This window comes from Streptomyces sp. NPDC126503 (assembly GCF_040302405.1).
In the GTDB taxonomy this organism is placed as follows: domain Bacteria; phylum Actinomycetota; class Actinomycetes; order Streptomycetales; family Streptomycetaceae; genus Streptomyces; species Streptomyces gulbargensis.
On the sequence record NZ_JBEORS010000003.1, the window covers coordinates 225,197 to 281,459 of the forward strand.

The 56,263-nt window shown below is 73.1% G+C and carries 48 protein-coding genes and 2 pseudogenes (2 of these 50 cut by a window edge); 21 read left to right on the forward strand and 29 right to left on the reverse strand.

Features of this window, described 5'->3' with window-relative positions:
* The 7 genes from ABTY40_RS06195 to pgfA form a co-directional block, all read right to left on the reverse strand.
* Window positions 1-365: the 5' portion of a DMT family transporter gene (locus tag ABTY40_RS06195; RefSeq protein ID WP_352058416.1), read on the reverse strand. 541 nt of this gene lie to the left of the window's left edge; 365 of the gene's 906 nt are visible here — the first part of the coding sequence; the start codon lies at window positions 363-365; the stop codon falls past the left edge of the window.
* Between the two features lie 3 nt (window positions 366-368).
* The gene (locus ABTY40_RS06200) at window positions 369-1,166 is read right to left on the reverse strand and encodes a class I SAM-dependent methyltransferase (RefSeq protein ID WP_352058417.1); all 798 of its coding nucleotides are present in this window, start codon (window positions 1,164-1,166) and stop codon (window positions 369-371) included.
* Window positions 1,163-2,650, reverse strand: a complete 1,488-nt coding sequence (locus tag ABTY40_RS06205) for a condensation protein (protein ID WP_502990498.1) — start codon at window positions 2,648-2,650, stop codon at window positions 1,163-1,165. The genes ABTY40_RS06200 and ABTY40_RS06205 overlap by 4 nt, the downstream gene beginning before the upstream one ends.
* 116 nt (window positions 2,651-2,766) lie before the next feature.
* Window positions 2,767-7,065 (reverse strand): alpha-(1->3)-arabinofuranosyltransferase domain-containing protein, encoded by a 4,299-nt coding sequence (locus ABTY40_RS06210; RefSeq protein ID WP_352058419.1) that lies wholly within the window; start codon window positions 7,063-7,065, stop codon window positions 2,767-2,769.
* A gap of 22 nt (window positions 7,066-7,087) precedes the next feature.
* Complete coding sequence (locus tag ABTY40_RS06215; RefSeq protein WP_352058420.1) at window positions 7,088-7,837, reverse strand: class I SAM-dependent methyltransferase; 750 nt, start codon at window positions 7,835-7,837, stop codon at window positions 7,088-7,090.
* The gene (locus ABTY40_RS06220) at window positions 7,830-9,056 is read right to left on the reverse strand and encodes a glycosyltransferase family 4 protein (protein ID WP_352058421.1); all 1,227 of its coding nucleotides are present in this window, start codon (window positions 9,054-9,056) and stop codon (window positions 7,830-7,832) included. The genes ABTY40_RS06215 and ABTY40_RS06220 overlap by 8 nt, the downstream gene beginning before the upstream one ends.
* A 307-nt stretch (window positions 9,057-9,363) precedes the next feature.
* On the reverse strand, window positions 9,364-10,317 hold the full coding sequence (gene pgfA / locus ABTY40_RS06225) for a cell envelope lipid trafficking protein PgfA (protein ID WP_352058422.1): 954 nt from the start codon (window positions 10,315-10,317) through the stop codon (window positions 9,364-9,366).
* 237 nt (window positions 10,318-10,554) lie between these two features.
* Between pgfA and ABTY40_RS06230 the strand changes: the two genes are divergently transcribed.
* A complete protein-coding gene (locus ABTY40_RS06230; protein WP_352058423.1) occupies window positions 10,555-10,737 on the forward strand; it encodes a hypothetical protein in 183 nt (60 codons plus the stop codon).
* Between the two features lie 88 nt (window positions 10,738-10,825).
* Window positions 10,826-12,013, forward strand: coding sequence for a PucR family transcriptional regulator (locus tag ABTY40_RS06235; protein WP_352058424.1), 1,188 nt, complete (start codon window positions 10,826-10,828; stop codon window positions 12,011-12,013).
* A 181-nt stretch (window positions 12,014-12,194) separates the two neighbouring features.
* Here the strand turns inward: ABTY40_RS06235 and ABTY40_RS06240 are convergent, their stop codons facing one another.
* Window positions 12,195-12,617 (reverse strand): secondary thiamine-phosphate synthase enzyme YjbQ, encoded by a 423-nt coding sequence (locus tag ABTY40_RS06240; RefSeq protein WP_352058425.1) that lies wholly within the window; start codon window positions 12,615-12,617, stop codon window positions 12,195-12,197.
* 134 nt (window positions 12,618-12,751) lie between these two features.
* Here ABTY40_RS06240 and ABTY40_RS06245 point away from each other — a divergent pair, with 134 nt between their 5' ends.
* Window positions 12,752-13,870, forward strand: coding sequence for an NAD(P)-binding domain-containing protein (locus ABTY40_RS06245; protein ID WP_352058426.1), 1,119 nt, complete (start codon window positions 12,752-12,754; stop codon window positions 13,868-13,870).
* A 251-nt stretch (window positions 13,871-14,121) separates the two neighbouring features.
* On the opposite strand, the gene ABTY40_RS06250 is transcribed toward ABTY40_RS06245, so the two are convergent.
* Entirely contained in the window at window positions 14,122-15,978 is a 1,857-nt protein-coding gene (locus tag ABTY40_RS06250) for an ABC transporter ATP-binding protein (protein ID WP_352058427.1), read from the reverse strand.
* Between the two features lie 215 nt (window positions 15,979-16,193).
* Here ABTY40_RS06250 and ABTY40_RS06255 point away from each other — a divergent pair, with 215 nt between their 5' ends.
* The 3 genes from ABTY40_RS06255 to ABTY40_RS06265 all read left to right on the forward strand — a co-directional run bounded on the left by ABTY40_RS06255 (window position 16,194) and on the right by ABTY40_RS06265 (window position 21,294).
* Window positions 16,194-16,655 carry a MarR family winged helix-turn-helix transcriptional regulator gene (locus tag ABTY40_RS06255; protein WP_352058428.1) on the forward strand — a complete coding sequence of 154 codons (462 nt, stop codon included), beginning with the start codon at window positions 16,194-16,196 and terminating at the stop codon, window positions 16,653-16,655.
* Window positions 16,656-16,689: 34 nt separating this feature from the next.
* Entirely contained in the window at window positions 16,690-19,614 is a 2,925-nt protein-coding gene (locus tag ABTY40_RS06260; protein WP_352058429.1) for an FAD-binding and (Fe-S)-binding domain-containing protein, read from the forward strand.
* Between the two features lie 261 nt (window positions 19,615-19,875).
* Entirely contained in the window at window positions 19,876-21,294 is a 1,419-nt protein-coding gene (locus ABTY40_RS06265; RefSeq protein WP_352058430.1) for a Gfo/Idh/MocA family protein, read from the forward strand.
* 51 nt (window positions 21,295-21,345) lie between these two features.
* On the opposite strand, the gene ABTY40_RS06270 is transcribed toward ABTY40_RS06265, so the two are convergent.
* Window positions 21,346-22,953: a peptide-N4-asparagine amidase gene (locus tag ABTY40_RS06270; protein WP_352058431.1), complete on the reverse strand. Its 1,608-nt coding sequence runs from the start codon at window positions 22,951-22,953 to the stop codon at window positions 21,346-21,348.
* Window positions 22,954-23,144: 191 nt separating this feature from the next.
* On the opposite strand from ABTY40_RS06270, the gene ABTY40_RS06275 reads away from it, so the two are divergent.
* Window positions 23,145-24,947 (forward strand): ABC transporter transmembrane domain-containing protein, encoded by a 1,803-nt coding sequence (locus tag ABTY40_RS06275; RefSeq protein ID WP_352058432.1) that lies wholly within the window; start codon window positions 23,145-23,147, stop codon window positions 24,945-24,947.
* Window positions 24,944-26,725, forward strand: a complete 1,782-nt coding sequence (locus ABTY40_RS06280) for an ABC transporter ATP-binding protein (protein WP_352058433.1) — start codon at window positions 24,944-24,946, stop codon at window positions 26,723-26,725. The genes ABTY40_RS06275 and ABTY40_RS06280 overlap by 4 nt, the downstream gene beginning before the upstream one ends.
* A gap of 110 nt (window positions 26,726-26,835) precedes the next feature.
* Here the strand turns inward: ABTY40_RS06280 and ABTY40_RS06285 are convergent, their stop codons facing one another.
* The gene (locus ABTY40_RS06285) at window positions 26,836-28,047 is read right to left on the reverse strand and encodes an FAD-dependent monooxygenase (RefSeq protein ID WP_352058434.1); all 1,212 of its coding nucleotides are present in this window, start codon (window positions 28,045-28,047) and stop codon (window positions 26,836-26,838) included.
* 163 nt (window positions 28,048-28,210) lie between these two features.
* On the opposite strand from ABTY40_RS06285, the gene ABTY40_RS06290 reads away from it, so the two are divergent.
* Window positions 28,211-29,197, forward strand: coding sequence for a TetR/AcrR family transcriptional regulator C-terminal domain-containing protein (locus ABTY40_RS06290; protein WP_352058435.1), 987 nt, complete (start codon window positions 28,211-28,213; stop codon window positions 29,195-29,197).
* Here ABTY40_RS06290 and ABTY40_RS06295 read toward each other — a convergent pair.
* Window positions 29,190-29,981: a metal-dependent hydrolase gene (locus ABTY40_RS06295; RefSeq protein WP_352058436.1), complete on the reverse strand. Its 792-nt coding sequence runs from the start codon at window positions 29,979-29,981 to the stop codon at window positions 29,190-29,192. The two genes, ABTY40_RS06290 and ABTY40_RS06295, sit on opposite strands and share 8 nt — an antisense overlap.
* A gap of 66 nt (window positions 29,982-30,047) precedes the next feature.
* On the opposite strand from ABTY40_RS06295, the gene ABTY40_RS06300 reads away from it, so the two are divergent.
* Both ABTY40_RS06300 and ABTY40_RS06305 read left to right on the forward strand, forming a co-directional pair.
* Complete coding sequence (locus tag ABTY40_RS06300; RefSeq protein ID WP_352058437.1) at window positions 30,048-32,621, forward strand: DEAD/DEAH box helicase; 2,574 nt, start codon at window positions 30,048-30,050, stop codon at window positions 32,619-32,621.
* Window positions 32,622-32,643: 22 nt separating this feature from the next.
* Window positions 32,644-33,507 (forward strand): acyl-CoA thioesterase, encoded by an 864-nt coding sequence (locus ABTY40_RS06305; protein ID WP_352058438.1) that lies wholly within the window; start codon window positions 32,644-32,646, stop codon window positions 33,505-33,507.
* A gap of 26 nt (window positions 33,508-33,533) precedes the next feature.
* On the opposite strand, the pseudogene ABTY40_RS06310 reads toward ABTY40_RS06305, so the two are convergent.
* Window positions 33,534-33,740: pseudogene (locus tag ABTY40_RS06310) on the reverse strand (DUF6011 domain-containing protein); the annotation flags it as partial.
* A gap of 37 nt (window positions 33,741-33,777) precedes the next feature.
* Between ABTY40_RS06310 and ABTY40_RS06315 the strand changes: the two are divergent.
* Window positions 33,778-34,260 carry a glutathione peroxidase gene (locus ABTY40_RS06315; protein WP_345284677.1) on the forward strand — a complete coding sequence of 161 codons (483 nt, stop codon included), beginning with the start codon at window positions 33,778-33,780 and terminating at the stop codon, window positions 34,258-34,260.
* On the forward strand, window positions 34,223-35,020 hold the full coding sequence (locus tag ABTY40_RS06320) for a putative protein N(5)-glutamine methyltransferase (protein ID WP_502990499.1): 798 nt from the start codon (window positions 34,223-34,225) through the stop codon (window positions 35,018-35,020). The genes ABTY40_RS06315 and ABTY40_RS06320 overlap by 38 nt, the downstream gene beginning before the upstream one ends.
* 50 nt (window positions 35,021-35,070) lie before the next feature.
* Here ABTY40_RS06320 and ABTY40_RS06325 read toward each other — a convergent pair whose 3' ends face one another.
* From ABTY40_RS06325 to ABTY40_RS06335, 3 genes are all read right to left on the reverse strand, one after another.
* Window positions 35,071-36,441 carry a cytochrome P450 gene (locus tag ABTY40_RS06325; RefSeq protein WP_352058555.1) on the reverse strand — a complete coding sequence of 457 codons (1,371 nt, stop codon included), beginning with the start codon at window positions 36,439-36,441 and terminating at the stop codon, window positions 35,071-35,073.
* 134 nt (window positions 36,442-36,575) lie between these two features.
* Window positions 36,576-37,895 carry a phytase gene (locus tag ABTY40_RS06330; RefSeq protein ID WP_352058440.1) on the reverse strand — a complete coding sequence of 440 codons (1,320 nt, stop codon included), beginning with the start codon at window positions 37,893-37,895 and terminating at the stop codon, window positions 36,576-36,578.
* Window positions 37,896-38,249: 354 nt separating this feature from the next.
* Window positions 38,250-39,464, reverse strand: a complete 1,215-nt coding sequence (locus ABTY40_RS06335) for an acyl-CoA dehydrogenase family protein (RefSeq protein ID WP_352058441.1) — start codon at window positions 39,462-39,464, stop codon at window positions 38,250-38,252.
* 162 nt (window positions 39,465-39,626) lie between these two features.
* Between ABTY40_RS06335 and ABTY40_RS06340 the strand changes: the two genes are divergently transcribed.
* On the forward strand, window positions 39,627-40,274 hold the full coding sequence (locus tag ABTY40_RS06340) for a TetR/AcrR family transcriptional regulator (protein WP_352058442.1): 648 nt from the start codon (window positions 39,627-39,629) through the stop codon (window positions 40,272-40,274).
* 143 nt (window positions 40,275-40,417) lie between these two features.
* Here the strand turns inward: ABTY40_RS06340 and def are convergent, their stop codons facing one another.
* A complete protein-coding gene (gene def, locus ABTY40_RS06345; RefSeq protein WP_352058443.1) occupies window positions 40,418-40,978 on the reverse strand; it encodes a peptide deformylase in 561 nt (186 codons plus the stop codon).
* 126 nt (window positions 40,979-41,104) lie between these two features.
* Between def and ABTY40_RS06350 the strand changes: the two genes are divergently transcribed.
* The 5 genes from ABTY40_RS06350 to ABTY40_RS06370 all read left to right on the forward strand — a co-directional run bounded on the left by ABTY40_RS06350 (window position 41,105) and on the right by ABTY40_RS06370 (window position 45,684).
* Window positions 41,105-42,352: a Mur ligase family protein gene (locus ABTY40_RS06350; protein ID WP_309057471.1), complete on the forward strand. Its 1,248-nt coding sequence runs from the start codon at window positions 41,105-41,107 to the stop codon at window positions 42,350-42,352.
* 19 nt (window positions 42,353-42,371) lie between these two features.
* A complete protein-coding gene (locus tag ABTY40_RS06355) occupies window positions 42,372-43,100 on the forward strand; it encodes a type 1 glutamine amidotransferase (protein ID WP_309052398.1) in 729 nt (242 codons plus the stop codon).
* Window positions 43,101-43,289: 189 nt separating this feature from the next.
* A complete protein-coding gene (locus ABTY40_RS06360; RefSeq protein WP_309052399.1) occupies window positions 43,290-44,315 on the forward strand; it encodes a 6-phosphofructokinase in 1,026 nt (341 codons plus the stop codon).
* Between the two features lie 113 nt (window positions 44,316-44,428).
* Complete coding sequence (locus ABTY40_RS06365; protein ID WP_345284697.1) at window positions 44,429-45,382, forward strand: cytochrome c oxidase assembly protein; 954 nt, start codon at window positions 44,429-44,431, stop codon at window positions 45,380-45,382.
* Window positions 45,383-45,480: 98 nt separating this feature from the next.
* The gene (locus ABTY40_RS06370; RefSeq protein WP_352058444.1) at window positions 45,481-45,684 is read left to right on the forward strand and encodes a hypothetical protein; all 204 of its coding nucleotides are present in this window, start codon (window positions 45,481-45,483) and stop codon (window positions 45,682-45,684) included.
* Between the two features lie 74 nt (window positions 45,685-45,758).
* Here ABTY40_RS06370 and ABTY40_RS06375 read toward each other — a convergent pair whose 3' ends face one another.
* Both ABTY40_RS06375 and ABTY40_RS06380 read right to left on the reverse strand, forming a co-directional pair.
* Window positions 45,759-46,109, reverse strand: coding sequence for a PRC-barrel domain containing protein (locus ABTY40_RS06375; protein WP_352058445.1), 351 nt, complete (start codon window positions 46,107-46,109; stop codon window positions 45,759-45,761).
* Between the two features lie 77 nt (window positions 46,110-46,186).
* Window positions 46,187-47,188, reverse strand: a complete 1,002-nt coding sequence (locus ABTY40_RS06380) for a DUF3048 domain-containing protein (RefSeq protein ID WP_352058446.1) — start codon at window positions 47,186-47,188, stop codon at window positions 46,187-46,189.
* A 79-nt stretch (window positions 47,189-47,267) separates the two neighbouring features.
* On the opposite strand from ABTY40_RS06380, the gene ABTY40_RS06385 reads away from it, so the two are divergent.
* Entirely contained in the window at window positions 47,268-47,948 is a 681-nt protein-coding gene (locus tag ABTY40_RS06385) for a lysophospholipid acyltransferase family protein (protein WP_352058556.1), read from the forward strand.
* Between the two features lie 59 nt (window positions 47,949-48,007).
* Here the strand turns inward: ABTY40_RS06385 and ABTY40_RS06390 are convergent, their stop codons facing one another.
* From ABTY40_RS06390 to ABTY40_RS06435, 10 genes and pseudogenes are all read right to left on the reverse strand, one after another.
* Entirely contained in the window at window positions 48,008-48,424 is a 417-nt protein-coding gene (locus tag ABTY40_RS06390) for a hypothetical protein (RefSeq protein ID WP_352058447.1), read from the reverse strand.
* Between the two features lie 228 nt (window positions 48,425-48,652).
* Window positions 48,653-49,357 (reverse strand): helix-turn-helix transcriptional regulator, encoded by a 705-nt coding sequence (locus ABTY40_RS06395; protein ID WP_352058448.1) that lies wholly within the window; start codon window positions 49,355-49,357, stop codon window positions 48,653-48,655.
* On the reverse strand, window positions 49,354-50,538 hold the full coding sequence (locus ABTY40_RS06400; RefSeq protein WP_352058449.1) for a threonine synthase: 1,185 nt from the start codon (window positions 50,536-50,538) through the stop codon (window positions 49,354-49,356). Before ABTY40_RS06400 ends, ABTY40_RS06395 begins: the two co-directional genes overlap by 4 nt.
* 449 nt (window positions 50,539-50,987) lie before the next feature.
* Window positions 50,988-51,731, reverse strand: coding sequence for an urease accessory protein UreD (locus tag ABTY40_RS06405; RefSeq protein ID WP_352058450.1), 744 nt, complete (start codon window positions 51,729-51,731; stop codon window positions 50,988-50,990).
* Window positions 51,728-52,405 (reverse strand): urease accessory protein UreG, encoded by a 678-nt coding sequence (gene ureG / locus ABTY40_RS06410; RefSeq protein ID WP_352058451.1) that lies wholly within the window; start codon window positions 52,403-52,405, stop codon window positions 51,728-51,730. The genes ABTY40_RS06405 and ureG overlap by 4 nt, the downstream gene beginning before the upstream one ends.
* 44 nt (window positions 52,406-52,449) lie before the next feature.
* Complete coding sequence (locus tag ABTY40_RS06415) at window positions 52,450-53,121, reverse strand: urease accessory protein UreF (RefSeq protein ID WP_352058452.1); 672 nt, start codon at window positions 53,119-53,121, stop codon at window positions 52,450-52,452.
* Window positions 53,121-54,842 (reverse strand): urease subunit alpha, encoded by a 1,722-nt coding sequence (locus ABTY40_RS06420; protein ID WP_352058453.1) that lies wholly within the window; start codon window positions 54,840-54,842, stop codon window positions 53,121-53,123. Before ABTY40_RS06420 ends, ABTY40_RS06415 begins: the two co-directional genes overlap by 1 nt.
* 148 nt (window positions 54,843-54,990) lie before the next feature.
* Window positions 54,991-55,296 (reverse strand): annotated as a pseudogene (locus ABTY40_RS06425) (urease subunit beta); the annotation flags it as partial.
* 16 nt (window positions 55,297-55,312) lie between these two features.
* Window positions 55,313-55,615: an urease subunit gamma gene (locus ABTY40_RS06430; RefSeq protein ID WP_352058454.1), complete on the reverse strand. Its 303-nt coding sequence runs from the start codon at window positions 55,613-55,615 to the stop codon at window positions 55,313-55,315.
* A gap of 182 nt (window positions 55,616-55,797) precedes the next feature.
* On the reverse strand, window positions 55,798-56,094 hold the full coding sequence (locus ABTY40_RS06435) for a type II toxin-antitoxin system Phd/YefM family antitoxin (RefSeq protein WP_352058455.1): 297 nt from the start codon (window positions 56,092-56,094) through the stop codon (window positions 55,798-55,800).
* Window positions 56,095-56,151: 57 nt separating this feature from the next.
* Here ABTY40_RS06435 and ABTY40_RS06440 point away from each other — a divergent pair, with 57 nt between their 5' ends.
* On the forward strand, window positions 56,152-56,263 hold the 5' portion of the coding sequence (locus ABTY40_RS06440; protein WP_352058456.1) for an ATP-dependent Clp protease proteolytic subunit. Its footprint extends 512 nt past the window's final position; 112 of the gene's 624 nt are visible here — the first part of the coding sequence; the start codon lies at window positions 56,152-56,154; the stop codon falls past the right edge of the window.

Genomic DNA, 56,263 nt, shown 5'->3' on the forward strand with positions numbered 1-56,263 from the left:
TACAGCGAGGCCACCACCATCACCAGCGCCAGACCGATGACGGCCACCGCACGCCGCTCACGGCCGGAGGGGCGCTCACCGAGCACCACCGACGAGAGCACCAGCAGGAGGACAAGGCCGGACAGGAACAAGCCCTGGGCGGCGGCGATCGGCAGTGTGCGGTAGACAGCCAGCTGCGCGGCGAACCCCAGGGCCAGCGCCGTGGCCCCGCAGATCCACAAGGGTCTGCAGGCCAGCAGGATCAGGGCCCGGCCCGGCTGTGCGGCGCTCAGCGGCGGCATGCCTGCCAGCGCCCGCTTCTCCAGGACGAAGCCGGTGCTGTACAGGACGTTCGCCACCAAAGCGGCGGTCACACCCCACACCACGGGCTACACCTTTCTCGCATGCACGAGGAGGATGGAAGCGAGGGACGGCAGCCCACAGGCCAAGCGGTCCAGCGGGCGGAGCGGGCGCGGCACTCCGTGGAACGGCGCACCGGCGACCGTCACCACCTCGAACCCGGACGCCGCCACGAACTCACGCAGCGCTCGCGCCGTGTACAGCCTGAGATGGCCCACCACCTCCTTGCCCGGTCTGCCGTGGATGCGGCGCAGACTCACCTCGGAGAACACCGGCTGGACCCCGGCGAGCAGCAGGGCGCGGTTGTACCAGGCGCCGAGGTTCGGCGTCGAGAGCATCAGATGCCCACCCGGTCGCAGCACCCTGCGCAGTTCGTCGAGGGCGCTGTCGGGGTCGACAAGGTGCTCGACGACCTCGCTGAACAGCACGGCGTCGGCGCTGCCGGAGGCGAACGGCAGCCCGCTGCCGGTCAGCTCGCCGCGGACGACCTGGCCCAGGCGCGGTGCCGCCCGGCGCAGGGCGTCCTGCGACCAGTCGATGCCCACGATGCGGTGCCCGTCCAGGACGCGGGTGGCGGTCGCGCCCGCCGAGCCGTCCCCGCAGCCCACGTCGAGCACGATCGCGGCCGGGCGGCCGGGTCCGACGGGGCCGAGCGCATCGGCCAGCATCCGGGCCTGGCGCAGGGTACGGGCTTCCCCCGAGGCGACGGGAACGGTGGGGTTCTCGTAGAAGTCCCGAAGCCCGGGAACCGGCCGACCCGGCGAAGCCACCGCCGCCTCGGGCGACTTCCCGGTGGTTGCTGCGGAGCCACTGGCGGAGAGAGTCATGACGGCCTCTGGTGGTGGTCCTGGGCGGAGCGGGCTCCGCCTGGCGTGGGGTCGGGATGCCGCGTGTCGCGGTGGTACGGGCCGCCCGGGCCCGGTGCGTGATCCCGGGCCGGAGTCGCCCCGGCGTCCGCGGCGGTGGCGTCCGTCTCCCCGGTCGCGGCTCCCGGCCCCGGCCCCGTCCCCGGAGCATTCGCCCCGGCAGAGGTGAGAGACGTTGTCGACAGCGACGCCGCGAACAAACCCATCAGGTCCGCACCGGCCGCGTCATCGAGCAGCGCCCGCGACCAGCGCAGCGTCACATGCAGTCGCCCGCCGGTGGATGCCGCGGCCACGCTCAGCCCGCGCGGCATCCGCGCCGGTGCGGAGAACCACACGGCCGTCGCCCGGCCGGCGTCGCCGAAGTCCAGCGTGTACGGCACGCGTCCGATGTTGGTGACCAGTGCCGTCGACATCCAGGGCGCCGCCACCCGCCGTGCGCCACGGGTGAGCACGCCCCTGATGCCGACCGGCAGCAGCGGTGCGGTCAGCAGACTCGCCCCGGCACCGAGGGGGGCGCCCTGGACCGACTTCAGTGCGTGGGTGCGCCGAGCGGTGGTGCGCAGCAACCGGGCCACGGCCGCCGGGTCCGGCCGCTCGCCGAGCAGCAGGTCCGCGTCGTGCGGGTCCTCGGGGGTCATGGCCACCTCGACGAGCCGGGTTCCGTTGCCCATCGGCATCTCCGTGCCGCGCGGCCGGTCGTCGACGGGCATCGTGATCCGTACCGCACCGGCCCGCCGGCCTTGCGAGACGTTCCAGCGGGTCACCATCAGCGATGTGGCGACCAGCAGTTGGTCGTTGACGGTCCAGGGCGGGTGGCCTCCGTCCCGCGTCACACGCCGAGGAACGGGCAGGTCCGTCTGCAGCATGCCGTTGCCCACGGCGCGGGCGCGTACCGGCTCGGGGCGGGAGTCCGGCGCGACGCGTACGGGGCGCGTACGTACGGCGCGACCTGTCCCGCTCGGAGCGGGGCCCGGGCGCCCCGGCCGGACCCGCCGGGTGACCGGGGCGGGGTCCACTCCTCCGTACTGGTCCGCGGTCGTGGCGAGGAGCCGCAGCCCCGACGGCGCGTCGAGGGCGGTGTGATGCATCGTCAGCAGGAGCACGGTCCCGGGCCGCGAAGCCTCGCCCGCCGCCGACGGCTCCGGGGCGCCCGTTCCCTCTCCCATCTCGACGACTTCCAGGCGCAGGGGCGGCGACAGGGTGAGCGGCGGGCATGCGCTCAGCGCGCGGGCCCGGGCGGCGGCCAACGCGTCGGGACCCCGCCCCGCGAGGACCACCGGGTCGCTGTCCGGTTCGCCGGTCAGCTCCCACGCGAAGGACCGCCGGTGCCGACGGCCGGGCACTTCGCGCACCAGCACCCTGGAGTGCGTCAGCAGCGCCCGCCGGAACGCGGCCCGCAGCCGTGCCGGGTCCAGTCGTCCGGGCAGATGTACCTCGATGTGCACGCTCTCCGGTTCGTCGTCACTGAGGCAGTGACGCGACACCTCGTCCACGGTCGGAAAGGGGATCCGGACCCCGCCGGGAGGCGTATCGGTCCCCCCGGCGGGGGTCCAGGGCCCGGTCACGAGGGGCCACCGCCTTCCGGCCGCCGAAGGGGCGGCTCCGGCCGGTGCCCGTCGCCGGTTCCGCGCGGCTCGGCCGTGACCACCGGTCCGGCTTCCGGCGCGTCGGAATCGCCGTCCTCGCGCCCGTCGTCACGCCCGCGCCGGTCGCCACGGCCACGGGCGGCGACGGACGCCGGCCTCACCGCGGTCACCAGGGCGGAGGCCAGGGCGATCAGCGCGAGCACCTGGGCGAAGCCGCTGAACGCGCCCTCCCCGGTGGCGACCGGCTCCCCGGCGCCGACGGCCGCGACGAGGCCCGCTCCGGCCATCGCCGCCGCCGCGGTCGGCACCAGCACGGCCGGCCGGAACCGCGCCGCCACGGCGAGTACGGGCACGACCAGGGCCAGCGGCCCCGCCGCCACCGCGACGACCGCGGTCAGCGCGAGCGTTCCGAGCAGCATCCCCGGCGGCGGCGGCTCGGGCAGCTCCTCGTCGCTCCCCCCGTCTCCGCGTCGGCGGCCCACGAAGGCCAGGGCGGCCAGGGCGACGAGGGCGAACGCACCGCCGACCAGAGCTGCCCGGTACGCCCCCGAGGGCTCGAACTCCATGGTCACCGTGCCGGACGCCCCGGCCGGAATCACCCAGGCCTGCTGCCAGCCGTCGAGGCGCACCGGCTCCAGCTCCGTGCCGTCCAGGGTGGCCTTCCAACCGTCGTTGGCGTTCTCGTAGGTCCGCAGGTACGTCGCCTCGCCCGAGCCGGCCGACACCGAAACGGTCCGGCTGTCGTCGGTCCACCGGGTGACGGTGGCCTCGCGGCCCGCCGCTCCCTCCAGTTCCCGCGGAGTGCCCCGGGTCAGCGTGACGTCGGTGATCGCCAGCGGCCCCGCGTCACCCGCCTCCACCTCGTGATCGCCGGGCGGAAGTTCCAGGGTGCCGTCCTTCTCCTCCCCCGCGCAGAGGGCGACGGTGACGGGCCGCCGCTCGGTGAGGTCCCGGACGAGTCCGGAGGCCTTCGTCTTGTGCAGCACACCGCCCACAGCGAGGTCCGGGCCCTGACCGCACGGCAGCGAGAAGCGCGCGGACGGCTTCGCCCGCGGCACACGCAGATCGGCCAGTGCGGGAACGTGCACCTCGCTCAGCCCGACCGGCAGCTGCAACCCCGCGTTCGCCACCGGATTGTGGACGGTGAGCGGGGCGACCCTGCTGACGGTGATGTCGAGCCGGTTCGTCTCGATCTGCGGGAAGCGGACCCGCCCGTTCTCGTCGACGTCGGCCACCGCGGCGCCGTGCGGGGAGCCGATCATCACCTGCTCGGGCCGGGTGGACACCCCGCCCGCCGGCGCGAGGATGACCTCGTCGATCTTCTTCTTCCGGGGCCAGCTCAGGTGGATGACGGGCCGGTCGCCCGCGATCCAGGCGGTGGTGAGGTCACCGTCGACCAGGTTGCGGGCGCTGAGCGACGTGCCGCCCCGGCTGATGGAGTCCACACTGGCCGTCACCCGGTCCTTCGGCCCGGGTGCCGAGCGGTCGAGCAGTTCATCGAGCGCGCCGCCGGGCACGGCGACGGCTCGCGCCGACACCTGGTACTCGCCCGGTTCCCGGGTGCTGAACCGCCGGTGCAGTCCCACCTCGGCCGATACGGGCGACAGGCCGCCCGGGTCGGTTCCGCGGTGCAGGGAGTACACGCTCGCCGCCGCGTCGGTGTGCGCCGCGTCGGCGGGCAGCACCAGCATGCGCGTCACCTGCACGTCCGGGATCGACACCTCGGCGAATCCGGCCCCGGAGAGGCCCGGTCGCGCCTGTTGCGCGGCGACGATGGTGATCTTCATCCAGGAGGACTCGCCCGAGGGAGCCTTGACGGTCTGCGGCAGGCCGTTCGTCTGCAGGGGGCTGTCGGCCGAACCGCGGTCGGTCTCGACCCGCACCCGGGTGGGCGCCGCGCGCATCGAGTCGCCCGGCAGGGGCGTCAGCTGGATGGAGGCCGGGATGTCGGTCGGCCGGGAGAACTCCACGCTGAGCCACTGTCCGGCCGGCTCGCCCGGGCTGCCCTCGGCCCACGCGGTGTCCGGGTTGCCGTCGAAGGCGTGCACCGGGTCGTACTGCGGCAGGTGGAACAGCCAGTTGCCACTGCTGGAAGCCGTCACGGCACGGGCGCCGCGCAGCACCGCCGTGGTCTGGTGGTCGGTGCCCTCCGACGGCAGGATCTGCTTGGGCTTCTCGCCCGGGTTCTGCAGGCTGCCGGAGTGATTGCGCTCGTCCGCGGTGTAGGTGTACGAGGTGTTGTTGTTGACCAGGCCGAACCGGGTGTCGGCTCGACGCAACCCGTCCGCGACCGCCTTCACCGGCGGGACGACGCCCTGGGGAAGACCGTCCCCCGCCAGTACGGCCGGCCGCTCGGCCATCGAGGGATCGGCGGACAGCTGGAGCAGCGCCTCGGGTCCGCCACTGACCACGGCCGTGTCGGCCACGGCCGAGACGCCGACCCGGTCGGGCCTCCCGTCGCGCCCCTGCGGCTGATAAATCTCCACGGCCTGGAGCCGCGGGTAGAGCCCCTGCACCTGGATCGGGGTGTCGGCGGCGATGCGTCCGCCGGTCACCAGCGGTCCGAACCCGGTGATCTTGCGGTAGCCGGACGATTCCAGGGTCCGCTTCACCGTCTGCGGCGGGACGTAGCCGATCTGGTCGGGGTCGAGGTCGTTGCGGACGACCACCTCGTGCACGCCGGCCCGTGCCAGGTAGGCCTGGAGGCCCGGAACCTCTGAGCCCGACAGCAGCGCCTGCTCGACCGCGTCCGTCATGCGGCGTGCTCCGGGAGTACCGAAGGGCACGAAGTCACGCTGCGCCCAGGGGGTCTCGGCCAGGACGTCGAACGGCTGGTCGATGGGGGATCCCCAGGTGTAGATGCCGTGCGCCGTCGCCGGTACGACCAGTGCCCGGCTGTTCGGGGCGTTGTCCTCGAGCCAGTCGGCGGCCTTCTCCCAGTGGGTGGGGAGTTTGGTGAACGCCCCGGGCTGCAGGATCGAGCCGTTGGCGTACGGAAGCGCCAGACCGGGCAGTACCAGCACCGCCGTGGCAGCGGGCACCCAGCGGCGACCGCGACGTGCGCGAGTCCCCCTGTTCTCGGACAGCACGGCTGTCAGATGGGCCAGTCCGAGGGCGAGCGCGAGGGCCAGTCCCGGCTGGAACTTGTAGATGTTGCGGAACGGCTTCAGCGGCCCGTTCAACCAGTCCTGGACGGCGCCGTGGAACGGACCGCCGAAGGCTCCGCCGTACCCGGCGAGCGTGATCAGGACGACGGCCAGGACGGTCAGCATCAGCCAGCGGCGCTCCGGCAGGTCCCGCCGGGCCAGGCCCGCGAGGCCCAGCGCCGCGGCGAACGCCGAACCGAGAACGGTGACGACGGAGGTCGCGACGGTCCAGCCGGCCGGCAGCCATGCCTCACCGAAGTTCAGATACGCCACCCAGTTGCCGGCGCCGCGCAGCAGCTCGGTCGCGGACATGGTGGCGGTGGTCGTGTCGGCCTGCTCCACGTACGGCATGAAGTTCTCGCCGTACCTGCCGAGCAGGAGCAGCGGGACCACCCACCACACGGTGGCCAGCACGACGCCCGGTATCCACCAGCCCAGCAGCGCCCGCCGACGCCGGCCGGGAGGGCGGCTGAGCAGGTACAGACCCACGGGCAGCAGCGCCGCCAGTGTCGAGGCGGCGTTCACGCCGCCCATGAAGGGGATCAGCAGGGCCGAACGCGCGGCGGCCGTCCGGGGGCTCGCCTTCGCGGAGGTCAACGGCAGCAGCACCCACGGCAGCACGGCACCGGGCAGCGCGGCGGCTGAGGTCGATCCGATGACGATCGTGAAGGTGGGCCACAGCGCGTAGACGACCGCACCGACAACCCGGGACGCGGGCGTCCCCACGCCCAGCCGTTCGGCGAGCCGGAGCGCGCCCCAGAAGGCGGCGGTCACGATGATCGACAGCCAGAGCCGTTCGGCCAGCCACACCGGCACCTGGAGGAGGTCCATGAGCGCGTAGTAGGGCAGTGCCGGGAAGGCGTAGCCGATGTACTGGTTGGCTATGCCGCCGAGGCCCACGTTGCCGTTCCACAGCGAACCGAGGTCGCCGATGAAGCGCCAGGGGTCGAGGGCGACGCCGAGTTTGGTCTCGAACGTCATCTTCCCCGGTGACACCGCGAGGAACGACACCAGGACGACGGCCCAGAAGCCGAACAGCAGGCGTCGTCCGCGCGGATCACCGAACGCCTCCGAGGGCTTCGGGCCGGGCTGCGGCACCCGCGTGGGTGCCTGGACCGTAGTGGTCATGACCGTTCCTCGCTTCGCATGCTCATGGGCTTCGCCTGAGAATCAGCAGCAGATTCCAGGTGGCGATCTCGCGGAGTCCCGGCACCCGGGTGATCGTGCTCGCGAGGAACGGCCAGTAACGGGAGCGCGCCGTGACGACCTGCACATCGTCGCGGCCGCGGACGTGCCGAAGGGTGGGACCGATATGGACGGGGAAGAGGTTCTCGCCGAGCGTGTGCTTGGCCTCCCGGCCGGTGCGCCGTTCGTAGCGTTCGCGGGCCCGGCCGGCCCCGAGGTAGTGCCACGGCGCGGTCTCGTGGCCTCCCCAGGGTGAGAGCCAGTTGGTGAACGACAGATAGATCAGCCCGCCGGGGCGGGTGACTCGCGCCATCTCGCTGATGAACGTCTGCGGGTCCGACACGTGCTCCAGCACATTGGACGAGAAGCACACGTCCGCCGCCCCGTCGGCGAGCGGCAGCAGATATCCGTCGGCGAGCACCGCGCCCTCGGTGACCGGGCCGCCGGCGCTCAGTTCCCGCGGGTCGGGCTCGAAGAGGTAGCTCTGCGCACCACGGCGGCGGAACTCCTTGGTGAAGTGGCCGCTGCCGCCGCCGACGTCGACGACGATCTTGCCGGCCAGGTCGATATGACGTGCCACCTGTGCGACCGAGTCACGGGCCAACAGGGAGTAGCACCCTTCGGGATCGCTGGGTTCGCGCATGAACGCCCGGAAGAGGGCGGCCGATCGCCTCAGCGACGGATCCTTGAATCCGCGTTCGGTGATCTCAGCCATGGCCGTGCCCGCCGCGTTCCTGGGCGGCGGCGCGGGCCACCGCCTCGGCGGCGACCTCCTGGAACTGACGGACCGCCGTACTCCAGCGGAAGCGCTTGGCGCGCTGCGCGGCGGCACGTCCCATGGACGCGCGCCGTTCGGTGCTGAGGGACAAGGTGCACCACGCGGCGGCGAACGAACTTTCGCCCCGGGCGAGCACCCCGGTCTCCCCGTCCTCGATGGAGTCGCACAGGCCGGGTATGTCGAAACCGATCGCCGGGGTGGCCCGGGCCGCTGCCTCGGTGACGACCAGCCCCCAGCCCTCGACGAGGGAAGGGTGCAGCAGCAGCCACGCCTCACACATCAGCCGGTGCTTCTCGGCGTCCGACACCCGGCCGGCGAACGTCACGGCGGGGCCGGCCATGGCCTCGAGGCGTGACCGTTCGGGACCGTCACCCACGATGACGAGTCGGCCACCGGTGACGGGGCGGACCCGCTCCCACAACCGGAGGAGCAGGTCGATGCGCTTGTACTCCACCAGCCGGCCGACGGCCAGGAACAGCGGCTCCTTCGCCTCGGGCAACAGGGGGCCGGGCTCCTCGACGCCGTTGTTGACGATCCGGATGCGGTCCGCGGCCACGCCGATGCCGCGCAGCTCGGAGGCGGTCGACTCCGAGACGGCCACCACCAGGTTGTCGCGGTGCGATCCCGCCAGTGCCCAGTGCTCCAGCCTGCGCCCGAGCCGTGCCGCCGGGCCCGGGTAACGCATCTGCCAGAGATCCGTATGCACGTGGTTGACCAGGCACAACGTCGGTCCACGATGCCACAGCGGCGCCAGGTACGGCATGCCGTTGCAGACCTCGACCAGCAGGTCGCAGACGCCGACCTCCCGGGCGAGGGTCGCCCTGGCGCGCACGAAGTGACCTGCGTCGCCTCCCGCGGAGACCACCCGGTAGTCGCGCGGGGCGGCCGGTCCACCGCACACGAGCGTCACCTCGTGGCCGCCGGCGGTCAGACCGTCGGCTATCCGGTCGATCAGCAGTTCCGAGCCACCGGCTGCCCGGTTGGCCAGGTCGCGGCGGGCGAGAAAGGTGATCCTGCGCGGCAGAGGTGCGTCGGGGGATGCGACGTGCGGGTCAGGGGCAGGCGAGTCGGCGACGTGGCTGCCGGTGCGGGCTTGAGCGGGGACGGAAAAGGAGTCCTTCTGGCCGAGGGCCAGGGCGGACGCGCGCTGGGGCATAGAGGTGCTCCAACTCGGGGCTTCGAGAGGCAGGCGGGTGGGGTTGCCGGGCTTCCGGGGATGAAGCGCTGGGCTGGCTCGGTGTGCGGGTACTGCGGCTATCGGTGTGCGGGTGCTGTGGTGCGGACCGGGCCTGGGCATGTGGGCGTCCTGTCCGCACCGGGACGGTGGGAGACCCTCGGGCGAGAGCCGGTTCCACCGGGAAACACTGGCCTTACTGAGTGGTAACGTCAGTGTTCGTTCAAGCGATTCGTTCCGGCTACTCACGGCGGTGACAAGTTCGGGCCGTTCGAGGAGTCGTGTTTCATCACTCTTCTGAGTGTCGCGGCCGTCGGCCCCGAACCAGCAGCACCGTGCCCGCGGCGACCAGCAGACCGCCCGCGATCCCACCCGCCAGAGGCGCGGTCTCACCGAGCAGCTCCAGTCGGCCGCTGTCCTCGGAGGCCAGCTTCACCTGCTCGCGCCGGGTCGCGTCGGTGAATTCCAGCCGCTCGCTGGACAGCAGGGTGACCGCGTCCTTCCGTGAACCCGGGGCCCGTAGCGTCTTCGTCGGAGCGATCAGCGCGTTCATGATCCGTCCCGTTCGCGGGTCCACGGTGAGCTCGATCCTCGCGTTGGAGTACCACTCCTCGGCCAGCACCTGGCCCGGCCTCGAACTGCCGACCAGCACGCCGGGCACCAGACGGGTGCCGGTAGCGGTGGCCTTGACGGCGCCGACGAAGCGGTAACCCTCGTGCCCGTCGATCCTGGTGACCCCGTCGAACTCCAGCGGCACGGTGGCGCCCAGACTGCTGTCCCACCAGTCGTACGTGCGCTTCTCGACGTCGAACGGGAACTTCAGGTAGGCCTCGCCCTCGAACCCGGGCTTCTCCTCGCAGCAGTGCACCGGAAGGTTCGTCCGGCGGTCGGTCACCCATCGCTCGGTGGTCCACTGGAGGGACTTCCGCGGGTCGGCGAGCGGCAGCGTCTTCGGCGTGTCGATCTGGGTCGACACATCCCAGATCGCGTTTCCGGTGCGCTCACTGCCGGCGACGTCCCCCAGCACCCGGCGGGTGATCGTTATCGTCTGGTCGTCCACCGTGGAAACGGACCCGGTGTCGAAGTAGCTGCCCTGACCTTCGAAGACCGTCGTGGAGACCGTATCGGTCGGCGTGCGTTTGGCGCGCGGCTCCACGTACCAGGCGAGCAGTTGGGTGAGCACCAGCAGAAAGACACCGGCACCCAGCAGAATCAGGGACAAAAGTGATATGGAACGACGCATGCGGGTACTCCGATACGGACGCGAGATGCGGAAGTTCACGGCGGTGCGGGACGGGCCGCGCGCACGGATCACAGCCTGCCCGGGGCGATGAGCGACTTACCCGGTGGTAACACTGCTGTGAACGGCGAAGCTAGGTGGAGCTTGACCACCTGTCAATGCGCCTCGCATACTGACCGCGCCGGACCGGGCCGGCGCGCTGGGTGACAGACCTCATCGACTGAGAGGCCGATCATCCTCATGTCCAGACTCTTCGCCGCCCTCCTGACCTGCGTCGCCGCTGCCGCTCTGGCCACAGGCGCCGCCTTTGGAATCGTGGCCGCTCTCGACGCCACACCCGAGCAGCAGAACGTGCCGCTCGTCACATTCCCCGACCCGCCCACCCACGGGCCCTCCAGCACAGCCGGCCCCGGCGCGGGCTAGTTTGCGCCTGTGCAGGCCGGCTGACCGAGCTCATGAAGACCGGACATCCAGGAGCGGTGGTTTGGAAGCCTCGTCAGCGTGGCGCGACGTGCCACGAGAACGGATTCAGCAGTTCGCCGACCGGGCCCTGGAGCAGGTCCCCGAGCTGGCCCAGGACATCCTCGCCGAGATCCGGCGGGAGTACCCGGGCCTGGTGTTCATCGTCGACGAGTCCGGAGAGCCCAAGGCCTTGGTGGCGATCCGGCACGCGCTGGAGCTCTTCGTGGAGCAGATGATCACCGGCGCGGACCGGCCGAGCGCCCTTCCCGAGATGTTCCGGGACTTCGGGCGGGGTGAGGTCGCACACGGGCGCAGCCTGGACTCCCTGCAGGGGATCTACCGGCTGGGCGTGCGCCTTTCCTGGCGGCGCATGGCGGAGATCGGCCAGCAGGCCGAGATTCCGTCCTCAGCCATGTACGAGCTCGCCGAGTCCGCGTTCGAGTACCTCGACGTGATAGTGGCCCAGTCGGTACAGGGCTACGCCGAAGCCATCGCCCGCCAGGCCGGGGAGCGGCTCCGCCTGCAACGTCTTCTCGTCGCTCTCCTGCTCGCCGAGCACCGCTCGGATCCGTCCGCCGTCCTCGCCGACCGCGCGGCGGACGTGGGTTGGCACCTGCCCGAGAAGGTCGCGGTGGCCGTGCTGCTTCGCCCTGCCGCGGAGGCGGTCGCCCCGGCCGTGGGCGACGAGGTGCTGTTCGACATGGAGGGCGAACGGCCGCGCCTCGTCGTACCCGACCCGGACGCCCCCGGACGCGCGGAGTTGCTGCACCGGGCAGTCGCCGGCTGGTCCGGCGCGATCGGCCCGCCGGTTCCCGTGTCCGAGGCCGCCACGTCGCTGCGATGGGCCGATGCCGCTGTCAGGATGATCGAACAGGGCCTGCTGCCGCGAGGACGGCTCCTGAACTGCGGCGAGCACGTCGAAGCCCTGGTACTGCTGCCCGCAGGTGAGTTGATCGACGATCTGGCGCGAAGGAGGCTGGCGCGGCTGGACGAGTCCGGCGGGCCGGCGCACGCCCACCGTCTCGCCGAGACACTGCTGGCTTGGCTGGAGACGCGGGGAGGCGCTCCGGAGGTGGCCGCCCGGCTCGGAGTCCACCCGCAGACCGTGCGCTACCGGCTGAGACAGCTCCGCGAGTTGTGGGGCGACGACCTGGACGACCCGGACCGGCGCTTCGAACTGGAGCTGGTGCTCCGTACCCGACGGCTGCGCGGAGATCTCGTGCCGCCGCCTGACTGATCCCCGACAGGACGTCGGCGGACGGCCCGGCCGTCCGCGGTCGCCACAGGCGGCGTGCCCCGAGCAAGCACGTGCCGCAGCCGTCGATCGCGTCGTGGTGACAGGGCGCGTCTCTCTCCCGTCACGCCGGACCGTGAGGAGACGTGACGGCCACACCCGGGACGATCTTGATCGGATCGATTCAGCCCAGGAAGCTCAACCGCACCTGCCGCTCCGGGTTGTCCTTGTTCGTGTCCACCAGGCAGACCGACTGCCAGGTACCCAGGGCCAGGCGGCCGGCGAGGACCGGGAGGGTGGCGTGGGGTGGGAGGAACGCGGGGAGGACGTGGTCGCGGCCGTGGCCGGGGCTGCCGTGGCGGTGCTGCCAGCGGTCGTCCGCCGGGAGGAGGTGGTGGAGGGTGGCCAGGAGGTCCGCGTCGCTGCCCGAGCCGGTCTCCAGGACGGCGAGGCCCGCCGTGGCGTGGGGGACGAAGAGGTTGAGCAGACCGTCGCGGCCGGCTGCGGCCTCGGCGAGGAAGGCCTCGCAGTCACGGGTCAGATCGGTGACGGTCTCGCGGTGGCCGGTGGTGAGGTCGAGCAGGGTGGTGGTGAAGGAGTGCGCCATGGCGCCATCCTGCCGCCCGGGCGGGTGGAAAGCGCGCAGCGACCGGCCCTTGGGACGGGCCACGGCCGGCCGGAGCAGCGACCGGGGTCCCCGTCGCCGGGAAGATCGCGGGCCCGCGCCCCGTTGGTAGAAACGTGAACGAAATTGGGGTCGAAGAGGTCAGCGCCGTGGACGTGGTCGTCATCGGCGCCGGGCAGGCGGGCCTGTCCGCCGCGTTCCACCTGCGGCGGGTCGGTCTGGAGCCGGACCGGGACTTCGTGGTCCTGGACCACGCGCCCCGGCCCGGCGGTGCCTGGCAGTTCCGGTGGCCGTCCCTGACGTACGGCAAGGTCCATGGGATGCACGCCCTTCCCGGCATGGAACTGACCGGGGCCGACCCCGCGCGACCGTCCTCCGAGGTGATCCAGGAGTACTTCGAGACGTACGAGCGGACGTTCGGGCTGCGGGTGCGCCGGCCCGTCGGCGTGAGCACCGTCCGGGAGGGCGAGGACGGGCGGCTGCGCGTCGAGACCTCCGAGGGAGTCTTCGCGGCGCGCGCCCTGATCAACGCCACCGGCACCTGGGACCGCCCGTTCTGGCCCCGTTATCCGGGCCAGGAGACCTTCCGGGGCGTCCAGCTGCACACCGCCGGCTACCCCGGGCCCGAGGCCTTCGCGGGCAAGCGCGTGATCGTGGTCGGGGGCGGGGCCTCCGGTACGCAGCACCTCATGGAGATCGCCCCGGTCGCGGCCGGGACGACCTGGGTCACGCGCCGCGAGCCGGTCTTCCGCGAGGGTTCCTTCGGCGAGGCGGAGGGGCGGGCGGCCGTCGCGCTCGTGGAGGAGCGGGTACGGCGGGGCCTGCCGCCGCGGAGCGTCGTCTCGGTGACGGGACTGCCCCTCACCGACGGGGTCCGGGCCGCCCGGGAGAGCGGCGTGCTCGACCGGCTGCCGATGTTCGACCGGATCACCCCGACCGGAGTGGCCTGGAACGACGGACGGAGCGTCGACGCGGACGTGATCCTGTGGGCCACCGGCTTCCGTGCCGCCATCGACCACCTGGCGCCGCTGCGGCTGCGGGAGCCGGGCGGCGGCATCCGGCTGGAGGGCACCCGTGCCGTACGGGACGCACGCGTCCACCTGGTCGGGTACGGGCCGTCCGCCTCGACCATCGGCGCCAACCGGGCGGGCCGGGCGGCGGTGACGGACATCCGCCGCCTGCTCGCCCGCGAACCGGCTGTGGACGCCCCGGTGCCGAGTGGGGTCCCCGCCTGAGGCCGCCGGACGCGGCGGCGCCGCCGGCCCCCTGGGACGGGGGGCCGGCGGCGCCGGGCACTGCGATCGTCAGACGAGCCAGCCCAGGAAGTGGGCGACGCCGGCGAGCAGGTTGGTGATCACGTTCATGGTGGGACTTCTCCTCGTGCATGTTCTTCGTCGGGACAGCGCCTACGCGGTCTGCAGCCCGTCGCTTGCGCACCGTCATCATCCGGCGCCGCAGTGGAGTGGAGCAACGAATCCCGGAACGATCACACGTTCTGGGGAACACCCGCTCCCACGTTCGCCTGTTCGGCTCCCTGAGCTCCACGGGCGTCCTGCCGCACCAGCTCCGCGTACCGCCCGTTCAGCGCGAGGAGTTCCTCGTGGGTACCGCGCTCGGCGATGCGCCCGGCCTCCAGGACGACGATCTGGTCCGCGTCGCGGACGGTGGAGAGCCGGTGGGCGATGGTGAGGGTGGTGCGGCCCTTCGAGAGCGCGTCGATGGCCTCCTGCACGGCGCGTTCGGTGCGGGTGTCGAGCGCGCTGGTGGCCTCGTCCAGGATCAGGACGGGAGGGTCGCGCAGGATCGTGCGGGCGATGGCCAGGCGCTGTTTCTCCCCGCCGGAGAAGCGGTGGCCGCGTTCGCCGACCAGGGTGTCGTAGCCGTCGGGCAGCGAGGCGATGTGGTCGTGGATCTGGGCCGCGCGGGCGGCGGCCTCGATCTCCTCGTCCGTGGCGTCGGGCCGGGCGAAGCGCAGGTTGTCGGCCACCGAGGCGTGGAAGAGGTAGGTCTCCTGGGAGACCACGCCGACGGCGCGGGCCAGCGTGTCGAAGTCGAGGTCCCGTACGTCCACCCCGTCGAGGGTGACGCGGCCGCCGGTCACGTCGTACAGCCGGGGCACGAGCAGCCCGAGGGTGGACTTGCCCGCGCCGGTCGCTCCGACCACGGCCAGGCTTTCGCCTGCGGGCACGGTCAGGTCGACGGCGTCGAGGGTCGCCGGACCGGTCGCGTCGGGGTCGTAACGGAACTCGACCCCTTCGAAGGCGACCTCGCCGCGGACCTTCTCCAGGCGGACCGGGTCGGCGGGCTCGGTGATGTCGACGGGCAGGTCGAGGTATTCGAAGATGCGCTGGAAGAGGGCGAGCGAGGTCTGGATCTGCACGCCGGTGGAGAGCAGGCTCACGGCGGGCCGGAACAGGCCCTGCTGGAGCGAGACGAAGGCCACGAGGGTACCGAGGGAGATCGCCGCGCCGCCGGAGCGGAGGGCGAGGCCGGCGGCCCAGTAGAGCAGGGCGGGCATGGCGGCCATGACGATCCCGATGGTGGCCATGCGCCAGCGTCCGGCCATGGAGGAGCGCACCTCGAGGTCGACGAGGCGCTCGGACTCGGCGGCGAAGGACCGGGTGAGCGAGTCCGCGCGGCCCATGGTGCGGCCGAGCAGGATGCCGCTCACGGAGAGGGACTCGGTGACCGTCGCGGCCATCGCGGCCATCTGCTTCTGGCGCTGGGTGGTGATCCGCTTCCGCTCGCGGCCGACGCGCCTGCTGATCCAGACGAAGACGGGGAGCAGGAGCAGGGAGACGAGGGTGAGGCGCCATTCGAGGGCGAGCATGGCGACGACGGTCGCGACGACGGCGGTGAGGTTGGCGACGAGGGAGGTGGCCGTGGAGGTCACGGTGGCCTGCATGCCGCCGATGTCGTTGGCGATGCGGGACTGCACCTCGCCGGTGCGGGTGTGGGTGAAGAAGGCCAGCGGCATGCGCTGGAGCTGGGCGTAGACCCCGGTGCGCAGGTCGTGCATGACGCGCTGCCCGACCGTGGTGGAGATCAGCGTCTGGAGCACGCCGAAGACACCGGTGAGGACGGCGGTGAGGATCATGCCGAGGGCGAGCAGGCCGAGGAGTCCGGTACGGCCCTGGGGGATCGCGGTGTCGAGGATCTCCTTGAGCAGGAACGGGGAGGCGACCGAGACGAGCGAGGCGGCGCCGACGAGGAGGCCGACGAGCGCGAGGCGGGCGCGGTAGGGACGGAAGAGGCCGAGGATCCGCCGCAGCTGGGCGGGCTCCCGGGGCTGTCCGGCAGCGCGGGGCGGGGGTGTCCAGGTGGACTGGTCGTGGGGGTGCATGGGCTCCTTCGCAGGTCGGCCGTGTCCGGCGGGCGGCGGGAACGGCACGGTGACGCGCCCGGGCGGCGCGCCCGGAACCGGGCGCTGCGCACCGGGCGCCCGTACGGCACGGACGACGCCGAGCGCACGGCGCGGGGACGCACGGGCGGGTCCTCCGACCATAACTCACTCTTACCTATGTTCACAATGAGTGTGGTCCTGATAATGTTGCCGGCATGAGCACCCCCGACCGGCCGCGCGCGCGGCCCGACGCCGACGGGCTCCTCGCCGAGCAGCTGCTGCGGCTCACCCGCCGCCTCCACCGGATCCAGAAGCGCCATCTGGAGCCGGTCGGCATCACCCCCGCCCAGTCGAGGCTGCTCCGGACGGTCGCCACGTACGCCGAACCGCCCCGGATGGCCGACCTCGCCGCCCGCCTGGAGGTCGTCCCTCGGGCGGTGACCAGCCTGGTCGACGGACTGGAGGCGAGCGGCCGGGTGCGCCGGGCGCCCGATCCGGCCAACCGCCGGGTGGTGCGGATCGAGCTCACCGAGGAGGGACGCGCCACGCTGCGGGAGCTGCGCTGCGCGCGCCGGGGGGCGGCGGAGGAGATCCTTGCTCCATTGACCGTCGACCAGCGCGAGGTGCTCGGAGAACTGCTGTCGGCCCTGGTGGACCCCGGACCGGACGGCTGCTGACCCCGGGCCGGGCGCGCCGAAGGGGAGCCGTGACATGCCGCTGCTGGAACCGAAGCCCGGGGCCCTCGGCCCGCGCGTGCGGAAGGCCCCGGCCCCGGACCGGATCCCCGGGCTCCTGGCGAAGGGCACCCCGCGGCGGCTGCGCGAGGAGCTGACCGAGCTCCTCGGCCCCGAGAAGGTCCTGACGAAGCTCTCCGACCTGGTGCGGTACGCCTCGGACGCCAGCCCCTACCGGTTCCTGCCGCAGGTGGTGGTCGTCGCGGAGGACGTGGACGACGTGTCGGCCGTGCTGTCGTACGCGCGGGGCAAGGGCCGCGAGGTGGTCTTCCGGGCCGCCGGGACGAGCCTCAACGGGCAGGCGCAGGGCGAGGACATCCTCGTCGACGTGCGCCGGCACTGGGTCGGCACCGAGGTCCTGGACGGGGGCGCCCGCGTCCGCTGCGGTCCGGGCACCACCGTCGTCCGGGCCAATGCCGCGCTCGCCCCTCACGGGCGCGTCCTCGGGCCCGACCCGGCGAGCGCGGTCGCCTGCACGCTCGGCGGCGTGGTGGCCAACAACGCCTCGGGGATGACGGCCGGCACCACCCGCAACTCCTACCGCACCCTGGCCTCGCTCACCTTCGTCCTGCCGAGCGGGACGATCGTCGACACCGGCGCCCCGGACGCCGACACCGCGCTCGCGCGCGCCGAGCCGAGGCTGTGCGCCGGTCTCCTGGAGCTGAAGGCGGAGATCGAGGCCGACGCGGAGCTGACCGCGCGCATCCGGGCCAAGCACGCCCTGAAGAACACCAACGGCTACCGGCTCGACGCCTTCCTCGACGGGACCACTCCGGCCGAGATCCTGCGGGGCCTGATGGTCGGCTCCCAGGGCACCTTCGGCTTCATCTCCGAGGTCGTCTTCGACACCCTGCCGCTGGACCGCGCGGTCTGCGCCGGCCTGCTGTTCTTCCCCTCCCTGACGGCCGCCGCCGCGGCCGTGCCGCACTTCACCGGGGCCGGGGCCCGCGCGGTCGAGCTGATGGACTGCAACACCCTGCGCGCCTCCGTGAGCGTGCCGGGCGTGCCGGCCGACTGGGCCGGGCTGCCGGACGGGACGGCGGCGCTCCTGGTCGAGTTCCGGGCCCCGGACGCGGCGGCCCTGGAGGCGTACGAGCGGGCGGCGCGGGCCGTCCTCGACGGGCTCGAGACGGTCGCCCCGGTCGCGTCGGCCGACAACGCGTTCACCCGGGACGCGGGGCGGATCAACGGCTACTGGAAGGCCCGCAAGGCCTTCGTGACGGCCGTCGGCGGGACCCGCCCCCCGGGCACGACGCTGATCACCGAGGACTTCGCGGTGCCGCCGGACCGGCTCGCCGAGGCCTGTGCGGAACTGCTCGACCTCCAGGCCCGGCACGGCTTCGACACCGCCGTCGCCGGACACGCGGCCCACGGCAACCTGCACTTCCTGCTGGCCTTCGACGCGGGCGACCCCGCGGACGTGGAGCGGTACGCGGCGTTCATGGACGCGTTCTGCAAGCTGACCGTGGAGCGCTTCGACGGCTCCCTCAAGGCCGAGCACGCCACCGGGCGGAACATCGCGCCGTTCCTGGAGCTGGAGTGGGGGCCGCGGGCGACCGAGCTGATGTGGCGCACCAAGGAGCTGCTCGACCCGGAGGGGGTCCTCGCCCCGAGGATCGTCCTGGACCGGGACCCGCAGGCCCATCTGCGCGGATTGAAGACGATTCCGGCCGTGGAGCGGATCGCCGACCCCTGCATCGAGTGCGGCTTCTGCGAACCGACCTGCCCGAGCGGTGATCTGACGACGACTCCGCGCCAGCGGATCGTGCTGCGCCGCGAGATGATGCGGCAGGCGCCCGGTTCACCGGTCGAGGCGCGGCTCCTGGAGGCGTACGGCTACGACGCGGTGGACACCTGCGCGGGCGACTCGACGTGCGCGCTGGCCTGCCCGGTGGGGATCGACACGGGCGCGCTCATGCGGGAGTTCCGGCACGCGCGGCACTCCGCGGGCGAGGAGCGGCTCGCCGCCCTGGCCGCGCGGAACTTCCGGGCCGTCGAGACCGCCGCGCGGCTCGCGCTCGGTGCCGCGAGCCGGATCGGGGACCGTGCCCTGGAACGGCTGACGGGCCTCGCCCGCAGGGCGGTGCGGCCCGACCTCGTACCGGAGTGGCTGCCGGAGATCCCGGCCGCCGCGGCACGGCGGCTGCCGCGCACGGTCCGGGCGGACGCCGCCGCCGTCTACTACCCGGCCTGCGTGAACCGGATCTTCGGGAATCCGGCCGGGGTGCCGGGGCTCTCGCTGCCCGAGGCGGTCGTGGCGGTGTCGGCGCGGGCCGGGCGGCCGGTGTGGATCCCGGAGGACGTGGCCGGTACGTGCTGCGCCACCATCTGGCACTCCAAGGGATACCGGCGGGGCAACGAGCTGATGGCGAACCGGATCGTGGAGGCGGCCTGGGAGTGGACGAACGGCGGGCGGCTGCCGCTGGTCGTGGACGCGTCCTCGTGCACCCTGGGGCTGGCGCACGAGGTCGTCCCGCACCTCACCGGGGAGAACCGGGGGCTGCACGCCGCCCTGACGGTGGTCGACTCCCTGGTGTGGGCGGCGGACGAACTGCTGCCGCGCCTGGAGGTGCTGCGCAGGGTGGACTCGGCGGTGGTGCATCCGACGTGTTCGATGCGGCACCTGGGCGACGAGGAGAAGCTCACCGCGGTGGCCGCGGCGTGCGCGGAGGAGGTCGTGGTGCCCGTCGACGCCGGGTGCTGCGCGTTCGCCGGTGACCGGGGCATGCTGCACCCGGAGCTGACCGCCTCGGCGACGGCGCGGGAGGCGGCCGAGGTGACGGCGCGCCCGTTCGACGCGCACCTTTCGGCCAACCGGACGTGCGAGATCGGGATGGAGCGGGCCACGGGACGGGCGTACGTGTCGGCGCTCCTCGCCCTGGAACGGGCGACGCGGCCCTGATCCGCCGGGGCCCTCGGGGCCCCGGCGGGACGGGCGCGGGCACCTGGCGGCCGACGGCCCCTCCCCCTTCGCGGGGAGGGGCCTGTCACATGTTCGAGTGACGGTCGTTCAGCGGTGCGGCCCTGCGGGTGATCCGGAACAGTAAAGTCCAACTACCCGTCGCAAGAGTCCTACCGACGCCCTTGCGCACCCCCGGACACGGGGGCCAGGGTCCTGTGCGGGATTCATGAAACAGCCGTGCACACAGGTTCTGGAGGTTCCATGAACGAGCAGACTCCGCGCGACCCGAGCCGCCGTACCGTCCTGAGGACCACGGCGGGAGCGGCGGGCGCGGGCCTCGGGTTCGGCGCCCTGGGCGGTCACCCCGCCCACGCCGCTCCCGGGCCGGCCGCGGCGGCGTCACCGGCCGGGACCGCGGCGGCGCCGAAGCGCCGGGGGGCCACCATGGCGGGGGTGCCCTTCGAGCGGCGGTCCACCGTCCGGGTCGGCATCATCGGCCTCGGCAACCGCGGCAGCAGCATGATCGGCCACTTCCTGTCGCTGCCGGGCGTCCGGGTCGTCGCGCTCTGCGACCCGGTACGCGAGAAGGCCGAGCGGGCCGCGGCGAAGGTCACCGCCGCCGGTCAGCCGGCGCCCGCCCTCTACACCAAGGGCGAGGACGACTACGAGAACCTCTGCGCCCGCACCGACGTCGACTTCGTGTACGTCGTCACCCCGTGGGAGCTGCACTTCCCCATGGCGCGGGCGGCGATGCTGAACGGCAAGCACGTCGGCGTGGAGTGTCCGGTCGCGATGCGGCTGGAGGAGCTGTGGGACCTGGTCGACCTCTCCGAGCAGACCCGCCGCCACTGCATGCAGCTGGAGAACTGCTGCTACGGGCGGAACGAGCTGCGGGTGCTGCGCATGGCGCACGCCGGGAAGTTCGGGGAGCTGCTGCACGGCGCGGGGGCGTACAACCACGACCTGCGCGAGCTGCTGTTCTCGCCGACGTACTACGAGGGCCCCTGGCGGCGGCTCTGGCACACCCGGCTGCGCGGGGACCTGTACCCCAACCACGGCTTCGGGCCCGTCGCCAACTACATGGACGTCAACCGCGGCGACCGGGTGGTGAGCATCAGCAGCTTCGGCACCCCGGCGCTCGGACTCGCGGAGTACCGGGCGGCGCACGTGCCGGCCGGCGACCCGAGCTGGAAGGAGTCGTACATCGGCGCCGACCGGACGATCAGCATGGTGCGGACGGCGAAGGGCCGGGTGATCCGGCTGGAGCACGACGTGTCCACCCCGCACCCCTACAGCCGGATCAACAGCCTGGGCGGCACGCGGGGCGTCTTCGAGGACTACCCGGCCCGGATCTACCTGGAGCCGGACCACAAGAACCACCAGTGGGGCGACTTCGCGGCGTACGCGGCGGAGTTCGACCACTGGCTGTGGAAGGAGCACGCCAACCCGCCGGGCGGTCACGGCGGCATGGACTACATCATGATCTTCCGTCTGATGCAGTGCATGCGGCTCGGGCTCGTCCCGGACTTCGACGTGTACGACGCGGCGACCTGGACGGCTCCGGTGCCGCTGAGCCATGCCTCCCTCAAGGCGGACGGCGCGCCGCAGGAGATCCCGGACTTCACGCGCGGCGAGTGGCGCAAGGCCCGGAGCGGTATGGACTCGGTCAAGCCCGCCTGATCCGGCGGCGGACGTGCCCGGCTCCCGCGCGGGGGCCGGGCACGCGCGCGTTCAGCAGCGCCGCAGGTCCTCGGTCACCATGCCCTGGACGGCGGTCACGCTCCGGTCGTGGCAGCCCCCGGAGCCGTACAGCCGGTAGCGCTCGGTGCTGGTGCCGACCGCGTGCCGCTGGTCGCGCGGCACGCCGGTGGTGTAGGTGGCGTCGCCGGTGTACGTGTCGTCGAGGCGCGACCAGGACAGCCGCCGCCCGTCCCGGAGGACGACGGAGTCGGCGCGGTCCCCCAGGGTGAGCACGGTCCGCAGCCGGTCACCGGCGCCGACGGTGGTCTCGCCGTCCATGGTGTACGTGCGGTCGGTGCGGGTGACGGTGCGCCCGGCGGTGACCGTCTCGCGGTCGGTCCAGCGGGCGGTGAGCGCGTCGGGGTTCTCGCCCTCGCCCCAGCGGTGGACGGAGGTGTGGCCGACGGAGCGGGTGACGGTCGTGTCGACGCGGCCGTGCGAGGTGACGAGGTGCCCGGCGACGGTGAGCCGGTGGTCGGCGGTGGTCTCCAGCCGGTGCGGGGAACCGGCCGTGTACACCGGGGTGTTGACGGGGCGGCTCTCCTCGTGCCGGTCGAGGGCGCCGGTGACGACCTCGCTGCCCTCGTCCTGCCACAGCAGGATGTTGGTGGGGGCGGACCAGCCGGGGAGGCCGGCCGGGACGCCGGCGACGGAGACCTCCACCCGGTGTTCCCGGCCGTCGTTGAGCAGGGCGGCGAAGGGCGTCAGGTCGTAGACGACCGGCTGGACGTCGAAGGCGCGCGGGCCGGGGGTGACGTACCAGAGGAAGGGGTTGGACCAGCCGCCGGTCCAGACGGTGGGGAAGGGCGCGGCGATGCCCGCGAGCCTGCCGTCGACGCTGATCCGGACCTCGCGGTGGGGCCCGTCGGCGGCCCGGCAGGAGTAGGGGGCGGCGTCGGGAACGGAGAGGTACCAGTACTCCTCGCAGCCGCCGCCGGAGCCGGTGACGTACACCTCGGCGAGCAGGCGCTCGGTGTTGCGCGGGGTGGTGAGGGCGGGGCCGGTGAGGGGGATCACCCGGTCGGGGGTGCCGGCGGCGGGTTTCACCCGGCCCTGTGCGGTGTGGAAGGTGAGGGTGACGCGGACGTCGAGGACTCCGGTGTACGTCTCGTTCACGACGTTGCCGATGAGCATCTCGACGGGCTGCGGCCGGCTGAGGGTGTCCCGGTAGCGGGTGACGTCCTTCTCGACGGACCAGGTGATGCCGTCGGGCGAGGGCTGGGGCGTGGAGGTGCGGAAGATCTCGACGCCGCCGAGCGAGAGGTGGCCGAGCCGGTCGTACTGACGGCCCTTCACCTGGCCGTCGAGGCGGAGGACGACCTTGTTCCAGCGGGTGCCGCACTCCTTGGGCGGGGTGTAGGTGCCGCGGTACGGCGTGAAGTCGCGGAACTGGGCGGCGGCGAGGGTCACCCGGCAGCTGCGGGTGCCGGGGGTGGTGACGGGCGGGGCGGCGGTGACCGGATCGTGCCAGTCGGAGGTGAACTCGGCAGGCGGCGTGGGACCGGTGGGTCCGTCGGCGGCGGCCGGCGGGGCGGTGAGGAGCGCGCCGGCGGCCAGCACCAGACCGCTGAGCATGCTCATGATCTTGAGTGGTCTCATGGGGCGGAAGTGAAGCGCGGTCCCCGGGCGCGGTCCAGAGGACGATGAGCGGACATGGCGCGATCTGTTCCCCGATGGGGAAAATCGATTGCCGCGCTCCCGGCGGGAAAGCGACCCTTGCACGGTTTCCGCGGGCGCCGCCGCACACCTGTGGCGCCCCGCACCGTCCGCCCCCGGAACCCTGGGACGCCATGCAGATTCGAGATCTTCCCTACGCCGACCCCGGGGTCCCCGACGTCCGCTCGGGCGGCCGGTTCCTCCTGTGGCTCGGCCGCCGCCAGCTCGGCGGGCAGGTGAGGTCCCTGCTCTGGGGCCTGCTGCTGAACCTGGGCATCGCCGGGCTCCCGCTGGGCGTCGGCCTCGCCGTCCAGGCGGTCGTCGACCGGGACGGCGGGCGGCTGGCCCTCGCCGGACTGGTGCTCCTCGCGCTCGGCGCGGCGATCGCGGTCGGTGACCTCATGCTGCACCGCACCGCCGTCACCAACTGGATCACGGCCGCCGCCCGGGTCCAGCAGCTCCTCTCCCGCAAGACCGCCGAACTGGGTGCGCTGCTCACCCGCCGGGTGGCGGCCGGCGAGGTCGTCGCCGTCTCCACGGGTGACGTCGAGAAGATCAGCTGGTTCGTCGAGGCGCTGTCCCGGTTCACCGCCGCCGCGGTCACCCTGCTGCTGGTGTGCGCCGGGCTCGTCGTGTACGAGCCGGCGCTCGGGGTCGTCGTGGCCGCCGGCGTCCCCGCCCTCGCGCTCGCCGCGCTGCCGCTGCTCCCCCGCGCCACCCGCCGGGCGGACGTCCAGCGCGAGAAGGCGGGCCGGGCCACCGAACTCGCCTCCGACACCGTCGCCGGGCTGCGGGTGCTGCGCGGCATCGGCGGCGAGGAGCTGTTCCTCGGCCGCTACCGGGCCGCCTCCCAGGAGGTCAGGGAGGCGGCCGTGCGCAGCGCCCGCATGTGGGCGCTGATCGCGGCGGTGCAGGTGCTGCTGCCGGGACTGCTGCTGATCGTCGTGGTGGCGTACGGGGCGCGGCTCGCCCTCGACGGCCGGATCGGGGTCGGGGAACTCGTCACCGTGTACGGGGCGGTGGCGCTCACCCACCATCCGCTGAGGAACGTGGAGGAGATCGCGATGGCCTTCGCCTTCTCGCGGCCCTCCGCGAAGCGGGCGGCCCGGGTCCTGGCGCTGACCCGCGCGACGGTGCCGTCCGGGGACGAACGGCGCACGGCGAGCGGTGACCTGTACGACCCGCTGACCGGGGTCCTGGCCCCGGCGGGGCGGTTCACGGCCGTGGTGTGCGGCGACCCGGACCTCGCGGGGCGGCTCGCCGACCGGCTCGGCGGTCACCCGGCCGAGCCCGGCGAGGACCACACCTCGGTGCTCCTCGGCGGCGTCCCGCTCGACGAACTGCCCCTGGAGACCGCCCGTACCGCCGTCCTCGTCCAGGACAAGGACCCGGTTCTGCTGTCCGGCACGCTCGGGGAGCTGCTCGACGTGCCGTCCTCGGGCGCGGTGCGGGCGGAGGAGGCGCTCGCCGCGGCGCAGTGCGGGGACGTCCTCGACGCCCTCGCGCAGGCCTCCGTCGACAGCGACGGCGACCCGATGCGCACCCGGATCACCGAACGGGGCCGCTCCCTCTCGGGCGGCCAGCGCCAGCGCCTCGCCCTGGCCCGCTCGCTGGTCACCGACCCGGAGGTGCTCGTCCTGGACGAACCGACCTCCGCGGTCGACTCGCACACCGAGGCCCGCGTGGCCGAGGGCGTCAGGAAGCTGCGCGCGGGCGCGACGACGGTGGTGCTGGCCTCCTCGCCGCTGCTCCTGGACCGCGCCGACCGGGTGGTCCTGGTCCACGAGGGCCAGGCGCTCGCCGTCGGCACCCACCGGGAACTCCTCGCCACCGAACCCCGCTACCGGGCCGTGGTCACCCGGGAGACCGACGAGGAACTCACCGCGGCGACCGGCCGCACCGCTCCGCGCGAAGCGCGGGAAGGAGACACGGCATGATCGGCGCCGCGCCCCCGGAGTACGATCCGGCGGCCCCGACGACGGCGACGACGCTGCCCGTCGCCACGACCGCGACCGTCCGCGCCTACGTGCGCGAGCTGCTCCGCCGTCACCGGCGGGCCTTCGCCCTGCTGATCGGGGTCAACGCGGTCGCGGTGATCGCCTCGATGGTGGGGCCGTACCTGCTGGGGTCGGTGGTCGACCGGCTCGCTGCGGGTGCGCGCGAACTCCATCTGGAGCGCACCGTCGCCCTGTTCGCGGTCGCGCTGCTCGTGCAGACCGCGTTCGTGCGGCTCGTCCGGCTGCGGGGCGCGATGCTGGGCGAGGAGATGCTGGCCGACCTGCGCGAGGACTTCCTGGTCCGTTCGGTCGCCCTGCCGCCGGGCGTACTCGAGCGGGCGGGGACCGGTGACCTGCTGTCCCGGATCACCACGGACGTCGACCGGCTGGCCAACGCGATGCGGGAGGCCGTGCCGCAGCTGGCGATCGGCGTCGTCTGGGCCGGTCTGCTGCTCGGCGGGCTCGCGGTGACGGCGCCGCCGCTCGCCCTCGCCGCCCTGCTGGCGGTGCCGCTGCTCGTCGTGGGCTGCCGCTGGTACTTCCGGCGGGCGCCGTCCGCGTACCGCTCGGAGTCCGCGGGGTACGCGGCGGTGGCCGCCGCGCTCGCCGAGACCGTCGACGCGGGCCGCACCGTCGAGGCGCACCGCCTGGGCGAGCGCCGGATCGCCCTCTCCGACCGGCGCGTTGCGGAGTGGGTGGCGTGGGAGAACTACACCCTCTTCCTGCGCTCGGTGCTGTTCCCCGTGGTCAACCTGACGCACACCACGGTGCTGGGGTCCGTCCTGCTGCTCGGCGGGGTCTTCGTCCTCCAGGGCTGGATCGACGTCGGCCAGCTGACGACGGGCGCGCTCCTCGCGCAGATGCTGGTCGACCCGATCGGGATCGTGCTGCGCTGGTACGACGAACTCCAGGTCGCGCAGGTGTCGCTGGCCCGGCTGGTGGGCGTCCGCGACATCGAGCCGGAGGCGGGTGACGCGGCGGTACGGCCCGAGGGCCGGGCGGTCCGGGCCGAGGAGGTCCGGTTCGGCTACCGGGAGGGCGCGGACGTGCTGCACCGGGTGACGCTGGACGTGGCGCCCGGGACCCGGCTGGCCCTGGTCGGCCCGTCCGGGGCGGGCAAGTCCACCCTCGGGCGGCTGCTCGCCGGTATCTACGCGCCCCGGGCCGGATCGGTCACGCTCGGGGAGGCGGAGCTGGCCCGGATGCCGGCCGAGCGCGTCCGCTCGCACGTGGCCCTGGTCAACCAGGAGCACCACGTCTTCGTGGGCACCCTGCGGGACAACCTGCGCCTGGCCCGGGCGCACGCCACCGACCAGGAGCTGTGGGCCGCGCTGACGGCGGTCGACGCCGAGGGCTGGGCGCGGGGCCTGGACGCGGGCCTCGACACCGAGGTCGGCTCGGGCGGCCGGACGCTGACCCCGGCGCAGGCCCAGCAGGTCGCCCTGGCCCGCCTGGTGCTCGCGGACCCGCACACCCTGGTCCTGGACGAGGCGACCTCCCTGCTCGACCCGCGGGCGGCCCGCCACCTGGAGCGCTCCCTGGGCCGGGTCCTGGACGGCCGCACCGTGGTGGCGATCGCGCACCGCCTGCACACCGCGCACGACGCCGACCTGATCGCGGTGGTCGAGTCCGGCCGGATCAGCGAACTGGGCAGCCACGACGAGCTGGTGGCGGCGGACGGCGCGTACGCGGCGCTGTGGCGGTCCTGGCACGGATAGCCGGGCCCGGGGCCGCGCGCCGGCCCGGGCCCCGGGCCGGCGGGGTGCGCGGGCCGCCGGAGGGGTGCGCCGGTTCCGGTGGCGCCCCGCGTCGCCGGATCGGGCGCCCGTCACACGCTCGTCGCGGCGGCGTCGTACGAGGGCAGCGCGATGTTCCCGGCCTTGGCGAACTGCGCCCCCAGAAGGGTCCGCAACGGCCGGCGGGTCATCTGGCGTACGGAGAGGTTCCGCAGGCCGATACCGAGCCGGCCCAGGGGGGCGAAGCCGGCGGCGCCGCCCGGCGGAAGCTCCTGTGCCTGGCGGACGTAGGGGCGCATCACCTCGTCGTACCGGGCGAAGGCGGCGCGGTGGTCGCCCCGCGCGGCGCCGAGTTCGCCGGCCAGGACGTAGGCGCCGACCAGGGCCAGGCTGGTGCCGAGGCCGGTCAGCGGCGTCGCGCAGTGGCCGGCGTCGCCGAGCAGCGCCACGCGGCCGCGCGACCAGCTCTCCAGTCGGACCTGACCCATGGCGTCGAAGAAGAAGTCCGGGGCCGTGCGCATCGCGCGCAGCAGGCGCGGGGTCTCCCAGCCGACGCCGGCGAAACGCTCGGCCAGGATGCGCTGCTGGGCGGCGACGTCCCGGCGGTCGACGGAGAGCGGGGGCGAGCGGAAGCTGAGGCCCGCCTTGATCTCGCCGGGCACGCGGCCGGGCCGCGCCGAGGCCACCAGACCGCCGGGCGCGTTGTGCATCAGGTACCAGCCGTCCAGGTCCGTCTCGCCGGTCGCGGTGAACCAGGCGGTGTAGAGGCCGATGGGGTGCACGAAGGCGCTCTCGGGGCCGAAGGCCAGGGCCCGGACCACGGAGTGCGGACCGTCCGCGCCGACCACCAGGGCGAACCGGCGCGGGGCCGCCTTCTCGAAGGTGACGGTGACCCCGTCCGCGTCCTGGTCGAGGCCGGTGACGGTGTCGTCGAACAGGTACGCGGTGCCGGGCAGGGTGGCCTCGTACAGGATGCGGGCCAGATCGCCGCGGAGGATCTCGATCTCGGAGACGATGCCCTCGCCGCCGAAGCTGTCGGCGGGCAGGCGGGCCGTGACACGGCCCGCCGCGTCGACCAGGGCCAGCCCGCGCTGGTCCACGCTCTCCGCCCGGGCCCGGTCCATCAGGCCCATCCGCTCGATGACGGTACGGCCCGCGCCGCGCAGGTCCACGGTCTGTCCGCCCGGCCGGGGCGCCGGGGCGCGCTCCACGATCGTGACGGCGAAGCCCGCCCTGCGTAGCCAGTACGCCAGAGCCGGTCCCGCGATGCCGGCGCCGCTGATGAGGATCTCATTGTTCTCCATGGCTCGACCGTACGGCGTACGCACCGCCCCGGCAAGCCTGAAGTCCATGGCATTTCCCGGCGTCATCGTATACACGCACTAGTGCACCCGGGCCGGTTGCCCGGGCCCTTCCGGGGCACTCCCCCACCCCCGCCGGTTACGATGCGCCTGTCGAGGTGCACTAGTGCAGGGGGTAGAGGTGGGCGGACAGGCGTCCCCGCGTTACGGCCGGATCGTCGAGGAACTGCGCGCCCGGATCGCATCGGGCGAGCTGCCCCCCGGCGCGCGCGTGCCCTCCACCCGGGAGATCACCCGGCAGTGGGGCGTCGCGATGGCGACGGCGACCAAGGTGCTCACCGAACTGCGCCGCCAGGGCCTGGTGCGGGCCGTCCCCGGCGTCGGGACGGTCGTGGAGAGCCCCGCCGGAACGGCGCGGGCCGCGCGGCCGGCCCCCGCCCCTCGCCGGAACGGCCCCTCCCCCGCGCCCTCCGGTCAGACGGCCCTCACCCTGGAGCGGATCGTGGCCGCCGCCGTCACGGTCGCCGACGCGGAGGGACTGGCCGGGCTCTCGATGCGCCGGGTGGCCGCCGAGCTGGGCGTGGCGGCCATGTCGCTGTACCGGCACGTCGCGGACAAGGACGACCTCCTGGTCCGGATGATGGACGCGGTGTTCGCGGAGCGGCCGCTGCCCGAGGAGCGCCCGGCGGACTGGCGGGAGGCCGTCGAGCTGGCGGCCCGGCAGCTCTGGGAGCGGTTCCGCCGGCACCCCTGGCTCGGCCCGGCCCTCTCCGTGACCCGCCCGCAGATGATCACCTCGGCCCTCCCCTACAGCGAATGGGTCCTCGGCGCCCTGCACGCGCGGGGGCTGGACCTCCCGTCCGCCTTCACCGCGCACCTGACGCTGCTCAACCACGCCCGGGGCATCGCCGTCAATCTCGAGTCGGAGCGCGAGGCCGAGGCGTACAGCGGCCTGGACAGCGAGGAGTGGATGGGCGCCCAGGAGCCGGCGTTCGAGTCGCTGCTGTCCTCCGGGAGGTTCCCCGCGCTGGCCCGCCTCGCCTCCACCGGGTACGACCTCGACCTGGACGCGCTGTTCGAGTTCGGCCTCCAGCGCCTCCTGGACGGCATCGCCGTCCTCCTGGACGACAGGACTTCCTCGCGCCTCAGATGAAGCCGAGGGCCGAGGCGCCGCCGACCCCGCCGAGGACCATGAAGGCCGGCATGAGGACCTTCAGCTCGATCCAGCTGCCGGCCCGGAAGCGCAGGGCCCTCGGCGGGCCGACCGGATACCAGCGCTTGCGGCCGACGGGTATGGGCCACAGGATCGGGCAGCCGGAGACGGTGAGGGCGTCCCCGAGGTCGTGGACCAGGGCGCCGAGGAGGACCGGCAGGCCCAGCCACAGGTACTCCTGCCCCGGGTCGGTGAACAGCCAGTTCGCGCCGTTGCCCGGCTGGTCGAGGACTCCGGCGATGATCCAGGCGCTGGTCGCGCCGAGCAGCCAGACCAGGATGTCGCTGGACATGCGGGCGGCCCGCCACAGCAGGCCCTCCACGGCGAGGACCAGATGGACGAAGAGGAGGCCGAGCACCGCCCACCGCCCGCCGGTGACCGCCGCCGTGGACGCCCCCGCCCCGATGAGCAGGGCCCACGGCCAGGTGTGGGTGAGGGTCCGGTGACCGCCGGAGCGGCGCGGGTCGGCGGCCGAGCGGGTCGCCTTGTAGACCGTGTACGACAGTTTGTCGACGATCCCGCACAGGCCGCGGGAGACCGGGCCGAAGGCGCGCGAGATCGTCGCCGACCGGTGGTCGAGGTCGGGGGCGAGGGCGGCGCCCGCGCAGATGAGCGCGCCGGTGAGGAGGACCGGCCAGGGCATCGGGTGGTCCAGGGCGGCCGCGGCCGCTCCCACGCCGAGCCAGGCCGCCGCTCCCGACAGCGAGTGCGCCGGTCCCATCATGTTCGGTGTCGCCCCGTTCTCCCGCCGGCGCGCGTGACGGCCGGTCGACCGTCGAGCCTATCGTCGGTGATCTTCGTTCCTGCGGCCGGTTCCCTCCTCCGGGGGGAATCCAGGCAAGATGGGGGCGTGACCCTTATCGATCAGCTGCCGCCGACCGCCGACCCCGACGCCCTCTTCGAGGCCTTCTCCACCTGGGCCGAGGAGCGGGGCATCACGCTCTACCCGGCCCAGGAGGAGGCGCTGATCGAGGTGGTGTCGGGGGCGAACGTGATCCTCTCCACCCCGACCGGTTCCGGGAAGTCCCTGGTGGCCGCCGGGGCGCACTTCACGGCCCTCGCCCACGACCAGGTGACCTTCTACACGGCGCCGATCAAGGCGCTGGTGTCGGAGAAGTTCTTCGACCTGTGCAAGCTGTTCGGCACGGAGAACGTCGGCATGCTGACCGGCGACGCCTCCGTGAACGCGGACGCCCCGGTGATCTGCTGCACGGCCGAGGTGCTGGCCTCGATCGCGCTGCGGGACGGCAAGGACGCCGACATCGGCCAGGTCGTGATGGACGAGTTCCACTTCTACGCGGAGCCGGACCGCGGCTGGGCCTGGCAGATTCCGCTGCTCGAACTGCCGCAGGCCCAGTTCGTCCTGATGTCGGCGACGCTCGGTGACGTGTCGATGTTCGAGAAGGACCTGACGCGGCGGACCGGGCGTCCGACCTCGGTGGTCCGCTCGGCGACCCGGCCGGTGCCGCTGTCGTACGAGTACCGGACGACCCCGATCACCGACACCCTGACCGAGCTCCTGGACACCAAGCAGTCCCCGGTCTACATCGTCCACTTCACGCAGGCGCAGGCCGTGGAGCGGGCGCAGTCGCTGATGAGCATCAACATGTGCACGCGGGAGGAGAAGGACCGGATCGCCGAGATGATCGGCAACTTCCGGTTCACCACCTCCTTCGGCCGGAACCTCTCGCGGTACGTGCGGCACGGCATCGGCGTGCACCACGCCGGCATGCTGCCCAAGTACCGGCGGCTCGTGGAGAAGCTGGCGCAGGCGGGCCTGCTGAAGGTGATCTGCGGTACGGACACCCTCGGGGTGGGCGTGAACGTGCCGATCCGCACGGTGCTGTTCACGGCCCTGACGAAGTACGACGGCAACCGGGTGCGGACGCTGCGGGCGCGGGAGTTCCACCAGATCGCGGGCCGGGCCGGGCGGGCCGGCTTCGACACGGCCGGTTTCGTGGTGGCGCAGGCCCCCGAGCACGTCATCGAGAACGAGAAGGCGCTCGCCAAGGCGGGCGACGACCCGAAGAAGCGCCGCAAGGTGGTCCGCAAGAAGGCCCCGGAGGGCTTCGTCGCCTGGTCGGAGAACACCTTCGAGAAGCTGATCGCCTCCGAGCCGGAGCCGCTCACCTCCCGCTTCCGGGTCACCCACACCATGCTGCTGTCGGTGATCGCCCGGCCCGGGAACGCCTTCGAGGCGATGCGCACGCTCCTGGAGGACAACCACGAGCCGCGGCAGAACCAGCTGCGGCACATCAGGCGGGCCATCGCGATCTACCGTTCGCTGCTCGACGGCGGGGTGGTGGAGCGGCTGGAGACCCCGGACGCCGAGGGCCGCACGATCCGCCTGACCGTCGACCTCCAGCAGGACTTCGCGCTGAACCAGCCGCTGTCGACCTTCGCGCTCGCCGCCTTCGACCTGCTGGACCCGGAGTCGCCCTCGTACGCCCTGGACATGGTGTCGGTGGTGGAGTCGACGCTCGACGACCCGCGCCAGATCCTGGCCGCGCAGCAGAACAAGGCGCGCGGCGAGGCGGTCGGCGCGATGAAGGCCGACGGCGTCGAGTACGAGGAGCGGATGGAGCGGCTCCAGGACATCTCGTACCCGAAGCCGCTGGAGGAGCTGCTCTGGCACGCGTACAACGTCTACCGCACGTCGCACCCGTGGGTGGGCGACCACCCGGTGTCGCCGAAGTCCGTCATCCGTGACATGTACGAACGGGCGCTGTCCTTCACGGAGTTCACCTCCCACTACGAGCTGGCGCGGACCGAGGGCATCGTGCTGCGCTATCTGGCGAGCGCGTACAAGGCGCTGGACCACACCATCCCGGACGACCTGAAGACGGAGGACCTGGAGGACCTGATCGCCTGGCTGGGCGAGATGGTGCGCCAGGTGGACTCCTCGCTGCTGGACGAGTGGGAGCAGCTGGCGAACCCGGAGGTCGAGACGGCGGAGGAGGCGCAGGAGAAGGCCGACCAGGTCAAGCCGGTCACGGCCAACGCGCGCGCCTTCCGCGTCCTGGTGCGCAACGCCATGTTCCGGCGGGTGGAGCTCGCGGCCCTCGACAACGTGGAGGAGCTGGGGGCGATGGACGCCGATTCCGGCTGGGACGCGGACGCCTGGGGCGAGGCCATGGACGGCTACTGGGACGAGTACGACGACCTGGGGACGGGTCCGGACGCACGCGGCCCGAAGCTCCTGTCGATCGAGGAGGACCCGGAGCACGGGCTCTGGCGCGTCCGGCAGACCTTCGCCGACCCCAACGGCGACCATGACTGGGGCATCAGCGCGGAGGTGGACCTCGCGGCCTCGGACGAGGAGGGCCGGGCGGTCGTACGGGTGACCTCGGTCGGACAGCTGTAGGCAGCACGGGAGGAGTACGAGGGTGACCAGTCCCGCCGAGAGGCTCGTGGACCTGCTCGATCTGGAGCGGATCGAGGTGAACATCTTCCGCGGGCACAGTCCGCAGGAGTCGCTGCAGCGGGTCTTCGGCGGGCAGGTCGCCGGCCAGGCGCTGGTGGCGGCCGGACGCACCGTGGACGACGACCGGCCGGTGCACTCGCTGCACGCCTATTTCCTGCGGCCGGGACGGCCCGGGGTGCCGATCGTCTACCAGGTGGAGCGGGTGCGGGACGGCAGGTCGTTCACGACCCGCCGGGTGACGGCCGTGCAGGAGGGCCGGACGATCTTCAATCTGACGGCCTCCTTCCACCTGCCGGAGGAGGGCGCCTTCGAGCACCAGCTGCCGCCCCGGCACCTCACCGACCCGGAGAGTTTGCCGAACCTGGCGGACGAGATCAGGGACCACCTGGGGGCGCTCCCCGAGGCCCTGGAGCGGATGGCCCGGCGCCAGCCGTTCGACATCCGGTACGTGGACCGGCTCCGGTGGACGAAGGAGGAGGTCGACGGCGCCGACCCGCGCAGCGCGGTGTGGATGCGGGCGGTGGGCCCGCTGGGCGACGACCCGCTGGTGCACACCTGCGCGCTCACGTACGCCTCGGACATGACGCTGCTGGACGCCGTCCGCATCCCCGTCGAGCCGCTCTGGGGCCCGCGCGGCTTCGACATGGCGTCCCTGGACCACGCGATGTGGTTCCACCGGCCCTTCCGCGCGGACGAGTGGTTCCTGTACGACCAGGAGTCCCCGATCGCGACGGGCGGCCGGGGCCTGGCCCGGGGCCGCATCTACGACCGCGAGGGCCGGCTGCTGGTGTCGGTGGTGCAGGAGGGGCTGTTCCGCGCGCTCTGAACGCTCTCCCGGCCCAGGGCTTCGGCGCCCGGCAGGGTGTCCTGCTCGACCTCGTGGCGGCGGACGCGGATGTCCGGGCCGGGCGGGTGGAGCTTGGCGTCGCAGGTCGGTCCGAGGCCGCTGCGGCGCGAGCCCGCGCCGGTCAGGGGGCGTCCGCACAGGCGGCAGCGCACCCGGCGCGTGGGGTCCGCGGGGCCGGGGTCGATGTCGATTGCCAGCGGTTCGTCCCTCATGTTGTGATCACACCCTAGTCTCGACGAGGAGCTCACCATGAGTCTGTACGACATTCCGCTGAAGACCCTGGACGGCGAGCCGTTCTCGCTGGCCGACCACCGCGACCGGGCCGTGCTGGTGGTGAACGTGGCCTCGAAGTGCGGGCTGACGCCGCAGTACGAGGGTCTGGAGCGGCTGCAGAAGGCCTACGGGGACCGGGGGTTCACCGTGGTCGGCGTGCCGTGCAACCAGTTCGCGGGGCAGGAGCCCGGCACGGCGGAGGAGATCAGCACCTTCTGCTCGACGACGTACGGGGTGACGTTCCCGCTGCTCGAGAAGACGGACGTGAACGGCGCGGACCGGCACCCGCTGTACGCGGAGCTGACGAAGGTCGCGGACGCCGACGGCGAGGCCGGTGACGTGCAGTGGAACTTCGAGAAGTTCCTGATCGGCCGGGACGGCACGGTCACCCGCTTCCGTCCCCGGACCGAGCCGGAGGCCCGTGAGCTGGTCTCGGCGATCGAGGCGCAGCTTGCCTGACACGGAGCTCGTGGCCCGGCTGCGGGCGGCGGGCTGCGTCTTCGCCGAGGAGGAGGCGGAGCTGCTGACCGCGGCGGCGGCCGGGCCCGCCGAGCTGGACGCGATGGTCCGGCGGCGGGCCGGGGGTCTGCCGCTGGAGCACGTGGTGGGCTGGGCGGAGTTCGCCGGTCTGCGGATCGCGGTGGACGCCGGGGTGTTCGTGCCCCGGAGGCGTACAGAGTTCCTGGTCGGGCTCGCGGTGGAGCGGGCCCGGCCGGGCGCCGTCTGCGTGGACCTGTGCTGCGGCACGGGAGCGGCGGGCGCGGTGCTGCTCGCCTCCGTGCCGGACGTGGAGGTGCACGCCGCGGACGTGGAGCCGGCGGCGGTCGCCTGCGCCCGGCGGAACGTGGAGCCGCGCGGGGGCCGGGTGTACGAGGGGGACCTCTTCGCCGCCCTGCCCGGGGAGCTGCGGGGCCGGGTCGAGATCCTGGTCGCCAATGTGCCGTACGTACCCACCGACGAGGTGGGGCTGCTGCCGCCGGAGGCGCGGGACCACGAGCCGATGGTCGCGCTGGACGGCGGCGCGGACGGCCTGGACGTGCTGCGGCGGGTCGCGCGGGAGGCGCCCGCGTGGCTGGCGCCGGGCGGGTGGCTGTTCTTCGAGACGAGCGAGCGGCAGGCCCCGGCGGCCGTCGCGGCGGTCACCGCCGAGGGGCTCGCGGCCCGTGCGGTCACCTCGGAGGAGTGGTGGGCGACGGTCGTCGTCGCCACCCGTCCCTGACGGGCGGACACGGGCGGGTGCCGGGGGACGTCTCCCCCGGCACCGGCCGTTCAGGCGCTGCGGGGCAGCAGCCGGCAGCGGGCGGGGCCGGTCGCCTGGAGGGTGATGCCGGGAGCGACCGGCACCTCGGCGTCCACGGTCTCGAAGCGGTGGCGCTGGAGGATCATCGTGAGGGCGATGACCGACTCCAGCATGGAGAAGTGCTGGCCGATGCAGGCGCGCGGGCCGCCGCCGAAGGGGAACCAGGCGTAGCGGGGGCGGGCGGCCTCGGCCTCGGGGGTGAAGCGGTCGGGGTCGAAGCGCTCCGGGTCCTCCCAGTAGCGGGGGTGCCGGTGGGTGACCCAGGGGGCGACGACGACGTCCGCGCCCGCCGGGACGGTGATGCCGCCGATCTGAGTGGCGGCGACGGCGCGGCGGCCGATGACCGGGGCGGCCGGGAAGAGGCGCATGGCTTCCTTGAGCACCTGGGTCACGTACGGCAGGGAGTCGAGGTCGGCGGCGCCGGGGGTGCGGCCGGCGAGCACCCGGTCGACCTCCTCGTGGGCCCGGGCCTGGATTTCGGGGTGGCGGCCGAGGAGGTGGAGGGCGAAGCCCAGGGAGGTCGCCGTGGTCTCGTGGCCCGCGACGAGGAAGACGAGGACCTGCTCGCGGAGTTCGGTGGCGTCGAAGCGGCCGTCCTCGGCGCTCTCGGCCTCGACGAGGAGGGTGAGGAGGTCGTCGCCGTCGCCGGGGGCCCGGTCGGCGGCGCGGCGCTCGGTGATGATGCGGTCGCACACCTCGTACAGCGCCCGGTGGACGGCGTCGGCCCGCCGGTTGCCGGGGGTGGGCCAGTCGCGGGGCACGTTGAGCGGGGAGTAGCCGCGGCGCAGGACGTAGGCGCTGAGCTCGGGGAAGCTGCGTTCCACGACCCGCACGGCCGTGTCGACGTCGGTGCCGAAGAGGATGCGGGCGACGGCGCGGAGCGCGAGCCGGGTCATCTCCTGGAGGACGTCGACGGTGGTGGCGCGGCTCTCCCGCCATTCGCCGAGGAGGGTCTCGGCCTCGGCGGCGATGGCGGCGGCGTAGCCGTCGACGCGGCGGCGGGTGAAGAGGGGCTGGACGAGCCGGCGCTGGCGCAGGTAGTCCTCGTCCTGGCTGGTGAGCAGGCCGTTGCCGAAGGACTCCCGGATCTCCTGGTAGAAGACGTTGTCCTTGCGGAAGTTGGCGGATTCGCCGGCGAGGACCTGCTGGACGCCCTCGGCGGAGAAGACGCCGTACACGGTGCGGCGGAGGCCGGGCGGTCCTGCGGTGATCCGTACGACGTCGCCGTGGTCGCGCCGGGCGCGCAGGAAGGTGCCGAGCGAGTCGTTCTTGAGGTCCAGCAGGGAGCCGAGCAGAGGAAGTCCGGCCAGTTCGGGTGCCTCGGTGCGGGTGGTGGTCATGGTCGTCTCCCCCTGGGTCGTCACCCGGCCGATTCTCCTCCAGGGCGTGACCCGGCGGGAGGGTCCGCGGCACACCCGACCGGATCTGGCCGGTTGGCTCGATCCGGTCGGGTGGGGCGGTGAGGGCGGGGACGTCAGTCGGTGTCGCGCGGGTCGAAGGAGCCGGTGTCGACGGTCAGCGGCTCCGGGAAGGCGCCGGCGACGGACTCCCAGGGGGTGAACTTGAAGTTGGTGCCCTCGCGGTCGCCGTCGGCTGGGGTGGCCTCGCCGTCGTGGGTGATCAGGGCGCCCTGCGGGAAGGACCGGCCGAGCGGGACGTTGACGACGGTGGAACCGTCGGAGTGCTGGACGCCGTCGGTGGCCGGGCCGTCGCCGATCGCGAAGGAACCGAGGTAGGCGTTGCCGCCCTGGCGCTCGTAGACGGCGAAGGTGTTGTCGCCCTGGCTGGAGGCGAGGACGTAGCCCTCGCCGTCGGCGGCGTGGTAGAGGGTGACGCCCTCCGCGTCGGCGCTCAGCCGGTCACCGCCGAAGCCGGGGTCGTGGGCGGTGTCGAGGACGCACTCCTCCTCCGCCGTGTCGTACGTCCACGGGGTGCCGTACTCGCGGACCTTGTCGAGCAGGCGCGGCTGCTCGAACTCGGCCTCGTCCAGGTCGACGCGCCAGAGGCCGACGGCCTCCTGCGCCGCGTAGAGGACGTGCTCCTCCTGGTCGACGGCCATGCCCTCCACCTGGGGAAGTTCGCCGGGGTCGGCGCAGGGCCTCCAGGAGGTGCCGTTCGGCAGGGTGAAGGTGTCGGGCAGGTCCAGGGTGTCCTTCAGCCGGTAGCCGACGCGCCCGTTGCGGTCCTCGAGTTCGAGCAGCCGCAGCCGGGTCCGCTCGCGCTGGGAGACCACGACGTAGGCGTCACCGTCGTCGGCGTAGGCGGCCAGTCCGTAGGCGGTGCGCTGCTCGTCGACCTCGGTCTCGTCGGCGGCGAAGACGGGCGCGACGCCGGCGGCCGTGACGTCCCGCAGCGGCGGGCGGCCCGCGGCGACGGCGGCGGGGTCGATGGCGTAGGCCCGGATCCGGTCCCGGCCCCGGTCGCTGACCAGCGCCAGGTCGGTCCTGCGGCCGTTCAGTTCGAAGCCGTGGACGACGTCGACGTTGTTGAAGCGGCCGGGGGCGGCGTCCTCGCCGGGCGCCTGCGGGGCGGCGATGTGCTGGAGGCGGCGGCCGTCGAGCCCGTAGACGTCGAGCCCGCCCTCCTTGAGGGTGCCGATGACCAGGCTGCGGCCGGGGCGCTCGGGGTCGACCCAGACGGCGGGGTCGTCGGCGTCGGCGTTGCCGCCGGCCTCGTCGTCGTACACTGCGGGGGTCTCGACCCGGGCGGTGACGGTCACCGGCTGGGGGGTGGCGGAGACACCGGTCATCACGGCCAGGGCGGCGGTGAGAGCGGTCAGAGCGGAAGCGCTCACGATACTCCTCGGTAGCGTTCTGGGACGGCCGCGACGCTACGGTCGGAAGGTGGAGCGGCCACGGCGGAGCCGTGAATTCCGCATGGATCGACGGGTGTTCCTGGTGTCGAACACGACAGAACACCCCGGAAACCGACGCGAACCACGTCGGGGCGTGGCGGCCCGGTCCCGCCGGGCGGCTCGGCCTCCGGGCCGTGCGCCCGCTGCCCGACGAGGTGATCGACGCGGCCGAGGAACTCTTCGGCCAGGAGCTGTGGCCGTACGAGTGGCCATGCGCGAACGGGCCGCCGCCCACGGGCCGGGGAACGTGCGCCTGGTGGTGTGGTTCGGCTGAACCGGTCCCCCGGGCGGCCGCTACTTGGCCAGGGCGCGGCTGATGACCATGCGCTGGATCTCGCTCGTCCCCTCGAAGATGGTGTAGATGGCCGCGTCGCGGTGCATCCGCTCCACCGGGTACTCGCGGGTGTAGCCGTTGCCGCCGAGGATCTGGATCGCCTGGGCGGTGACCTCCTTGGCGACCTCGCTCGCGTAGAGCTTGGACATCGAGCCCTCGGCGGAGGTGAACGGCTTGCCGGCGGTGGCCATCCAGGAGGCACGCCAGACGAGGAGCCGCGCCGCGTCGATCCGGGTGCGCATGTCGGCGAGCTGGAAGGCGACGCCCTGGTTCTCGATGATGGGGCGGCCGAACTGGACGCGGGTCTTCGCGTAGTCGAGGGCGACCTCGTACGCGGCGCGGGCGGTGCCGACGGCCATCGCGCCGACGGCGGGGCGGGAGGCCTCGAAGGTGGCCATGGCCGCGTTCTTCACGGACCCACCGCCGCTCCTGGACTTCTCGCGGGCGCGGGCGAGGCGCTCGTCCAGCTTCTCCTTGCCACCGAGCAGGCAGTGGCCGGGGACGCGGACGTCCTCCAGGACCACCTCGGCGGTGTGGGAGGCGCGGATGCCGTGCTTCTGGAACTTCTGGCCCTGGGAGAGGCCGGGGGTGCCCGGCGGCACGATGAAGGAGGCGTGGCCCTTGGAGCCGAGCTCCGGGTCGACGACGGCGACGACGACGTGGACGTGGGCGATGCCGCCGTTGGTCGCCCAGGTCTTGGTGCCGTTGAGCACCCACTCGTCCTTGGCCTCGTCGTAGACGGCCCGGGTGCGCATCGAGGCGACGTCGGAGCCGGCGTCGGGTTCGGAGGAGCAGAAGGCGGCGACCTTGACGTCGGTGGCGTCACCGTACATCTGCGGGACCCAGGTGCCGATCTGCTCCTCGGTGCCGTTGGCGAGGACGCCGACGGCGGCGAGGCCGGTGCCGACGATGGAGAGGGCGATGCCGGCGTCGCCCCAGAAGAGTTCCTCCATGGTCAGGGGGATGCCGAGACCGGTGGGGTCGAAGAACTGCTGGGCGTAGAAATCGAGGGAATAGATGCCGAGCTTCGCCGCTTCCTGGATGATCGGCCAGGGAGTCTCCTCACGCTCGTCCCACTCGGCGGCCGCGGGGCGCATGACGTCGGCGGCGAAGCCGTGCAGCCAGTCCCGGACCTGCTTCTGGTCCTCGTTGAGTTCGAGCGTGAACTCGCCCATGTTCCCTCCCAGCAGTACGTTACCTTCGGTAACACAGTCTGTTACCGGCGGGTATGGGCTGTCAACCTGCGGCGGAGCGGAGCAGGCCGGACGGCACCCGGCGCCGTGCGGGTGTTACGTTGCGACAGCCTCACGGAATCGCACGGGCGGGGAGACACGCTTATGGACACCACACACCGGACCACCGACCAGCAGAAGCCCGCCGAGCAGCGCCGGCGCGAGCTGCTGGAGGCGGCGGACCGCGTGGTGCTCCGGGACGGCCCCAAGGCCTCCATGAACGCCATCGCGGCGGAGGCGGGCATCACCAAGCCGATCCTGTACCGCCACTTCGGCGACAAGGGCGGTCTCTACCGCGCCCTCGCCACCCGGCACACCGACGCGCTCCTGGCCGCGCTCCGCGCCGCCCTGGACGCCCCCGCCGACCGGCGCCGGCGCGTCGAGTCCACCCTGGACACGTATCTCGCCTCCATCGAGGCGATGCCGCAGGTGTACCGCTTCCTCATGCACCCGGCCGAGGAGTCGCACCAGGCCGAGCAGGGCTTCGACGTCGGCCGCCACTCCGCCCCGCTGCTGCGGCGCATGGGCGAGGAGCTCGGCCAGGTCATCGCCGAACGCATCGACCTCGGCCCCGGCGGCGAGGCCCAGGCCCGCATCTGGGGCCACGGCATCGTCGGCATGATGCACGCCGCCGGCGACTGGTGGCTCGGCGAACGCCCCTGCTCCCGCGCGGCCTTGGTCACCGCCCTGGCCGACCTCCTGTGGGGCCGCCTCTCCCTGGCCGACGACCGCCCGGACGGCCCGGGCTTCTGAGATCCGGGCCTCCAAGAACCCCGGGGCACGGCGGACCGCCGGTGTCCTGGCGTACGGCCGCACACACGCCGGGCCTCGGAGAAACCCGGCGCACGACAGCCGCGGCGAGGCCCCGGAAGGGAGCCGCACGCACTGGCGCCCCGTCAGCCGCGCAGGGACCCCTCTCCCGCGCCCCACGGCTCCTTCCGGATCGCCCGCAGCAGACGTGACCTCCGCCACCCCGTGACCCGTTCCGCGTAGACCCCGCCGTCCAGATGATCGGCCTCGTGCTGGAGGCAGCGGGCGAAGAAGCCCGTGCCCTCGACCCGTACCGGAGTGCCGTCCGCCCGGACGCCCTCCACCACCGCGCGGTCGTGGCGGGGCGTCGGGGCCTCCAGGCCCGGCAGGGAGAGACAGCCCTCCGGGCCGCGGATCACGTCCCCGTCCGCCTCCACGAGCCGCGGGTTCACCACATGCCCCAGATGGCGCACGTCCTCGTCGTCGGGGCAGTCGTACACGAAGACCCGCAGGCCCACGCCCACCTGGTTGGCCGCCAGGCCCACCCCGTTCGCCGCGTACATCGTGGCGAACATGTCCTCGACCAGCCGCGCCAGTTCGGGGCCGAAGTCGGTGACGGGCGCGCAGGGGGTGTGCAGCACGGGGTCGCCGAGCAGGGTCAGCGCTCGGACGCGGCCGGAACTGCCGGGGATGGGGCGGTTTCGCATGGCGGTAAGGGTACGGTCCGCCGTGACCTGGAAGTTTCGCGCGGCCCCGGCGTGGTGCCGCGGTTCGGGCTGCTGGCCGGATCTCGATAGGCTGAGCCCGGACCGACGCAAGGAGGAACAAGGACGATGTCAGGACACCCCGGTAATCCAGAGCCGCTGTCGCCGCGTGCCAAGCTGGCCGTGACGGCGGGCAAGGCCGCGGCCGCGGTGTCGCGGGCGGCCGGACGCGGCAGCGGATCGGTGATCGGCGGCCGGGTGGCGCTCAAGCTCGACCCCGACCTGCTGGGGCGACTCGCGCAGCACCTGGACGTCGTCCTCGTGTCCGCGACCAACGGCAAGACGACCACGACCCGGCTCATCGCCGAGGCGCTGCGCGCCAGCGGTCCGGTCGTCTCCAACGCCCTCGGCGCCAACATGCCCGCCGGCATCACCTCCGCCCTGGCCGGCGGCTCGGACGCCCGCTTCGGCGTGATCGAGGTCGACGAGAAGTACCTCGCCGGGGTCGCCCGCGACACCACCCCCAAGGCGATCGCGCTGCTCAACCTCTCCCGCGACCAGCTCGACCGCGCCGCCGAGACCCGGATGCTCGCCGAGAAGTGGCGCGAGGGCCTCAACGGCACCAAGGCGGTCGTCATCGCCAACGCCGACGACCCGCTGATCGTGTGGGCCGCCTCCTCCTCCCCCAACGTGGTGTGGGTCGCCGCGGGCCAGATGTGGAAGGACGACGCCTGGTCCTGCCCCGCCTGCGGCGGTGTCATGCAGCGCCCGGGCGACGACTGGTTCTGCGGCGAGTGCGGCTTCCGCCGCCCCGCGCCCAGCTGGGCCCTCAGCGGTGACCACGTGCTGGACCCGCACGGTTCGGCCTGGCCGATCCGGCTCCAGCTGCCCGGCCGCGCCAACAAGGCGAACGCCGCCACCTCGGCCGCCGTCGCCGCCGTCTTCGGCGTACCGCCGCAGGTCGCCCTGGAGCGCATGTACCAGGTGCAGGCCGTCGCCGGCCGGTACGACGTGGTGTCCTTCCAGGGCCGTGACCTGCGCCTGCTCCTGGCGAAGAACCCGGCGGGCTGGCTCGAAACGTTTTCCCTGATCGACGGCCCGCCGGCGCCGGTGATCCTCTCCGTCAACGCGCGCGGCGCCGACGGCACGGACACCTCCTGGCTGTGGGACGTGGACTACGGGCGGCTCGCCGGCCACCCGATCATGGTGATCGGCGACCGGAAGCTGGACCTCGCCGTCCGCCTGGAGGTGGCGGGCGTCGACTTCCGCGTCTGCGAGACGCTCGACGAGGCCGTCGCCATGGCCCCGCCCGGGCAGATCGAGCTGATCGCCAACTACACCGCCTTCCAGGACGTCCGCCGCCGCGTCGGCAACTGACCCGTAGAGGACATGCAGCATGACTGACAGCAGCCTGCGCCTGGTCTGGGTCTACCCGGACCTGCTCAGCACCTACGGCGACCAGGGCAACGTCCTCGTCGTCCAGCGCCGCGCCGAGCAGCGCGGCCTCCACGTCGAGCGCGTCGACGTCCGCAGCGACCAGCCCGTGCCGACCTCCGGTGACATCTACCTCATCGGCGGCGGCGAGGACCGGCCGCAGCGGCTCGCGGCGGAGCGGCTGCGCCGCGACGGCGGCCTCAGCCGGGCCGCCTCCAACGGGGCGATCATCTTCTCGGTGTGCGCCGGCTACCAGATCCTCGGCCACGAGTTCATCAACGACCTCGGCGAGCGCGAGGCGGGCCTCGGCCTCATCGACGTGATCTCCACCCGCGGCGAGGGCGCCCGGTGCGTCGGCGACGTCCTCGCCGACATCGACCCGCAGCTGGGCCTGCCCCAGCTGACCGGCTTCGAGAACCACCAGGGCATCACCCACCTCGGCCCGACCGCCCGCCCGTTCGCGCGGACCGTCTTCGGCAACGGCAACGGAACCGGCGACGGCACCGAGGGCGCGTACAACGACACCGTCTTCGGCACGTACATGCACGGCCCCGTGATGGCCCGCAACCCGCAGATCGCGGACCTGCTGCTGAAGCTCGCGCTCGACGTCAACGCGCTGCCGCCGACGGACGACCGCTGGTACGAGGCGCTGCGCGCCGAGCGCATCGCGGCGGCCACCCAGCCCGCGTAGGGCGCGCGGAGGCCATCGGGAGCCGGTACGGGCGCGCGGGAGACCGCGCGCCCGTTTCCGTACGAAAGTACGGTGTCCACTGTGCGGACATCCGGTTCGGTCCCGCCGCCCCCACGGCGATAGGGTGGCGGGGATCCAGCCGGACGACGTGGTCCGGGAGTCGGCCCACGTTGCAAAGGTTTTTGGGCTATGCGCATTGGTGTGCTCACCTCCGGCGGAGACTGCCCCGGTCTGAATGCCGTCATCCGATCCGTCGTGCACCGCGCCGTGGTCGACCACGGCGACGAGGTCATCGGATTCCACGACGGGTGGAAGGGCCTCCTGGAGGCGGACTACCGCAAGCTGGACCTCGACGCGGTCAACGGCATCCTCGCCCGCGGCGGCACCATCCTCGGCTCCTCCCGCGTCCAGCCCGCGCACCTGGTGGGCGGCGTGGAGCGCGCCAAGGGCCACGTCGCCGACCTGGGCCTGGACGCGATCATCCCGATCGGCGGCGAGGGCACCCTCAAGGCGGCGAACCTGCTCTCGCAGGGCGGCCTGCCGATCGTGGGCGTCCCCAAGACCATCGACAACGACATCTCCTCCACCGACGTCACCTTCGGCTTCGACACCGCCGTCACCGTGGCGACCGAGGCCCTGGACCGCCTGAAGACCACCGCCGAGTCCCACCAGCGGGTCCTGGTCGTGGAGGTCATGGGCCGTCACACCGGCTGGATAGCGCTGCACTCCGGCATGGCCGCCGGGGCGCACGCCATCGTCGTCCCCGAGCGCCCCTTCGACATGGACGAGCTCACGGCCCGCGTCGGGGAGCGCTTCGAGGCGGGCAAGCGGTTCGCGATCGTGGTCGTGGCCGAGGGCGCGAAGCCGCGCGAGGGCACCATGGAGTTCCGCTCGGGCGGCAAGGACGAGTACGGCCACGAGCGCTTCACGGGCGTCGCCAACCAGCTCTCGGTCGAGCTGGAGCGGCGTCTCGGCAAGGAGGCCCGCCCGGTCATCCTCGGCCACGTCCAGCGCGGCGGCACGCCGACCGCGTACGACCGCGTCCTCGCCACCCGCTTCGGCTGGCACGCGGTGGAGGCGGCGCACCGGGGCGAGTTCGGCATGCTGACGGCGCTGCGCGGCACGGAGATCACCATGGTGCCGCTGGCCCGGGCGGTCGAGTCCCTGAAGACCGTTCCGGCGGACCGCTACGCCGAGGCGGAGTGCGTGCTCTGACGCACGGCGCGGGCCGCCGCGCGCACATCGGACGCCCCCGGTCGCGGACGCGGCCGGGGGCGGTTCTACTCTGGTGCGGACAACAAGCGCGAATCGGGCTCCAGGAGTAACTGATGGATCACAGCGGGCACGGCATGACCACGGATCTGCCGCCGTTCACGCTGGGACGGGGCCTGGAGTTCTCTCCCGACCTCTTCTTCCTGATCGGCTGCCTGACGGCGCTCGGTCTGTACGGGTGGGGCGTGCTCCGGCTGCGGCGGCGCGGGGACGCCTGGCCGGTCGCCCGGACCGTGCTGTTCACCGCCGGTGTGCTGACCATCGCCCTGGTGATGTGCACCCGGCTCAACGATTACGGCATGGTCATGTTCAGCGTGCACATGGTGCAGCACATGGTGATCTCCATGCTGTCGCCGATCCTGCTGCTGCTCGGCGCGCCGGTGACCCTCGCGCTGCGGGCGCTGCCGGTGGCGGGGCGCGGCTCGACCGGTCCCCGCGAGCTGCTCCTGAAGCTGCTGCACAGCCGGTACATGCGGGTGATCACCCACCCGGCGTTCACGATCTCCATGTTCATCGCCAGCCTCTACGGCCTGTACTTCACCCCGCTGTTCGACTTCCTCATGGGGTCGAAGACGGGACACATCGGCATGATGGTCCACTTCCTGATGGTGGGCCTGGTGTTCTTCTGGCCGATCATGGGCGTGGACCCGGGCCCGCACCGCCCCGGCTACGTGATGCGGATGCTGGAGCTGTTCGCCGGGATGCCGTTCCACGCCTTCTTCGGCATCGCCATGATGATGGCGTCCGAGCCGCTGGTGAAGGCGTACGCGAACCCGCCGGCCTCGCTCGGCATCGACGCGCTCTCCGACCAGAACGCGGCGGGCGGCATCGCCTGGGCGTTCAGCGAGATCCCCTCCGTGCTGGTGCTGATCGCGCTGGTCTACCAGTGGTACCACTCCGAGCAGCGCCACGCGGTCCGCAAGGACCGGGCCGCGGACCGGGACGGCGACAAGGAGCTGGAGGCGTACAACGCCTACCTGGCCTCGCTGCGGGCCCGCAGCGGCAGCTAGCACCCTCGCCCCGGCGCGCCAGGCGGTGGGGGCGCGCGCGGGGGTGGCGCGGGGCGCGTTCCAGGGGTCACGATGGCTTCGAGGAGGGCGGAGTGATGATGTCCGGTCCCACGAAGGCGATGACGGCCCTCACCTGCGCGGCGCTGGTCCTGACGACGGCGTACACGGTGGGCCTCGGCAGCAACGGCTGGCTCTGGTTCGGCTGGATCGTGCTGGGGGTGGTGACGGTCGGGATGGCGGCGGCGGACAGCGCCGCGCCCGCGCCGCCGCGCGCCCGCCGGCCGGGCCGCCCGGGGCCTTGACGGCCGTAGGCCGGCGGGTCCGAAGGATCCTGCAGGTCCGCGGGTCCGGCAGGATCCCCGGGCGCCTCGGCGGTTCACATGTGGCGGTTCGCGTAGTACTGCTCGACGAGCCGCAGGTGGGCGATGTCGTCGTCGTGCTGTCCGCGTGCGAAGTCGGGTGACGCGCGGACCCACTCCTTGGTGCAGGAGACGCGCACGGTCCGGTGCTCGTTGTCCACGCGCTCGACCAGCCCGGCGGGGAGCAGCACCTTGTGGCCGAGGATCCACGGCCCGGTGTCGACGACGAGGTAGGAGCGGCCGACGTCCTCGGTGTGCCGGTCGACCTTGCCGATGGAGCCGTCCGTCGCCTCGACCGCGTACCCGATGAGTTCGGTCCCGGGCACGTGCCCGGAGGTGCCGGAGTAGCCCCACATGTCGCTGCCCATGGCGTGCCGCCTCTCTCGTCCGGACCCGTGTGGTCCGCCGCTGCCCGGGTCCGGGCGTCTACCCGGCGCGGCGCGCCCTACCCGCGCGGGGCCAGCACGATCCAGGTCCTGCCCGGGGCCAGGGTGAGCGGCGTGCCGTCGGGCGTGGTGAAGGCGGTTCCGGCCTCGGCGGCGGGCCTGCTCCAGCGGGCCTCGTGGGCACGGCCGTCGCGCAGGACGACCGCCGTGCCGCTGCCGACGGTCTCGGTGTACGGCGAGACGGCGCCGGAGCGGTCGCGGAAGTCGGACGGCCGGACGGTGACCCGCTGGACGACGACCGTCGTGGCGGTCACGGGGCCGGTGTCGGTGGTACGTGCGGGCCGGCCGTCCATGGCGACGCGCCAGGCGCGGTCGGCGGCCGACCAGGTGAAGGTGTAGCGGGCGGCCGGGTAGCGGACGGTCGTGGACGCCGTCGGGGTGCCGCCGCCGGGGGCGGGCCCGAAGCGCAGGCCGACGTCCGGCACGGGCGGGGCGTCGGGGACGGTGGCGAGGGCGCGCTCGGGCCGCAGGTAGAGGTTGTGCGGGGCCGGCCGGTCCGGGGAGCGGCGGAAGGCCTGGGGGGCGGTGTCCTCCGTGAGGGGGTGCAGGGGCGCGGCGCGGAGCAGCGGGTGAAGGGCGCTCTGGGCGCCGGAGTAGGCGAGCAGCGGCCGGCCGAAGGGACGCAGCAGCGCGATGTCGGACTCGCGGGCGCTGCGGACCGGGCCGGCCAGCTCGGGGAGGCGCGAGGAGTAGACGGCGAGGAGGCGGGTGGCGCCGCCCTCTACCTGTTCCACGTAGACGAGGTCGGCCGCGCCGAGGCCGGTGTGGGGGCGGGCCGCCGCCACGTTGTCGATCTTGACGGCGAGCGCGGGGCCCGTTCGGGCGGGCAGGCCGGTGAGCGGCGAACGGCCGTCCGGGGCGGCCGCCGTGGACGCGGGGGGAATGGAGGACGGTGCCGGGGTACCCGTACCGGAGCAGCCGTACAGCCCGGCCGCCGTCGCCGCGCACAGCAGCGCGGTGAGGAGTCGGCCGGGGCGTCTCGCTGCGCGTTCGGCGGTCATGGTGACGCTCCCCCACCAGTGGACCACGGACGCGCGGGCGGTTACAACGGCCTTGACGGACGACGAACGGGGGTTGCCGGTGTTCTACCAGCTGTTGAAGTACGTGTTCCTCGGCCCGCTGCTCAAACTGCTGTTCCGCCCGAGGACCGAGGGCCTGGAGCACGTTCCGGAGGAGGGCGCGGCGATCGTCGCGGGCAATCACCTGTCGTTCTCCGACCACTTCCTGATGCCGGCCGTCCTGGACCGGCGCATCACCTTCCTCGCGAAGCGGGAGTACTTCACGGGGCCGGGGCTCAAGGGCCGCCTGACGGCCGCGTTCTTCCGCGCGGCCGGACAGATCCCGGTGGACCGGTCGGGCAAGGAGGCGGGTCGCGCGGCGATCCGGGAGGGCCTCGGTGTCCTGGAGCGCGGTGAGCTGCTCGGCATCTATCCGGAGGGCACCCGCTCGCACGACGGACGGCTCTACAAGGGCAAGGTGGGCGTGGCGGTGATGGCCCTGACCGCCGGGGTGCCGGTCGTGCCGTGCGCGATGGTGGGCACCTTCGAGATCCAGCCGCCGGGCCGGTTGGTGCCGAAGATCCGCCGGGTCACGATCCGCTTCGGCGCGCCGCTGGACTTCTCGCGGTACGCGGGCTCGGCGGACGAGAAGGCGGTGATCCGGGCGGTGACGGACGAGATCATGGAGGCGATCCGGCGCCTGTCCGGGCAGGAGTACGTCGACGAGTACGCGGCGGTGGTCAAGGAGGCGGCCGACGACTAGCACCTGTCTTCCGGATCTTGCCGGGCTCGCGGCGCCGCGGGGTGGTGTACGGCAGCGTCTCAGGCGTGCTGCATCCACGTGTGCCGGCAGAAGTCCCGCTCACACCGGGCGTCGACACCGGCCTCGTCGTCGGGCGGCGCGAGGTACTGGCTGCACGTGCAGACGTAGCAGAACAGCGGACCGCCGGGATCGTAGTCCGCTTCACGCAGGCGGGCCTCGGCGGCCTCGCGTACCGAGCGCTTGTGCCGCTCCAGCTCCGCGAAGTCGGACTCGTTCCGCTGGAACGCCTCGCGCTGCGCCTCGCTGAGGAGCGGCGGGTCCTCCGGACCGGGCGTGTGCACCGCCCAGCGGGACGTGTGGGGCGGGGAGAACTGGCTGTTGTGTTCGGCCGCGGCCTCGGTGGCGGCCTCCTTGGTGGGGAAGAGCATGATGACGACGAGGTCTTCCTCCGGGCAGTACACGTCCCACATGGTCATCGAGAACACCTCCGCGCACAGCTGTGCGGAGCCGCTGGGCCGGACGGAAGAAGGGCAACGGAATGTGCCCGTACCGGAGGGTGCGGCGCAGGAGCGAGGGAGGGGCACCCGGGCACGGCCGTGAGCCTCGGCTGAGCGCAACTCCATTGTCCGGCCGGTGACGCGGGCCCGCCACCGGGGACATCCCCCGCGGGGATGTGGGGCGTGGCCGGTTCCCGAGGGGGTTCATCAGGGTGGCTGCTTCGTGTAGTTGTAGACGGTCGCCCGGGAGACGCCGAGTTGGTCGGCGATGAGCTGTGCGGAGCTCCGGGTCTCGAAGAAGCCCTCACTGTGCAGCCGGCGCACCAACTCGCGCTTCTGGTCACGGCTGAGGCCACGCGGCGTGCTGGAGCGCTCTGCGGCGAAGGAGTCGATGGCTGAGCGGAGTTCGCGTCCGGTACGGTCGCGCAGGGTCTCCAGGGTCTCGTCCTGGTGTGCGGCATCCGTGGCGACGAGGTTGGCGAGGGTCAGGGCCAGCGGGGACAGCGTGCTGACGTCCAGGTTCAGGCACAGGGCCGCGACGTAGCGTCCCTCGGCGTTCTTGATGCCGATCGAGGTGCTCTTGGCCGGACGCCCGTCGGGGAACCGGTTGCTGTAGTTCTGGATGACGCTGGGATATTCGGGATCCGCGATGCGGCGCAGGCCCAGTTCGGTGGCGGAGTCGCCGACCTGCCGTCCGGACAGGTTGTTCTCGATGGTGCGGATGGCGTTGTCGGGGCGGCGCAGATCGTGCAGGACGACCTCGCACAGACCTGGGAACATGCGGCCGACAGCGACAGCGATGCGCTCGGCCTCCCGTACGAGGTGCTCGTCTTCCGGTAGGAAGCCCTCCTCTTCCGGTGCGACGGGCCGGTCGGTGCGTTCGTCATCCGGTCGGCCGGTGGGGCGGGTCATCGCGTGCTGCTCGATTCCTGGGCGTCGTCACCGGGTCCGGCGAACACCGCGGCCATCTTTTCGGCGGATTTCAGTCCCGCGCCGGTGAGCACGACCACGGTCGTCTCTTCCGGAGCGATCTCTCCGGTCGCGATGAAGTGGTCGAGGGTCGCCGCGGCGACGCTACTGGTCGGCTCGGCGTACAAACCGCGCGCGCTCAGGGCGCGGACCGCGGCGTAGATCTCCGTCTCGGGGACCGCGTAGGCAGCGCCGTCACAGCGGCGGATGGCCTCCACCGCTTCGGGCAGCCGGACCGGGCGGGCGATGGACGCGCCCTCGGCGATCGTCGGGATCCGCTCGCCGCGGCGGGCCGGGTCGATGCCGTTGAACGTGTCGGCGATGGTCGCCCAGTTCTCGGGCTGCCCGACGAACAGGCGCGGGCGCCTCTCGATCTGCCCGGCGGCCAGCAGTTCACCGAACGCGAGGTCGCAACCGATGATGTTGCTGCCGGCACCGGCGACGAGCACTACGTTGTCGGGCGCCGTGAAGCCGAGCGCCTCCCACATCTCGTAGGCGATGGTCTTGGTGCCCTGGAGGAACATGGGGTGCCAGTTGTGGCTCGCGTAGGGGATCCGCTCCGACTGACGGATCGCCTCCTTGGCGACCTGGTCGCGGGTGCCCTCCACGAGCTCGATCTCGGCTCCGTAGGCGCGGCACTGGAGGATCTTGGCCTCCGAGGTGGCGGCGGGAACGATGATCTTGGCGCGGATACCGGCAGCAGCCGCGTAGGCGGCCACCGCGGAGCCGCCGTTGCCCGAACTGTCCTCCAGTACGCTCTCGGCGCCATGCGCCGCGAGGTGCGACATCATCACCGATACGCCCCGGTCCTTGAAGCTGGAGGTCGGGTTGAACCACTCCAGCTTGAAGTGGACGCGTCGGCCGGCCCAGTCGACCGGGATTATCGGCGTACATCCTTCCCCCAGGCTCACCCGGCGCGCGGCCGGGACGGGCAGGACCGCGTGATAGCGCCACAGGGACCGTTCGGCGGTGTCGATCTGCTCGGGCCGCAGCCCCGGCAGCGCACTGACGGCGAGGGGGCTGCCGTCGTCACCCCGCCAGCGGGGGTCGTCCAGGGAGTAGCGCTTCCCGGACCGGTCATACAGGCCGGGAGTGGCGAAGGCTGCGTGTTGTTCGGCGTTCATGGGCGGTTCCGGCTCCTCCTCGCTCGACGTGCCGTCGTCTCGCTGGGTCTGGCAGCCCGCGGGCACCCTGCCCTCCAAGGCTAGACGGATCATCTAGAAATGAACAGGACGTCTAAAAGAGCGCGGCCGCGGCCGTGGCCAGGATGGTCTCCCACTGGGCAGGGCTGCCGCCGGCGGCCGGGGCACAGGCCGCCCTCGGTCGTCATCGGTCTGATCGCCGCGCCCGGGCCGGGCGGGTCGCGGCCGTCGCGCGGCACGGTCCGGGTCCGGAGCGGGGGCGTGTCCTGCCAGGCGGCGCCGGTCTTGGGGCGACGCCGGAGGGCTGCGGGGTGCTGGTCGTCCGGCCGCCACCCCGGTGGTCCGCTGGACCACGTGCCGTCGGCTGAGCGTGCGCAGCGGTGGGGCCTCGCGCGTGCACGAGCACCGGCGGGGTCCGACCGGCCGTCGGGTCACGTGGGGGCGAGGAGGCGGAGCGCCTCGTCCAGGGTGCGGCGGAGGGTGAGGGCGTCCGGGGCGACGGCGGTGACCAGGGCGGCGGGGCCGGCGAGGGGGGTGATCGCGGCGGTCTCCCCCAGCAGCTTCGTCCCGGTCGGCGTCCGCGCGAAGTCGGGGTCGACCACGAGCAGTTGGCCGGTGGCCCGGTGACCGCCGAGGACGGCGCCCCCGTCCCAGCCGGCGGGGGCGCCCGGTCCGTGGGCGAGTTCCTGGTCGAGGAGCGGGCGGCCGGCGCGGCGGACGGTGAGGCGGCTGACGAGGGTCCCGGGCGGTTCGCCGTGGCGGCCGAGGACCTGTTCCTCGCGCAGGACGAGCCGGGCCGTGGCGTCGAGGTCGACGGTGGTGCGGGTGCGCAGGTCGGAGCCGTGGACGGAGACGAGTTGCTCGGGCAGCCAGCGCAGGACCGCGTCCGCGCCGACGTTCATGCGCAGGTCGTACGTGGCGGGGTGCGCGCCCCGGCCCGGGAGGGCGAGGGTGGCGGCGGCCGCGTCGACCAGGAGCCGCGCCCCGTCCCGTACCTCCGTCTCGATGGCGAGCCGGTCGCCGCCCAGCGGGGCGCTCATGGCGCCGACCACGGTGACGCGGGCGGTGTCGCCGAGCGCGCGGGTGCGGCGCAGGGCGAGGGGGCCCGCGCTCTGAAGGACGGGCAGGGTTCCCCCGGCCCCGGCGGTGATCCGGGCGGTGGCGCGCAGGCTCATGCGGCCCAGGCGGCGAGCCGGCCGCGCACCCAGTCGGTGACGGGCGCGACGCCGTTCTCGGCGCGCAGTGAGGTGAAGGCGACGGGGAGGTTCCCGCGCTGCTCTCCGGCGTCGCGGGCCATCCGGTCGAGGTCGGATCCGACGTAGGGGGCGAGGTCGGTCTTGTTGACGACGAGGAGGTCGGCGGTGGTGACGCCGGGCCCGCCCTTGCGGGGGATGTCGTCGCCGCCGGCCACGTCGATGACGAAGATCTGGGCGTCGACCAGGCCCTTGGAGAAGGTGGCGGTGAGGTTGTCACCGCCGGACTCGACGAGGATGAGGTCGAGCGGGCCGACGGCGTCCTCCAGCTCCTCGACGGCCTCGAGGTTGGCGGAGATGTCGTCGCGGATGGCGGTGTGGGGGCAGGCCCCGGTCTCCACGGCGCGAATGCGCTCGGGCGGCAGGACCGCGTTGCGGAGCAGGAATTCGGCGTCCTCGCGCGTGTAGATGTCATTGGTGACGACGGCGAGCGAGAGGCTGTCGCGCAGGGCGCGGCAGAGGGCGGCGACGGTCGCGGTCTTCCCGGAGCCGACGGGTCCGCCGAGGCCGATGCGCAGGGCGCGGCGGGTGCCGTCGGGACGGTGGGCGTCGGCGGAGACGGCGCCGTGGTGGTCGTGGGCGTGGTCGAGGTGCATGGACAGCTCCTTGCGCTGCTGCGGTAGGGGTGCCGGGAGGCGGTCTAGGAGGCGAAGAGGCGGACGGGCCAGGTCGCGTGCTGTTCGGCGGTGATGTCGAGGAGCGGCGCGGAGGCGGCCGGCAGGGCATCGGGGTCGCCTTCGCGGGCGGCGGCGGTGGCGCGTTCGGCGACCCGGTCCATGTCGGGGGCGAGCCGGGCGAGGACGGCGGTGGCCTGGTAGGGGTCGAGCCCGAGGAGGCGTACGGCGGCGGTGGCGGGCCCGCCGACCGTCTCGTACGCGGCGCAGTGGGCGGCGTCCTCGGGGCCGAGTCCGGCGGCACGGGCGGTGACGCCGAGGACGACGGGCTGGTGGGCGCCGCGCGGGAAGGCGGCGGCCAGCGCGTCGAGCTCGGGGTGCGGCCAGGCGGCGCGGGCGGCGCGCATCAGCTGGCGGCCGAGTTTGCGGGCGGTGGCCCGCAGCGCGGGCGAGGGGGTGCGGGCGTCGGCGGCCGCGTCGAGGGCGTGCGGGTCGAGGCCGAGGGCCCCGGCGGCGGCCAGGCCCGCCGAGGTGAGGCCGGCGGTGTGCAGGCGGCCCCGGCAGAAGGCCTCCAGGCCGGCCGCGTCGCGGATGCGGCCGGCCTTGACGGCGGCCTCGGCGCCCCCGGAGTGGGCGTGCCCGCCGGCCGGGAAGCGGCCGTCGGCGAGCACGAGGAGGGCGGATCGGGTCGGTGTCATCAGAAGAGGAAGTAGCGCTGGGCCATGGGGAGTTCCGCGGCGGGGGCGGGTTCGACCGGGTCGCCGTCGATGGTGACGGTGAAGGTGTCGGCGTCGACCTCGACGCGGGGCAGGGCGTCGTTCTCGCGCATGTCCGCCTTGGTGACGCGGCGGGTGGAGCCGATGGCGGCGAACTCCTTGTGCACGCCGAGCCGTTCGGGCAGGCCGTCCTCGATGGCTGCCGGGGCGGTGAAGTTGACCGAGCCGGCGGCGGCCGCCTTGCCGAGCGCCCCGAACATGGGGCGGGGCAGGACGGGTTGGGGCGTGGGGATGGAGGCGTTGGCGTCGCCCATCTGCGCGTACGCGATCTGTCCGCCCTTGAGGACGAGAAGCGGTTTCACCCCGAAGAAGGCGGGCTCCCAGAGCACCAGGTCGGCGAGTTTGCCCGGTTCGACGGAGCCGACGAGGTGGTCCATGCCCTGGGCGACGGCCGGGTTGATCGTGTACTTGGCGACGTACCGGCGGGCCCGGTGGTTGTCGGCGTGCCCGTCGCCGGGGAGGGCGCCGCGCCGCTTCTTCATCACGTGGGCGGTCTGCCAGGTCCGCATGATCACCTCGCCGACACGGCCCATGGCCTGCGAGTCGGAGGAGATGATGGAGATGGCGCCGAGGTCGTGCAGCACGTCCTCGGCGGCGATGGTGGAGGGCCGGATGCGGGACTCGGCGAAGGCCAGGTCCTCGGGGACGGCCGGGTTGAGGTGGTGGCAGACCATCAGCATGTCGAGGTGTTCCTCGATGGTGTTGACGGTGTGCGGCCGGGTGGGGTTGGTCGAGCTGGGCAGGACGTACGGCTCGGAGACGACGGTGATGATGTCGGGGGCGTGACCGCCGCCCGCGCCCTCGGTGTGGTACGCGTGGATGGTGCGGCCCGCGATGGCGGCGAGGGTGTCGCCGACGAAGCCGGCCTCGTTGAGGGTGTCGGTGTGGATGGCCAGCTGGGCGCCGGTCTCCTCGCAGACGCCGAGGCAGGTGTCGATGACGGCGGGGGTGGCCCCCCAGTCTTCGTGGATCTTGAAACCCAGGGCTCCGCCGCGCAGCTGGGAGTGCAGCGCCGGGCGGGACATGGTGTTGCCCTTGCCGAGCAGGCCGATGTTCACCGGGAAGGTGTCCAGGGCCTCGAACATGCGGGCCATGTGCCAGGGGCCGGGGGTGACGGTGGTGGCCTTGCTGCCCTCGGCGGGGCCGGTGCCGCCGCCGACGAGGGTGGTGACGCCGGTGGCGAGGGCCTGTTCCACGACGGTCGGCGAGATGAAGTGGATGTGGGTGTCGACGGCGCCGGCGGTGACGATCCGCCCGTTGCCGACGACGATCTCGGTCTCGGGCCCGATGACGAGGGCGGGGTGGACGCCGTCCATGGTGTCGGGGTTGCCGGCCTTGCCGATGCCGGTGATCCGGCCGTCACGGATGCCGATGTCGGCCTTGACGATCCCCCAGTGGTCGATGATCACGGCGCCGGTGATCACGGTGTCGGGGGCGCCCTCGGCGCGGGTGGTGCGGGCCTGCCCCATGGACTCGCGGATCACCTTGCCGCCGCCGAAGACGGCCTCTTCGCCTGCCAGGCCGGGGCCGCCCGAGCGGTCCTCCTCGATCTCCACGAGCAGATCGGTGTCGGCCAGCCGGACGCGGTCGCCGGTGGTGGGCCCGAACAGGTCGGCGTAGACGGCGCGGTGCAGTTCAGGCACGGTCGGCTCCCTGGAGGTCGGTGCTTCCGGCGGCGCTGCCCTTTGGGGCCGGGGTGGTGGGACCGGGGGCCGTCCCGTACGGGCCGGGGCCCGCGGTCTCGGCGCCGGTGTCGTGCGGGCCGGGGCCCGCGGTGTCGTACGGGTCCGGGTCGAGCGGGCCGGCGACGGCGCCGCGCAGGCCGGGGACGACGCGGCGGCCCGCGATCGGGACCAGCTCGACCTCGACGGGGATGCCGGGTTCGAAGCGCACGGCGGTGCCGGCGGCGATGTGGAGCCGCCGGCCGCGGGCGGCCGCGCGGTCGAAGTCGAGGCCGGGGTTGACCTCGGCGAAGTGGTAGTGGGAGCCGACCTGGACGGGCCGGTCGGCGGCGTTGAGGACGGTGAGCCGCGTGACGGGGCGTCCCTCGTTGAGGGGAACGGGACCGTCCGCGTACAGGATCTCTCCGGGGATCATCGGCGGCGCGTCCCGTTCAGACGATGGGGTCGTGGACGGTGACGAGCTTGGTGCCGTCCGGGAAGGTGGCCTCGACCTGGACGTCGTGGATCATCTCCGGGATCCCGTCCATGACCTCGTCGCGGGTGATCACCTTGCGGCCGGAGGCCATGAGTTCGGCGACGGTGCGGCCGTCGCGGGCGCCCTCCAGAACGTGGGCGGTGATGAGCGCGACGCACTCGGGGTGGTTGAGCCGCAGGCCCCGGGCACGGCGCTTCTCCGCCACATCGGCGGCGACATGGATGAGCAGGCGTTCCTGCTCGTGCGGGCTCAGCTGCACTCTTCCACCTCACAGTCGTCCACCGGGCGGGCACCCGGACCGCTGCGGACCCTACGACGCTCAACACTCTGTTGAGCCGCCGAGATACGCCGCGCGGCGAGACATTGCACGTTAGGGCGGAAGTTTTTCCGGCTCGTTAACTCCGGCTTTGCGATCTCATGATCATCCGGCCGGGAGCCGAGTCAGGGCGCGCCCGGATCGCGGTGGTGGGCGGCGATGCCGAAGCGGCGCTGTTCACCGGGAGCGGATTCCTGGGGGGTGAGGCGCGAGACGGTGCTGGTGACCCGCTCCTCCCTCTCCTCCGGGGCGTCCTCCGATACCTGCAGCGCCTCCAGCTTCTCCAGGTCGGCGGCGGAGACCAGGGCGACGAGCGGCTTCCCGTGGCGGGTGACGACGACGCGCTCCGCGCCGTAGACGACGCGGTTGATCAGGTCGGCGAGCTCGGCTCGCGCTTGCGTCACCGGGATCTCGTAGGTCATGCTCCTCATCTTACGGTCTGTACGTCCTGTACATTTTTTACACGGAGGTGCTCAGCCATGGACGCACGTCACGTCCTTCCCGAGTTCACGGAGCGGACCGGCGACGGGAGCCGCACCCTCGATCCGTACTCCAAGCTCCTCGACGCCCGGATCGTCTTCCTCGGCGCGG

Bases quoted from the DNA above. Each gene is read 5' to 3' on its own strand.
- ABTY40_RS06280 (WP_352058433.1), top strand. From the start codon at position 24,944: ATGATCGGCGCCGCGCCCCCGGAGTACGATCCGGCGGCCCCGACGACG.
- ABTY40_RS06210 (WP_352058419.1), bottom strand. From the start codon at position 7,065: ATGACCACTACGGTCCAGGCACCCACGCGGGTGCCGCAGCCCGGCCCG.
- ABTY40_RS06390 (WP_352058447.1), bottom strand. From the start codon at position 48,424: ATGACCATGTGGGACGTGTACTGCCCGGAGGAAGACCTCGTCGTCATC.
- pgfA (WP_352058422.1), bottom strand. From the start codon at position 10,317: ATGCGTCGTTCCATATCACTTTTGTCCCTGATTCTGCTGGGTGCCGGT.
- ABTY40_RS06370 (WP_352058444.1), top strand. From the start codon at position 45,481: ATGTCCGGTCCCACGAAGGCGATGACGGCCCTCACCTGCGCGGCGCTG.
- ABTY40_RS06285 (WP_352058434.1), bottom strand. From the start codon at position 28,047: ATGGAGAACAATGAGATCCTCATCAGCGGCGCCGGCATCGCGGGACCG.
- ABTY40_RS06405 (WP_352058450.1), bottom strand. From the start codon at position 51,731: ATGAGCCTGCGCGCCACCGCCCGGATCACCGCCGGGGCCGGGGGAACC.
- ABTY40_RS06365 (WP_345284697.1), top strand. From the start codon at position 44,429: ATGGATCACAGCGGGCACGGCATGACCACGGATCTGCCGCCGTTCACG.
- def (WP_352058443.1), bottom strand. From the start codon at position 40,978: ATGCGAAACCGCCCCATCCCCGGCAGTTCCGGCCGCGTCCGAGCGCTG.
- ABTY40_RS06215 (WP_352058420.1), bottom strand. From the start codon at position 7,837: ATGGCTGAGATCACCGAACGCGGATTCAAGGATCCGTCGCTGAGGCGA.
- ABTY40_RS06240 (WP_352058425.1), bottom strand. From the start codon at position 12,617: ATGGCGCACTCCTTCACCACCACCCTGCTCGACCTCACCACCGGCCAC.
- ABTY40_RS06435 (WP_352058455.1), bottom strand. From the start codon at position 56,094: ATGACCTACGAGATCCCGGTGACGCAAGCGCGAGCCGAGCTCGCCGAC.
- ABTY40_RS06415 (WP_352058452.1), bottom strand. From the start codon at position 53,121: ATGACACCGACCCGATCCGCCCTCCTCGTGCTCGCCGACGGCCGCTTC.
- ABTY40_RS06270 (WP_352058431.1), bottom strand. From the start codon at position 22,953: ATGAGACCACTCAAGATCATGAGCATGCTCAGCGGTCTGGTGCTGGCC.
- ABTY40_RS06380 (WP_352058446.1), bottom strand. From the start codon at position 47,188: ATGACCGCCGAACGCGCAGCGAGACGCCCCGGCCGACTCCTCACCGCG.
- ABTY40_RS06355 (WP_309052398.1), top strand. From the start codon at position 42,372: ATGACTGACAGCAGCCTGCGCCTGGTCTGGGTCTACCCGGACCTGCTC.
- ABTY40_RS06375 (WP_352058445.1), bottom strand. From the start codon at position 46,109: ATGGGCAGCGACATGTGGGGCTACTCCGGCACCTCCGGGCACGTGCCC.
- ABTY40_RS06335 (WP_352058441.1), bottom strand. From the start codon at position 39,464: ATGGGCGAGTTCACGCTCGAACTCAACGAGGACCAGAAGCAGGTCCGG.
- ureG (WP_352058451.1), bottom strand. From the start codon at position 52,405: ATGCACCTCGACCACGCCCACGACCACCACGGCGCCGTCTCCGCCGAC.
- ABTY40_RS06230 (WP_352058423.1), top strand. From the start codon at position 10,555: ATGTCCAGACTCTTCGCCGCCCTCCTGACCTGCGTCGCCGCTGCCGCT.
- ABTY40_RS06315 (WP_345284677.1), top strand. From the start codon at position 33,778: ATGAGTCTGTACGACATTCCGCTGAAGACCCTGGACGGCGAGCCGTTC.
- ABTY40_RS06260 (WP_352058429.1), top strand. From the start codon at position 16,690: ATGCCGCTGCTGGAACCGAAGCCCGGGGCCCTCGGCCCGCGCGTGCGG.
- ABTY40_RS06400 (WP_352058449.1), bottom strand. From the start codon at position 50,538: ATGAACGCCGAACAACACGCAGCCTTCGCCACTCCCGGCCTGTATGAC.
- ABTY40_RS06265 (WP_352058430.1), top strand. From the start codon at position 19,876: ATGAACGAGCAGACTCCGCGCGACCCGAGCCGCCGTACCGTCCTGAGG.
- ABTY40_RS06340 (WP_352058442.1), top strand. From the start codon at position 39,627: ATGGACACCACACACCGGACCACCGACCAGCAGAAGCCCGCCGAGCAG.
- ABTY40_RS06255 (WP_352058428.1), top strand. From the start codon at position 16,194: ATGAGCACCCCCGACCGGCCGCGCGCGCGGCCCGACGCCGACGGGCTC.
- ABTY40_RS06350 (WP_309057471.1), top strand. From the start codon at position 41,105: ATGTCAGGACACCCCGGTAATCCAGAGCCGCTGTCGCCGCGTGCCAAG.
- ABTY40_RS06200 (WP_352058417.1), bottom strand. From the start codon at position 1,166: ATGACTCTCTCCGCCAGTGGCTCCGCAGCAACCACCGGGAAGTCGCCC.
- ABTY40_RS06250 (WP_352058427.1), bottom strand. From the start codon at position 15,978: ATGCACCCCCACGACCAGTCCACCTGGACACCCCCGCCCCGCGCTGCC.
- ABTY40_RS06325 (WP_352058555.1), bottom strand. From the start codon at position 36,441: ATGACCACCACCCGCACCGAGGCACCCGAACTGGCCGGACTTCCTCTG.
- ABTY40_RS06360 (WP_309052399.1), top strand. From the start codon at position 43,290: ATGCGCATTGGTGTGCTCACCTCCGGCGGAGACTGCCCCGGTCTGAAT.
- ABTY40_RS06275 (WP_352058432.1), top strand. From the start codon at position 23,145: ATGCAGATTCGAGATCTTCCCTACGCCGACCCCGGGGTCCCCGACGTC.
- ABTY40_RS06395 (WP_352058448.1), bottom strand. From the start codon at position 49,357: ATGACCCGCCCCACCGGCCGACCGGATGACGAACGCACCGACCGGCCC.
- ABTY40_RS06220 (WP_352058421.1), bottom strand. From the start codon at position 9,056: ATGCCCCAGCGCGCGTCCGCCCTGGCCCTCGGCCAGAAGGACTCCTTT.
- ABTY40_RS06295 (WP_352058436.1), bottom strand. From the start codon at position 29,981: ATGATGGGACCGGCGCACTCGCTGTCGGGAGCGGCGGCCTGGCTCGGC.